This is a genomic window from Curtobacterium sp. MCSS17_011 (genome assembly GCF_003224275.1).
In the GTDB taxonomy this organism is placed as follows: domain Bacteria; phylum Actinomycetota; class Actinomycetes; order Actinomycetales; family Microbacteriaceae; genus Curtobacterium.
In genome coordinates this window covers 1-52,859 of the sequence record NZ_QKLE01000021.1, presented here as the reverse complement: position 1 = coordinate 52,859, position 52,859 = coordinate 1, and the positions used below count along the sequence as shown (strand labels likewise).

Genomic DNA, 52,859 nt, shown 5'->3' with positions numbered 1-52,859 from the left:
AGATGTGTATAAGAGACAGCCAGGCCGGGGGCGAAGTCGCGCGACTTGCCGTCGGCCCACCACAGCGGTCGCTCGAACCGTCGCCTGGCGCAGGAACGGGCAGGAACGGGCAGGGACGAGCGCCTGATCCCGCCGGTTGCACCACGCAACTTTCGTGCGTGACGCGCCGCTCGACTCCGGCGGAATCATGCATCATGCGACGACCCCGTGCATTACAGCGGTGTAAACAAATCGCCCTCGGTTCGTGCTGTTCCGTGACAGGGTGGTACCAATGAGCGTTCCTGACCGGGCACACAGACGTTCCATCCTCCGGGTCAGGACTCTTGCAATCATGATGAGAGAGGCAGCGGACATGGCATCCGTGACCAAGTGGGGCAAGCGCGGCATCGCGCTCGGCGCCGGTGCAGCAGCGACGGCGCTGGTGCTGACCGGCTGCGCGAGCAGCAGCGTGAGTGACACCGAACTGAACGGCCTGAGCATCGGGACGACGGACAAGATCACGTCCCTCGACCCGGCCGGTTCCTACGACAACGGCTCCTTCGCCGTGCAGAACCAGGTGTTCCCGTTCCTGATGAACACGCCCGTGGGGAGCCCGGACGTCGAGCCGGACATCGCCACGAAGGCGGAGTTCACGAACCCGACCACCTACGAGGTCACCCTCAAGGACGGGCTCGAGTTCGCGAACGGCAACAAGCTCACGTCGAGCGACGTGAAGTTCTCGTTCGACCGCGAGCTGAAGATCAACAACGAGAACGGTCCGCAGTCGCTGCTGGCCAACCTCAAGAGCATCGACACCCCGGACGACACCACCGTGGTGTTCAACCTGGACCACGCCGACCAGACCTGGCCGCAGGTGCTCTCGAGCCCCGCGGGCCCGATCGTCGACGAGGACGTCTTCAGCGCGACGAAGCTCACCAGCGCCGACGACATCGTCAAGGGCAAGGCCTTCGCCGGGCAGTACCAGATCAGCTCCTACAAGGAGAACGACACGATCCAGTACAAGACGAACCCGAAGTACGACGGCCTGCTCGGCAAGGCGAAGACCGACGAGGTCACCGCCAGCTACTACACCAAGGAGACCGACCTCAAGCTCGCCGTGCAGAAGGGCGACGTCGACGTGGCGTACCGCTCCCTGACGCCGACCGACATCTCGGACCTGCGCAAGGACGACTCCCTCAAGGTCACCGACGGCCCCGGCGGCGAGATCCGCTACGTGGTCTTCAACTTCAAGACCCAGCCGTTCGGCACCGGGCAGGACGACGCCGACGAGGCGAAGGCCCTGGCCGTGCGTCAGGCCGCTGCCGACGTGGTCGACCGTGCCCAGCTCGCGAAGGAGGTCTACAACGACACCTTCACCCCGCTGTACTCGATGGTCCCGGACGGCCTGACCGGCGCGGTCCAGCCGTTCAAGGAGATGTACGGCGACGGCGACGGCGGCGCGGACGTGTCGAAGGCGAAGAAGACGCTGTCGGACGCCGGCGTCAAGGGCAAGGTGCAGCTGGACATCCAGTACGCGCCCGACCACTACGGTTCGGCCTCGGACGACGAGTACGCGCTGCTCAAGCAGCAGCTCGAGGACTCCGGTCTGTTCACCGTCAACATCCAGTCGACGGTCTACACGACCTACGCCCAGGAGCGCACCAAGGACGCCTACCCCGTGTACCAGCTCGGCTGGTTCCCGGACTTCTCCGACGCCGACAACTACCTGTCGCCGTTCTTCACCAAGGAGAACTTCGTCCAGAACCACTACGACGACCCGGAGATCCAGGACCTCATCGCGAAGGAGCAGGCCGAGTCCGACCCGGACAAGCGTGCTGACCTGATCGAGCAGGCCCAGGAGCGCGAAGCCACCCAGATCTCGACGCTGCCGCTGCTGCAGGGCAAGTCCGTCGCGGTCGCCGGCAAGGACGTCAAGGGCCTGACCCTCGACGCCTCGTTCAAGTTCCGGTACGCCACCCTGAGCAAGTAGCACCAAGCCCCACGTGCAGGCCGCGGGCGTTCCCACGAGGGACGCCCGCGTGCCTGTGCAACGGCGACGAAAGGCACACACCCCGTGACCCTCAGCACTCCCGAGGCGACGCAGGACGTGAACGGCACCGATCCCACCAAGCCACAGGCACAACGCAGTGCCAAGAACAGTGGCGGCGGACTCGGCCGGTACATCCTCGTCAGGTTCCTCCTCATCATCCCGACCGTCTTCATCCTGGTGACGCTCGTGTTCTTCCTGATGCGCGTCATCGGGAACCCGATCACCGCGTCGGTCGGCGGTCGACTCACGCCGAGCCAGCTGCAGGAACGCCTGCACGCCGCCGGGTACGACCGGCCGGTGCTCGTGCAGTACTTCGAGTACCTCGGCAACATCCTGCGCGGTGACTTCGGCACCTCGTCGACGGACAACCGTCCGATCACCGACATCATCGTCACGTACGGCGGTGCGACCGCGGAGCTCGTGTTCTACGCGCTCATCGTCGCGCTCGTGCTCGGCATCCCGCTCGGCATGCTCGCCGCGTACACACGTGACAAGTGGCCGGACGTGCTGCTCCGTGCGCTCGCGATCCTGACCTACGCCACGCCGGTGTTCTTCGGCGGTCTGCTGCTGAAGCTCGTCTTCTCGGTGTGGCTCGGCTGGCTGCCCCTCGGCGACCGCGCCTCGACCCGGGTGTCGCTCATCCTCGACGGCATCCCCGGCGCGAGCGGCATCTACATCATCGACGCGCTCCGCACCGGCAACGCCGCCGTCATCGGCGACGTGCTCCAGCACGCCGTCCTGCCCGCGCTGACGCTCGGCCTGCTCACCGCCGGCATCTTCCTGCGCCTGGTGCGCGCGAACATGATCGGGTCGCTCGGCTCCGAGTACGTCGACGCCGCCCGGTCCCGCGGCGTGCGCGAGTCGCGGCTCGTCCGCACCCACGCGTTCCGTCCAGCGCTCGTGCCGATCATCACCGTGATGGGCCTGCAGATCGCGATGCTCCTGGGCGGCTCGGTGCTCACCGAGACGACCTTCGGGTGGCGCGGCTTGGGCTTCGAGCTCAACCAGTACCTGTCGGCCCGTGACTTCGTCGCGGTGCAGGGCATCGTCGCGATGCTGGCGGTGATCGTCGCGGTGACCAACTTCATCGTCGACGTCGTCGCCGCCCTCATCGATCCGAGAGTGAGGTTCTGACGATGGTCGACACCACCCTCGTCGACCGCCACGAGCCGCTCTGGAAGCGGCTCCCCGTGGTGGTCCAGCTCCGTCGGAGCACCGGCTGGCAGCGCGCCATGCTCATCGTCGGCGTGGTCATCTGCGCCCTCTACCTGCTGATCGCGGTGTTCGCCCCGCTCCTCGCCCCGTACGGCTTCGGCCAGCTGCAGGGCACGGACGGCCAGAGCTTCCCGCGCACGGGAGCACCGAGCGCTGAGCACATCTGGGGCACCACGGTCGGCGGTTTCGACGTCTTCAGCCGCGTGCTCTACGGCGCCCGCACAGCCGTGCTCGTCGTCATCGTCGCCGTGATCGTCTCGATCATCGTCGGCGTCCTGCTCGGCATGGTCTCCGGGTACCTGGGCGGCTGGCTCGACCGCGTCCTGGTGGTCGTGGCCGACGCCATCTACGCGTTCCCGTCGCTGTTGCTCGCGATCATCGTGTCCATCGTCATCTCCGGCGGCAACTCGAGCTACTCGGGCGGCATCATCGCGGCGGCGATCTCGATCACCGTCGTCTACGTGCCGCAGTACTTCCGCGTGGTCCGTGCCGAAGCCGTCCGGCTGAAGAACGACGCGTTCGTCGAGTCGGCGCGCGTGATGGGCACGAACCCGTGGCGCATCATGACGCGGCACGTCCTGCGGAACTCGACGCGATCCCTGCCGCTCATCCTCACGCTGAACGCCAGCGACGCGATCCTGACCCTGGCCGGCCTCGGTTTCCTCGGGTTCGGCATCGGCCCGACCTCCGGCGCCGAGTGGGGCTACGACCTGAGCCGTGCGCTCTCGGACGTCGCGAGCGGCGTCTGGTGGACCGGTGTCTACCCGGGTGTCGCGATCGTGGTGCTCGTGCTCGGTGTGACCTTCATCGGCGAGAGCCTGAACGACATCTCCGACCCCCGCCTGCGCGCACGCCGACGGCTGAAGCAGCTGGTGTCCACGCGCGACGCGCGCGGTACCAAGGCAGCGCGCGACGCCCGCGACGGCGAGGCACCGCGCAACGCGGGGAACGACACGGAAGGGACGGGCGCATGACCCCGACCACCCGCCTGCAACCGGGCGACACCACCACCGAGCCGGTCGTCGTCGTCGACGACCTGACCGTCACGTTCGCGACCGACGGCGGTGCCGTCGACGCGGTCAAGGGCGTCAGCCTCGACGTCCGCCCGGGCGAGGTCCTCGCCCTGGTCGGCGAGTCCGGCTCCGGCAAGTCGGTCACGGCCCGCAGCATGCTGCGGCTCATGCCGGAGACTGCGACGCTCGGCGGCGCCGTGCTGCTCGACGGCACCGACGTGGTGAGCGTCGGCGCGCAGAAGCTGCGCAGCCTGCGCGGGACGGCCGGGGCGATGGTGTTCCAGGAACCGTCGACCGCCCTCAACCCGGTCTTCACCGTCGGGTGGCAGATCGCCGAGGGGCTCCGCGCCCACGGCGGCGTGTCCAAGAAGGAAGCACGGGCGAAGGCCATCGACTACCTCGGTCGCGTCGGCATCCCCGACCCCGAGACCCGCGTCGACCACTACCCGCACCAGTTCTCCGGCGGGCAGAAGCAGCGCGTGGTCATCGCGAGTGCACTGGCCCTCGAACCGAGCGTCATCATCGCGGACGAGCCCACGACGGCGCTCGACGTGACGGTGCAGGCCGAGATCCTCGACCTGCTGCGCCGCTGCCGCGACGAGTTCGGCACCGCGATCGTCGTCATCACCCACAACATGGGCGTGGTCGCCGACCTGGCCGACCGGGTCGCGGTGATGTACCAGGGCGAGATCGTCGAAGAGGCGACGGCTGCGGCACTCTTCGCCACCCCGCAGGCCGACTACACCAAGCGGCTGCTCGCGGCGGTGCCCCGGCTCGAAGCGTCGACCGGGGTGGCCCGGCGTGCCGCCATCTCCGAGGACGTCACGCCGCTCGTCGAGGCGAAGGGGCTCGAGATCGAGTACCCGGGGCGGCTCGGCTCGCCGGCGTTCAAGGCGGTCAAGGGCGTCGACCTGGCGATCCGTCCGGGCGAGGTCCTCGGCCTGGTGGGGGAGTCCGGTTCGGGCAAGACCACCATCGGCCGGGCGATGGCCGGCCTGACGAAGGTCACGGGCGGCTCGCTCAAGGTCCTCGGCGCCGAGATGCTCGGGTACCGCGAACGCGACTTCAAGCACCTGCGCAAGGACATCGGGTTCGTGTTCCAGGACCCGGCGACCTCGTTCAACCCGCTGCTGACGATCGCCGAGTGCGTCGCCGAGCCGCTGGTCGTGCACAAGGAGGTCTCGAGCCCCCGTGCCGCGCGCAAGCGGGTCGACGAGCTGCTCGAGGCCGTGCAGCTGCCGGCCGCGTACGGTGACCGCTACCCGCACGAGCTCTCCGGTGGGCAGCGCCAGCGCGCGTCGCTCGCCCGGTCGCTCGCGCTCCGGCCGAAGCTGCTCATCGCCGACGAGCCGACGAGTGCGCTGGACGTCTCCGTGCAGGCGCGCGTGCTCGAGCTCTTCCTCGAGCTGCAGCAGGACCTCGGCTTCGCGTCGTTGTTCATCAGCCACGACCTCGCGGTCGTCGGTGCGCTGTCCGATCGGATCGCGGTGCTGTACCGCGGCGACCTGGTCGAGACGGGCACGACGGCGCAGGTCCTCGGCGCGCCGCAGCACCCCTACACGCAGCGGCTCCTCGCGTCGCTGCCGGTGCCGGACCCAGCAGAGCAGGCGGAGCGACGGCGTACGCTGGAGCGACTGGAGCACGCCGGGTCCTGACCCGCCGTGACCACCCTGGAGGCCCGGCCTGCGTCGTCGACGCACGCCGGGCCTCCCGGGTGGTCGTCTCCACTGCTGCACGCACGACGGGTCTGCCAGGGCGGCCCGTCGCGAACCGCCGCCAGGGGGCGGCGTGGAAGGGGACCCATGATCGCGGTCAACGGACCGGCGGTCGTCGCGGACGACGTGTCGATCGAGTACCGGGGCGGACGCGGGGGCGAGTCCATCCGGGCCGTCGACGGCGTGAGCCTCACGGTCCGGCAGGGGGAGATCCTCGCCCTGCTCGGTGAGTCCGGCTCGGGCAAGTCGACCTTCGCCGCCGCCATCGCCGGCCAGCTCGGATCCCACGGCGAGGGCGAGGGGGCCCTCCGTCGGCACATCGTCGGCGGCGAGCTGACCGTGCTCGGCCAGAAGACCCGGGGCCTCCGTCCCTCGTCGCGCAAGCTCGAACGGCTGAGCGGCCGGATCGGCTACCTGCCGCAGGACGGCGCCGACCGGCTCAGCCCGGACCTGACCGTGGGCGAGGCCGTCGCCGAACCGATCTACGCCCGCGACCGCCGGTTCGACCGGCGCGAGGCCGGGCTCATCGTGGCCCGGCTGCTCGACGCGGTGCACCTGCCGCTCGGGGCGATGCGCCTGAACACGTGGGAGCTCTCGAGCGGTCAGCGCCAGCGTGTCGCCCTGGCGAAGGCGCTCGTGCTCGAGCCCCAGCTCCTGGTCGCGGACGAACCAGCGCGCGGCGTCGACGTACTCGTGCGGCAGTCCGTGCTCGAGGCTCTGGCGACCCTGCAGCGCGGCCGGCAGTTCTCCGCCGTCGTCGTGTCCAGCGACCTGCGCGAGGCCCGCGCCCTCGCCGACCGCGTCGCCGTGATGGCCGATGCCCGGCTCGTCGGGCTCGGCACCTTCGACGAGGTCCTCGACAACCCCGTCGACCCCTACGTCAAGACCCTCGCCTCGACCGCGGCCCGCGGCGTGAAGCGTCGTCCGGCACCGACCACGGCCCGCCGTTCGTCGGCGCCGCGCCGTCCGCTCGCCGCCGGCACCGGCCCGCGGACCGACCGTCAGGAGAACGCGTGAGCACCACCGACCAGGGCCCCCGCGGCCACCGCGCCGTCGTTCCCACGTCGGGTGCACCGCTGCCGATCGAGGCTCCGGAGCCCGGGCCGGTCGCCGTGCTTCCGGAGCCGACGGACCTGCACGTGGACGCCGTGACCGAGGCCGGCGGCACCGTCGCACCGCTCGATGCCGACACCCGCGGGGTCGTCTGGCTCGACCCCCGCGACCCGGCCGGCCTCGCCGACGCGCTGTCGTCCGCACCGGGGGTCGGCTGGGTGCAGCTGCCGTTCGCCGGCGTCGACGCATTCGCGCACCTGATCCAGGAGCACGGCGACCGCGTGCTTTTCACCTCGGCCAAGGGCGCCTACGCCGAGCCCGTCGCCGAGCACGCCCTGGCACTGACCCTCGGCACGCTCCGGGTCCTGCAGAAGCGCGCTCGTGCATCGTCGTGGGCGACCGAGCCCGAGGGCGTGTCGCTGTACGGGCGGAACGTCGTCGTGATCGGCGCCGGGGGGATCGCGCTCGAGTACCTCCGGCTGCTCGCACCGTTCGACGTCGACGTCACCGTCGTGCGCCGCTCGTCCGAGCCCGTGCCGGGAGCCGCGCGGACCGTCACCACCGACGAACTCGACCGGGTCCTGCCCGACGCCGACGTGGTCATGATCGCGGCGGCGATGACCTCGGGCACCGCGAAGCTCTTCGGCGAGCGGCAGTTCCAGATCATGAAGCCGTCCGCCCGGCTCGTGAACATCGCGCGCGGCGGACTCGTCGACACCGACGCCCTGGTCGCCGCACTGCGATCCGGTGCGATCGCGGCGGCCGGCCTCGACGTCACCGACCCGGAGCCGCTGCCCGACGGCCACCCGCTGTGGTCCGAGCCCGGAGCGGTCATCACGCCGCACCAGGCGGACACCCCGGAGATGGTCGCGCCCCTGCTCGCCGAGCGCGTCCGGCTCAACACCGCGGCGTTCCTCGGGGGCGACGGCGAGGGCTTCGTGGGCGTCGTCGACCCGGTCGCCGGGTACTGATGCGCGGACCCCACCACGCGGCGCGCCCGGGCGGCGTGTCCGATGCGGTGGAGGCCCCCGGGGTCCTGCTATGCTGTTACCCGTTGTTCGCACGTCATTCGCCAGCGGACAGTGATCCTCGATAGCTCAATTGGCAGAGCAGCCGGCTGTTAACCGGCAGGTTGTTGGTTCGAGTCCAACTCGGGGAGCGATAGGTCCTCATCCCTTCGGGGTGGGGACCTTTTGCGTTCCGCGCTGCGTGGGGAAGACGCCGGCGTCTTCGTTGCACGCCGCCTCGTGCTCGAGACGCCTCCGGATTCGGCGGTGTCTCGCCGGTTCAGGGGCGTTCTGGCACGACGCCGGCGTGTGCCTGGGACGCCGGCGTGTGTCTGGGACGCCGGCGTGTGCGCGGGACGCCGGCGTGTGTGGGTCAGCGGTCGTCGGGCTCTTCGGGCTCGATGCTCAGGGTGCCGTCGCGGTTGTTGTCATTGATCACGCCGGTCTTCGTGACGTAGACGTCGAGGTAGTCGAGCCGGAAGTGCTCGAGCTGGTCGTCGTACTCCGCCAGGAACGTGCGGACCTGCTTCGGCATGGGGCGCCGGTCGTCGTGGCCGACCACCACCGCGTCGAACGGTCCGAGCTGCGGCTTCTGCGTGCCACGGTCGCCGAAGTAGATGCGCCAGGTGTTCGCGCTGAACCGGGCGAACAGGACGTTCTCGTCGTCCTTGCCCCGGACCTCGAGCGCGTCCGCCAGCATCGCGATGCCGCTCGGACGGGTCTGCACGACGGCGACGCCGAGTCGTGCGACGGGGATCAGCAGCGCGGCGACGAGCACTGCCGCCGTGATGCGTCCGACCGGCGGCCGGACGGTCGCCAGTCGCCCGTACCCGATCGCCGCCAACGCGATGATGAACGGCATCCACGCGTCGTAGTAGTACGGCAGCGAGACGTTGGCGACGATGACGTAGAAGACCAGGAAGACACCGAGGGCGATGCCGAGGTACGCGACCAGGCGGTCCGGGCGGACGACGAGGGCGGCGACCACACCGATGGTCAGGACGGTGAGCAGCAACCAGCCCGTGCCGTCAGCGAGGAACGCGAAGTTCGCCCACCACGGCGCCGACGGGTAGATCGTCCCGAGGATGGTCGTCGGGTGTCCGTGGGCGTTCTGCTGCGCCTGGAACCGGAGCATCTGCCCGATGGCCCGGAAGAGCCCGACCGGCAGGTAGACGACCACGAACACGACCACGAACGCGACGCCGCCGTACAGCGCACCGACCCCCAGGTCGCGCCACCGACGGAACAGCAGGGGGAGTGCGCCCACGGCGAGGACGAGCACGGCTGTCGACACCTTCGACGTCACGGACAATGCGAGCAGCGCACCCGCTGTGGCCACCCACCACCGGTTACCGGTCCGCATCCACCGCCAGGCCGTGGCGAGCGAGGCGACGGCGAAGAAGACCATGAGGGGCTCGAGCATCGCGAAGCGGTCGATGCGGACGCCGATCACCGACCCGGCCTCCGCCCAGGACGAGCCGGAGCCACGCGGCGTCAGCCACCACATCGCAGCCGCGGTCAGGCCGGTCCAGAAGCCGACTTCGCGCCGCAACCAGAGGAACAGCACGACACCGGTGCCGAGCATCGCGGTGGTGGCCACCAGCCGCGGCCCGAGCGGCCCCTGGCCCACCACGAGCTGCGCCACGCCGTAGACGTACTTCGCGAACGGCGGGTGCTCGAGGTTCAGCGAGAAGTCCCCGTGCACGTAGGCCCAGCTCGCCCGGAGGTACACGAACTCGTCGTTCACGATGGTCGGACGGCCGAGGTGCCAGTACGCGACGAACACGGCGGCGACGGCGACGGCGACGAGTGCCGTCACGCGGACGGGACGGGAGTGCAGGCGTGGGATGAGGACCTCCGGGACAGAGCGGTGCTGGACCATCATCGCAGGAGCCATCGTGCGGGTCTGCCGCGGTCGATGCTGTTAGCGTTCACAGGTGCACCGTTCCCGTTCGCCTCGACTCACGCTCCTGGGTGTCGTCGTCGCCGTGACGGTGGTGCTCACCGGCTGCAGCAGTGTCGGCCCGGACTCCGATGCGTCCGAGGACCCGACGAGCTCGGACACCGGCCTGGGCTCGGGCGCGTCGCCGGTCGTCTTCGGGTTCGTCTGTGACGGCGACGGCGAGGACCGCGCGACCTACACGACCTACTCGGCGGTGTGGGAAGCCGAGCGTACCGACTGCTCAGCGAAGCGCCTGACCGGGTCGGTGCCGTCGAGCCAGCAGCAGGCCGCGGTGGCGGCGGCGCGCGGTGACGCGAGCCTGGTCGAGCTCGCGAGCGTCTGCGCGGTGCGCGGTGCGGACCCCTGGACCTCGGCGGTCGCCGACCAACGCGGCGCGAACCTGGCCGCAGGGCTGCTGCGGTACTGCCCGGGACACCCGGAGACCGACCACCTGCGGGACGCGCTGGCGGCCTACCGGGGCTGAGCCGGGCCTCCAGGCCGACCGCCGGACCAGCGACGGGCTGGACTGGACGGCACCGGGTGCCGACGCCGACGGGCGTCAGCCCTCGGGGTGGTCGCGACCCGGCAGCCAGGACTGGCCGGGGCCGCCCCAGCTGCTCTTGCGGATCGCCTTGCCGACCTGCTTGCCGTAGGGGTGCACCAGGCGGTCGGCGTAGAGCCAGCCGTCCAGGTGGTCGTACTCGTGCTGGAAGATCCGGGCCAGCCAGCCGTGCGCCTCGACCTCGAACGGGGTGCCGTGCTCGTCGAAGGCACGCAGCAGGGCGCCCTCGGAGCGGCGGAGCGGGAACCGCTCGCCCGGGATCGACAGGCAGCCCTCGGACTCCTCGTCCTCGTCGAGTTCCTCGACGGACTCGGGGACCGGGGGCATGATCCACAGCACGGGGTTCACGGCGGCGCCCCGGTGCAGGACGTCGTCGTCGTCGGTGTAGGAGTACACGAACAGGCGCTTGCCGACGCCCACCTGCGGTCCGGCCAGGCCGACGCCGGGGGCCAGGTCCATGGTCTCGAGCATGTCGGCGACGAGGGTGCGGAGGTCGTCATCGAACGCGGTGACCTCGGCTGCACGCTCGTGCAGGACGGGTTCGCCGGTGATGCGGATCGGGAGAACGGCCATTCACCCAGGTTATCCGGCGGGGGACGGTAGCCTCGACGCGTGACGACGGACCTCCAGCTGCCGGACGCCGTGAGCAACCTCACGCCGTTCCAGGCGCTGATGATCCCGGTGGCGCTGATCGGTGCGGTGTTCCTGTCGCTCGGGGCGCAGTTCCAGAGTCGCGGGGTGCAGCGGGTCGAGGCTCGTCTCGGGCGGCAGTCGAAGGGGCTGAGCGTCCGGCACGTGATCGGGCTCGTCTCGAGCGGCTACTGGGTGCTCGGCACGCTCATGCTCGGCATCGCGGTGGTGCTGCAGCTGGTCAGCATCACCTTCGCGCCCCTGATCGTCGTGCAGCCCCTGGGTGCCGTGGCGTTGGTCATCACGACGTGGTTCTCGTCGCGCTCGTCCGGCGTGCCACTCGGTCGTCGTGCCCGGCGGGCCGTGTGGACGTGCATCATCGGTGTCGGCATCTTCGTCGGCATCGCGGCCTTCGTCGGGCACGAGAGCGCGATCACCCGCCAGCAGCTCGTCACCGTGCTGGTGATCCTGGCGGTCGTGCTGGTGCTCGTGCTGGTGTCGTTCCGCCTGGTGGCCAAGCGTCGCAGCGCGCTGTACTACATCGTCGGGGCCGGGGTGCTCTACGGTTTCGTGGCGACGCTGGCGAAGGTGGTGCTGAACCGGTTCGTGAACGGCACCTTCGACTGGCTGACCGTGCTCGCCATCGTCGGGGTGGTCGTGGCGGCCTCGCTCGGTGGGTACTTCGTGCAGAACGCGTACTCGAGTGGTTCGGCCGACCTCGTGATCGCGGGGTTGACGGTGATCGACCCGATCGTCGCGGTCGGCATCGGCGTGATCGTGCTCGGCGAGGCCTCGGGGGCGCCGTGGTTCGCGGTGGCGGGCTTCGTGGTGGCCGCGGGCATCGCCATCACCGGGGTGTTCCTGCTCGCTAAGCACCACCCGCAGACCCGGGCCTGACGCGGGCCGGCGGTGCACTCGCCGCGCGCCCGGTGGTCGCCGCCCTCATCCGCGCGGCTGACGCGACCGTCGATCCTGGTGCGATAGCGTCACTGCCGACCAGCCATCGCCCACGAGAGGACGACCTCAGCCGTGTCAGGAGACGCCACCACCGCCACCGCCGGACCGACGGGTGCGACCGGCGGTCACCGACCGTTGCGCGTGCTGATCGCAGCGGACACCTTCGCCCCCGACGTCAACGGCGCCGCCACCTTCGCCGAGCAGCTCGCCGTCGGACTGGCCGAGCGCGGGCACGAGGTGCACGTCGTGGCCCCGGCCTCGAGCCGCCACTACGGCACCTTCGACGAGGAGCACCACGGCGTCACGCTCGTCGTGCACCGCCTGAAGTCGTACAAGTGGCCGCTGCACCCGTGGCTGCGCTTCGTGTGGCCGTGGAGCGTCCGGAAGTGGACCGGCCCGATCCTCGACGCCGTCAAGCCCGACGTGCTGCACATCCAGTCGCACGTGGTCATCGGGCGTGGCATCGTGCACGAGGCGAACGACCGCGGCATCCGGGTCATCGCGACGAACCACTTCATGCCGGAGAACCTGCTCGAGTACACGCCGTTCGGCAAGTGGACGCTGCCCCTCGCGCTGAAGATCGCGTGGAGCGACGCCGCCAAGACCTACCGGTTGGCCGACACCATCACGACGCCGACGAACCTGGCCGCCGACTACCTGCGGAAGGCCATCGCCGGTCAGCAGGTCCTGGCGATCTCGTGCGGCATCGACGCGTCCCGGTACGTGGCGCGCGAGGGACGCCCGGTCAACAATGACATCGTCTTCGTGGGTCGTGTGGCCCCCGAGAAGAACCTCGACGTGCTGGTCCGTGCGGTGGCGCTGCTGCCCGCCGAGCTGTCCGCGACGCTGACCATCGTCGGCGACGGCGAGATGATCCCGAAGCTCACCGCGTTGGCGAAGGAGCTCGGGCTCGAGGACCGCGTGCGGTTCCTGGGCTTCGTCTCCGACGAGCGCAAGCAGGAGGCCCTGACCAACGCGACGGTGTTCGCGATGCCGTCCACGGCGGAACTGCAGAGCATCTCCTCGCTCGAGGGGATGGCCTCGGGGCTGCCCGTCGTCGCCGCCGACTCGATGGCGCTCCCGCACCTGATCGACGGCAACGGGTACCTGTTCGCCCCGGGTGACGTGGACGACCTGGCGGCGAAGCTCACGACGGTGCTCACCGCGCCCGAGTCGAAGTACGTGGCGATGCGGGATCGCAGTCTGGTCATGATCGAGGCACACGACATCAACCGCACGCTGTCGACGTTCGAGTCGCTGTATCGTGGTGAGCCGGTGGCCTGACGGTCTCCGGCGAGGGGCGGTAGCCAAGCTGGTCAAGGCAGTCGGCTCATAACCGAACGATCCGCGGGTTCGAGTCCCGCCCGCCCTACGTGCACATGCCAAGGAAGCGCGACACGTCGCAGGACGACCACGCACCGACACCGAACGTCACCTTCGAGGTGACCCGTGGCGGTACGGGCGTGCGCGTGAACGCCTTCCGCCTCGGGTTCATGGGCGCCATCGGGGTGCTCGTCGCGCTGCTCGCCGGTGCGATCATCAACGAGCTCAGCACGGTGCTGGTCTACATCGGGGTCGCGCTGTTCTTGGCACTCGGCATCGACCCGCTCGTGTCGTTCCTGGAGCGGATCATCCCGCGCTGGTCCGCCATCACGATCGTCGTGGTCGCGGTCCTCGGGGCCTTCGCCGGCATCGTGTTCGCCGTGGTGCCGATCCTGGTGGAGCAGGCGTCGAACCTGATCCAGAACTTCCCCGACATCGTGCAGGACATCTCGCAGCAGCAGTGGGTGCAGGACCTGTCGAAGCAGTTCGCCGGGTCGTTCGACATCGACCACGCCCTGCAGTCGCTGCAGTCGTTCGTCGAGAAGCCGGGCAACCTGCTCAGCGTCGGCGGCGGGATCCTGGCGGTCGGCAGCGGCATCCTGTCCGGGGTCACCGGGGCGCTCATCGTCATCATCCTGATGCTCTACTTCCTCGCGTCGATGCGGGGCATGAAGCGTGCGACCTACCGGTTCGTGCCGGCGTCGCGCCGCCAGAACTTCATCGACGTGAGCGAGCAGATCACGCAGGCCGTCGGCCGCTACGTCGTCGGGCAGGTGTCGCAGGCGCTCATCAACGGCATCCTCAGCTTCATCTTCCTGCTCATCATCGGGGCGCCGCTGCCCGTGCTGCTCGCGTCGTTCGCGTTCCTCGGTTCGCTCATCCCGCTCGTCGGCACGCTCGCCGCCGCGATCGTCATCTCGCTGCTCTGCTTCTTCGCGTCGCCGGCCACCGCCCTCGCCGCCGCCATCTACTACCTCGTCTACATGCAGGTCGAGGCCTACCTGATCTCCCCGCGCATCATGTCGCGGGCGGTCCAGGTGCCCGGCGCGCTCGTGGTCATCGCGGCGGTCGCGGGCGGCACGATCGGCGGCGTGCTCGGCGCACTCGTGGCGCTGCCCGTCGCGGCGTCGGTCATCATCATCGTGCAGAAGGTCATCTACCCCCGCCAGGAGCAGGCGTGACGAGCGGCACCGGCGCACCGGACGACGCGGTCGTCGCCGCCTTCGCCGAGCACGTCCACGACCGTGACCGCTGGGCGCGCAGTGCCCGTGGGCCGCTCGCCCTGGTGAACGCCCAGCACGTCGACCACCCGCAGCCGGTCTGGCCGGTCCCCGGGACGTGGGCCCCGGCGGTCGGCGGACTCACCGTGACGGCCGAGGCCTCCGACGGTGTCGTCGTCGACGGCGTCCCGGTCGACGGTACGGTCCTGGTGGCCGGGGACACCGCCGTCGTGCCGTCGACCGTCGCGCTGCCGGACGGCTTCGCCGGCACCGTCAGCGGCGACACCCTGCGGGTGTGGGACCCGTCGTCCGAGGCGATCGCCCGCTTCGCGCAGATCGCCCGCTTCGCGTGGTCCGGCGACTGGGTGACGTCCGGCAAGTACGTCCCGCTGGCGGGAGACGCCCTGGAGGCCCGTGGCAGCGTCCGCGACGCCGCCGGCGACGCCCTGCCGGTCGCCGGACACGTCGAGACCGTCGTGGGTGGTGCAACGGTGCGGTTCGTCGCCGTCCGGTCGGCTGCCCACCGCGGAGCCCCGCGGCTGCAGCTCATCGTGCAGGACGCCACGAGTGCCCTGCCCGAGGACGACCCGGGCAGCACCTACTCGATGGGTCGGTTCCTGTACCTCGACGACCCCGGCACGGCAGCCACGGTCGAGCTCGACTGGAACCTGCTGGGCCTGCCGCCGTGCGCGTTCTCGTACCAGTACGCGTGCCCGATCCCACCGGAGGACAACCGCGTCCCGGTGCCGATCGCGGCGGGGGAGCGACACCCGGTCGACGCGGACGGTGCCGTCCTGCACTGATCGGGGTCGGTTCCTTGCCGTTCCCAGCCGCGGCGCTGCATAATGGGCGTGTCCCGTCGGGACATCACAATCGCATACCGATGGTTCCGTGGCCCCTCGGGTCAGGATCCTCCGCACCAGGTCGATGGGGAAGTCGCACCTGACGTATCGGAGGAACCGTGAACGGAACGACGACAGGAGTGCTCTACGTGCACTCCTCACCCCGCGCGCTCTGCCCGCACGTCGAATGGGCAGCAGGTCGCGCGATGAACCGCGCCGTGAACTTCTCGTGGCTCGACCAGCCCGCACAGGACGGTGCGCGCCGGACCGAGTACACGTGGACCGGTGCGGTGGGCGCCGGCGCCGCGATCGCGTCGGCCCTGCGCGGATGGGAACACCTGCGGTACGAGGTCACCGAGGAGCCGACGAGCGCCTCGGACGGCGGTCGCTGGATGCACACGCCCGACCTCGGTGTGTTCTACGCACAGACCGACGTCACGGGCAACATGGTCATCCCCGAGGACCGGGTGCGCTACGCGATGGAGGTCGCGGGCAGCAACGCCCTCGAGCTGCACCGTGAGCTCCGACTCGCCCTCGGGCAGGCCTGGGACGACGAGCTCGAGCCCTTCCGCCACGCTGCCGAGGGCAACCCGGTCGTCTGGCTGCACCGCGTCGGCTGACCCGGGCTCGCGGCACGCCGGCGTGTCGGGTGCGCCAGACGCCGGTGTGTCGTCCGGACACCGCCACAGACTCGAGACGCCGCCGAATACGGCGGCGTCTCGTCGTCCCCGGGGCGTCGCAGCGACACGACGGCGTATGGGCGGGGGCTGAGAGTCGACCACCGGAACGACGCCAGGCCCGCCCCGACGACGCGGGACGGGCCTCCTGGCAGGGTGCGACGGATCAGACGCTGCGGAACGCGACCACGGCGTTGTGGCCGCCGAAGCCGAACGAGTTGCTGACCGCGAGCAGGTCGCCCTCGGGGAGCGCTCGCGGCTCGCGGGCCACGTCCATGACGATCTCCGGCTCCTGGTCGTGCAGGTTGATCGTCGGCGGGGCGACCCGGTTGTGCAGCGCGAGGACGGTGAAGACCGCCTCGATCGCACCGGCACCGCCGAGCAGGTGCCCGGTGGAGGCCTTGGTCGCGGACACCACGACGTCGTCCAGGTGGTCGCCGAAGACCCGACGCATCGCGTGGTACTCGGCCACGTCCCCGACGGGGGTCGACGTGGCGTGCGCGTTGACGTGCACGACGTCCGTGGTGCTGGCGTCGGCGTGCTCGAGCGCCTGCAGGACGGCACGTGCGGCGGCGCTGCCCTCGGGGTCCGGTGCGGTGATGTGGAAGGCGTCCGAGGTGATGCCGGCACCGGCGACCTCGGCGTAGATGGTCGCACCGCGGGCCTCGGCGTGCTCCTTCGACTCAAGGATGAGCGCCGCGGCGCCGTCACCGAGCACGAAGCCGTCGCGCGTGACGTCGTACGGACGCGAGGCGGTCTCGGGGGAGTCGTTGCGGCGCGACAGGGCCTGCATGGCGGCGAACGCGGCCAGCGGGAGCGGGTGCAGCGCGGCCTCGGCGCCACCGGTGATGACGATGTCCGCGTCGCCGTCGGCGATGTGCCGGTACGCCTCGGCCAGCGACTCGGTCGACGACGCGCAGGCCGACAGGTAGGTGCGGGCACCACCACGGGCGCCGAACTCCATCTCGATGGCGGCGGCCGGGCCGTTCGCCATGAGCATCGGGACCGTCATCGGCAGGACGCGACGCGGGCCCTTTTCGCGCAGGGTGTCCCACGCGTCGAGCAGCGTGTTCACGCCGCCGATGCCCGTGGCCCAGTCGACGATCAGACGCTCGGGGACGACCGACTCGTCGTCGATGCCGGCGTCGGCCCAGGCCTCGCGCGCGGCGACGAGTGACAGCTGCGACGAGGGGTCGAGGCGCTTCGACTCCGGGCGCGTGAGCTGGTCGGTGAGGAACCGGCGGCCCTGGCCGGCGAACTCCACAGGGAGTTCGAGCTCGGCGTAGCGCGGGTCCTCGATGCGGGTGATGCCGGACTTGCCGGCGAGCAGCGCGTCCCAGGTGTCCGGGGCGGTCGCGGCGAGGGGTGAGATCGCACCGATCCCGGTGACGACGACGGTCTTCTTGGTCATGGGACGACGTGTTCTTTCGTGTGGGGTGAACAAGATGAGCGCCGCAGCCCGCAGGGGTCCGCGGGCCGCGGCGCTCAGGAAGCTCGTGTCAGGCCTGGGCCTTGACGATGTAGTCGACCGCGTTGCCGACGGTCTTGAGGTTCTTGACCTCTTCGTCCGGGATCTTCACGTCGAACTTCTCCTCGGCGTTGACCACGATGGTCATCATCGAGATGGAGTCGATGTCGAGGTCGTCCGTGAACGACTTGTCGGCGGCGACGGTGTCGGTGGCGATACCGGTCTCGTCGTTGATCAGCTCGGCCAGGCCGGCGAGGACTTCTTCGTTGGACAGGGCCATGAGTGTTCTCCTTGAAGGGGGGTGTCGTTTGACCGTGGACCAGCCTAGGGCACACGGGGTCCGGGTGCGCGGAGGCTCGTCGGGATGATGCCGGTCGCGTGCGCGACCGGGACGGGATCAGGGGAGGACGACCACCTGGGCGCCGAACACGAGTCCGGCACCGAAGCCGATCTGCAGGGCGAGGCCGCCCGACAGGTCCGGGTGCTCCTCGAGCAGGCGGTGCGTGGCGAGCGGGATGCTCGCGGCGGAGGTGTTGCCGGTGGTGGTGATGTCGCGCGCGATCGTCACCGTCTCGGGCAGGCCGAGCTGCTTGGCGAACTCGTCGATGATCCGGATGTTCGCCTGGTGCGGCACGAACGCGGCGAGGTCCTCCGGACGGACGCCGGCGGTCTCGAGCGCCTGACGGGCGACCTTCACCATCTCCCAGACTGCCCAGCGGAACACCGTCTGACCGGCCTGGCGCATGGTCGGACGGGGTGCCCCCGCTTCCCACTCGTTGTAGGTCGCGGTCATGCCGATGGCGTCCCACTTCGAGCCGTCGGAACCCCAGATGGTGGGGGCGATGCCCGGGAAGTCGCTCGGGCCGACCACGGCGGCGCCGGCACCGTCCCCGAGCAGGAACGAGATCGAGCGGTCGGTCGGGTCGACGACGTCGCTGAGCTTCTCGGCCCCGACGACCAGCACGTGGTCGGCGAGCCCGGACTTGATGAACGAGTCGGCCTGGGCGATGCCGTAGGCGTACCCCGCGCAGGCGGCGCTGATGTCGTACGCGGCGGCCGGGGTGGCTCCGATGCGCTCGGCGAGCAGCGACGCCATCGACGGGGTGGCGACGGTGTGCGTGACGGTGCTGACGAGCACGACGCCGATCTGGGTCGGGTCGATGCCGGCCTTCTCGATGGCCTCGCGCGCAGCGGCCTCGGCGAGGTCGACGGCCTCGACGTCCTTGCCCGCGCGCTTGCGGGTGATGATGCCGGTGCGCTGGCGGATCCACTCGTCGGACGAGTCGATCGGGCCGACGAGGTCGTCATTGGGCACGACGTTCTCACCGCGGGCGGCGCCGAACGCCAGGATCCGGGTGAACTCGTGGCCGCGGCGCTGCTGGAGCAACGGACGCGCGGATCCGGTCGGGAGGCCCGTGGGTGCGTCCGTCGGGGTGGTCGGGTCGGTCATGCGGTTGCGTCTGCTTCCTGGCCCGCGCGCTGCAGCAGGTCGATCGCTGCCGGCAGGTCGTCGGGGGTCTTGATGGCGACGGTCGGCGTGCCGCGGAGGCCGCGCTTCGCCAGGCCGACGAGGGCACCGGCTGGTGCGAGCTCGATGATGCCGGTCACGCCGGCGGCCGAAAACGACTCCATGACGGCGTCCCAGTGCACGGGGTTCGCGATCTGCTGGACCATCAGGTCGACGAAGCGACGACCGTCGTCGACCCGCGAGCCGTCGGCGTTCGTCCAGATCGGCAGGGTCGGGTCCTGCACGGTGGCGGCGGCCGCGACCGGGGCGACCCGCTCGACCGCGGGGGCCATGTAGCGGGTGTGGAACGCGCCGGCGACGGCCAGCGGGATCACGCGGGCCTTGGCGGGCGGATCGGCGGCGAGGGCCGCGATGGCGTCCGCAGCACCGGCGACGACGGTCTGGCCGCCACCGTTGTGGTTCGCGGGCACCAGGCCGTGCTCGGCGAGGGCTGCGGCCACAGCGTCGGCGTCGCCACCGAGGACGGCGGCCATCGAGGTCGGCTCGAGCGCGGCGGCGTCGGCCATCGCCCGGCCGCGCTCGGCGACCAGGGCGACGGCGTCGGTCGGCTCGAGGATCCCGGCGACCGCGGCAGCGGTGAACTCGCCCACCGAGTGTCCGGCGACCCCGCCCACCAGGGCACGACGGCCCTCGGCGAGCAGCGCGTCCGCGGTCACCAGGCCGGCGGCGACGATGAGGGGCTGCGCGAGCGCGGTGTCCTTGATGGTGTCCGCGTCGGAGTTCGTGCCGTGCTCGGCGAGGTCGACGCCGATCGACTCCGACCACTGCCCGACTCGTTCACGAACGGTGGCGTCCTCGAGCCAGGGGGCGAGGAAGCCGGGGGTCTGGGAGCCCTGTCCGGGCGCGACGACGACGATCACCGGACAATCCTCGCGTTCTCGTCCCGCGGGGCCCGTGTGGACTTCCCACACGAATCCCCGCGGGACATTGTCGGTTCTCTACCGTCCGGAGCGCTCTAGCGTCGGGGCGTGATGCGGCGGCGTCCGGTGGCGGACTCGGACATCGCGCCGAGGATGAGCGCCGACTGCACGATCAGGGCGTCACGGGCGTGCGTGGCGTCCCAGCCGATGATGTCGGCGACCCGGCGCAGGCGGTAGCGCACGGTGTTCGGGTGCACGAACAGCTCCCGCGCCGTGGCCTCGAGCGAGCGGCCGGTGTCCAGGTAGCACCAGAGCGTCTGCAGGAGCTCGGTGGACTGGTCCTTGAGCGGGACGTAGATGCGCTGCACCAGGGCCGACCGGGCGAGCGGGTCGCCGGCCAGGGCACGTTCGGGCAGCAGGTCGTCGGCGAGTGCCGGTCGGGGCACCCCGCGCCAAGCACGTGCCACGGCGAACCCGGCGAGGGCGGCCTTCGCGCTGGTCGACGCGTCGACGACCCCGGGGACCTCGTTGCCGAGGACCAGGTGGCCCTCGCCGAACAGCGGTTCGAGGGCCTGCGCGATGGTCGTGAAGGAGACCGGCTCCTCGCCCTCGGGCACGTCGTCGCGCGGCGTGGCGCGACCGATCACCACGACGAGCCGCGATCCCTGGACCCCGACGAGCACGTCGGCGTCCATGTGCCGTGCGGTCCGGCGGACCTGGTCGACCTCGAGCTGCTTCGGTGCGGTGCCGACGAGCACCGCGACCTCGCCGTGCCCGTGCCACCCGAGGGCGGCGATGCGGGACGGCAGTTCGTCGTCGTACTCGCCGGACAGGATCGAGTCGACGACGAGTGCCTCGAGCCGGGCGTCCCACAGCCCGCGGGCCTCGGCCGCGCGGGCGTAGACGTCGGCGGCGGCGAAGGCGATGTCGCGGGAGTACTTGAGGATCGCCTCCTGCAGCATCTCGTCGTCGGCGGCGCGTTCCTCGACCACGGTGACCACGACACGGATGAGCTGCAGGGTCTGCTGCAGGCTCACGGAGCGCAGCAGCTCACGCGGCGCGGACCCGAAGACGTCGGCCGCTGCGATCCACGGCGTCGACGCGGTGCCCTCGAGCCAGCTGATGAACGAGGTGATGCCCGCCTGGGCGACGAGGCCCACGGCGGAGCGACGCCCCGGTGGCATCTCGCTGTACCAGGGGAGCGTGTCCTCGAGCCGCTTGATCGTCGCGGTGGAGAGTTCTCCGGACACCTGACGGAGCCAGGAAAGCGCGCGCTCGCGCGCGCTCTCCTGGCTCTCGTGGTCCGGTCGGACCGTCGTCACGGGTTGATCAGCTCTCGCCGCCCGCGCTGCCGGTGGTGCCGGCGGTCACGTCGTGCAGGCGGTACTTGTCGATCGCCTGCTGGACGAGCGCGCCGTCGACCTTGCCCTGACGGGCGAGCTGCTGCAGCGTCCGCACGACGACCGAGGGGCCGTCGATGTGGAAGAAGCGGCGGGCGGCCGCGCGGGTGTCCGAGAAGCCGAAGCCGTCGGCACCGAGCGTGGCGTAGTCGGTCGGCACGAACGGGCGGATCTGCTCCTGCACCAGGTGCATGAAGTCGCTCACGGCGACGACCGGTCCCTCGGTGCCGAGCAGGCGCTCGGTGACGAACGGCGTGCGGGCCGGCTCGTTCGGGTTGAGGAACGCCTGCTGCTCGGCCGCCACACCGTCGCGGTAGAGCTCGCCCCAACTCGTGACGCTCCAGACGTCGGCGGACACGCCCCAGTCCTCGGCGAGGAGCTGCTGCGCCTCGAGGATCCACGGCACGGCGACACCGGACGCGAGCAGCTGGGCCTTGGGGCCGTCGTGCTCGCTCGACTTGAGCAGGTACATCCCCTTGAGGATCCCCTCGACGTCGACGCCCTCGGGCTCGGCCGGCTGCACCAGCGGCTCGTTGTAGACCGTCAGGTAGTACATGACGTTCGGGTCGGCGTGCTTCGGCGAGCCGTCCTCGTTCGTGCCGTACATGCGGTCGAGGCCGGCCTTGACGATGTGGCCGATCTCGTAGCCGTACGCCGGGTCGTACGAGACCACGGCGGGGTTCGTCGTGGCGAGGAGCGGCGAGTGGCCGTCCGCGTGCTGCAGGCCCTCGCCCGTCAGCGTGGTGCGGCCGGCGGTCGCGCCGATCATGAAGCCGCGGGTCATCTGGTCGCCGGCGGCCCAGATCGCGTCGCCGGTGCGCTGGAACCCGAACATCGAGTAGAAGACGTAGACCGGGATGAGCGGCTCGCCCTGCGTCGAGTACGAGGTGCCGACCGCGGTGAACGCCGCGAGGGCGCCCGCCTCGTTGATGCCGACGTGGATGATCTGGCCCTGCGGGCTCTCCTTGTAGGCCAACAGGAGCTCGCGGTCGACCGACGTGTAGTGCTGGCCGTTCGGGTTGTAGATCTTCGCCGACGGGAAGTAGGCGTCCATGCCGAAGGTGCGTGCTTCGTCCGGGATGATCGGGACCACGCGGTTGCCGAAGTCGGGTGAGCGCAGCAGGTCCTTCAGCAGGCGCGCGAACGCCATGGTCGTGGCGACCTCCTGCTTGCCGGAGCCCTTCTTGACGACCTGGTACTTCGAGTCGTCGGGCAGCGTGAACTGCGTGTACTTCGTGCGACGCTCCGGCACGTAGCCGCCGAGCGCGCGACGACGCTCGTGCATGTACTGGATCGCCTCGTCGTCGTTGCCCGGGTGGTAGTACGGCGGCGTGTAGGGGTTCTCGTCCAGCTGCGCGTCGGAGATCGGGATGCGCATCTCGTCGCGGAACTGCTTGAGGTTGTCGAGCGTGAGCTTCTTCATCTGGTGGGTCGCGTTGCGGCCCTCGAAGCTCGGGCCGAGGCCGTAGCCCTTGACCGTCTTCGCCAGGATGACCGTCGGCTGGCCCTTGTGCTCGGTCGCTGCCTTGAACGCGGCGTAGACCTTGCGGTAGTCGTGGCCGCCGCGCTTGAGGTTCCAGATCTGGTCGTCGGTGTAGTCCTTGACCAGCTCGAGCGCCTTCGGGTCGCGCCCGAAGAAGTTCTCGCGCACGTAGGCACCGTTCTCGGCCTTGTACGTCTGGTAGTCGCCGTCCGGCGTCTGGTTCATCAGGTTGAGGAGCGCGCCCTCGGTGTCACGGGCGAGCAGGTCGTCCCACTCGCGGCCCCAGACGACCTTGATGACGTTCCAGCCCGCACCGCGGAAGAACGCCTCGAGCTCTTGGATGATCTTGCCGTTGCCACGGACCGGACCGTCGAGTCGCTGCAGGTTGCAGTTGATGACGAAGTTCAGGTTGTCGAGGCCGTCGTTCGCGGCGACCTGGAGCTGCCCACGGGACTCGACCTCGTCCATCTCGCCGTCGCCCAGGAACGCCCAGACCTGCTGGTCCATGGCGTCCTTGATGCCGCGGTTCGACAGGTACTTGGCCTGCTGCGCCTGGTAGATCGCGTTGATCGGGCCGATGCCCATCGACACGGTCGGGAACTGCCAGAAGTGCGGCATCAGGCGCGGGTGCGGGTACGACGACAGGCCGCCGCCGGCGTGCGACTTCTCCTGCCGGAAGCCGTCGAGCTGGTCCTCGGAGAGGCGCCCTTCCATGTACGCGCGGGCGTACATGCCGGGGGACGCGTGGCCCTGGAAGAAGACCTGGTCGCCACCGGAGGGGTGGTCCTGCGCGCGGAAGAAGTGGTTGTAGCCGACCTCGTACATCGCGGCGCTCGACGCGTACGTCGAGATGTGCCCGCCGACCGCGATGCCGGGACGCTGTGCGCGGTGCACCGTGATGGCCGCGTTCCAGCGGATCCAGCGGCGGTACCGGCGCTCCAGCTCTTCGTCGCCGGGGAACTCCGGCTCGTTCTCCGGCGCGATGGTGTTCACGTAGTCCGTCGTCGGGACCATCGGCACACCGAGGTGCAGTTCCTTGGACCGCTTGAGCAGGCTCAGCATGATCTCGCGACCGCGCTGGTGTCCGTGGGTCTGGACCAGCCCGTCGAGGGACTCACGCCATTCGGCGGTCTCCTGCGGATCCTGGTCGTTCGCCCCGGTGCTGTACGGGTCCTGGTCGTTCACCGTCACCCTTGACCTCGTTCGTTCTCGTGGTGGTGGACATGGTGGCTCCGGTGGTCGGGTCGCGACCGGCTGGGGCCCCGTCCACTCTAGGCCCCAGGACCGACGCTGATGCTGATGGTGACGTGCAGGTGGACGGGTGCTTGCATTCGCGTGTCGTCGGCGTAGCATGGCCGATCGTGCACACGCGATCTGCGGAGCACGGACCCGACGGGCACACCCCACGCCCGAGGAAGAAGCACACGTAGCGATGGCACTGGAGATCGGCTCACTCGCGCCGGACTTCGAGCTCCCGAACCAGTTCGGTGAGCACGTCCGACTCAGCGACTTCCGCGGCAACCGCCCGGTCGCACTCGTCTTCTTCCCGCTCGCGTTCTCCTCCGGGTGCACGAACGAGCTCTGCACCCTGCAGGACAACATCACGATGTTCCAGGACCAGCGCATCGAGCTGCTCGGCATCTCCGTCGACTCGAAGGCGACACTGCGTTCGTTCGCCGAGACGAACGGTTACGACTTCGAGTTGCTCGCCGACTTCTGGCCGCACGGCGCGGTCTCGAAGGAGTACGGCGTGTTCCTCGAGCACAAGGGCTTCGCCACCCGCGCGACCTTCGTCATCGACGTGCAGGGCCGCATCAAGGCCTCGATCATCACCGAGCCCGGCCTGCAGCGCGACGTGGCCGAGTACAAGGCGGCCCTCGACCGGCTCGCCGCCTGCTCGGCACCCGTCCCCGTCGGCTAGCGTTCCGAATCCCTCCTGACGGACGCGTCCGCGTCGACGGTCGGACAGGAGGCCCGGTGCACGCCATCGACACCGACCCGCGTGGTCGCGGGGTCGCCCTCGACGGCTACGCCCCGTACCCGGTGCGCGTCACGCCCGGCGCCTGGGGGCTGACCCGTACGGTCGTGGAGGCCCCGACCGGGCCCATCGTGGTGCACCACCGCTTCGGCCCGGACCCGCTCCTGCTGCTGCACGGCGTCGCGGGCTCCTGGTCGACGTGGACGCCGCTGCTGCACGCCGCGGACGGGATCGGGGACCGCGGGCTGGTGCTCGTCGACCTGCCCGGCTGGGGGTCCTCGCCAGCTCCGGACGGTCCGCTCGGGCTCGACGCCGTCACGGGTGCCGTGTCGGCGGTCCTCGGTGCGCTGGGCCTCGGCGCGGTCGACGTGGTCGGGCACTCCATGGGCGCGTTCGTCGGGTTGCACCTGGCCGTGGTGGCGCCCGAGCGGGTTCGGTCGCTCGCCCTGGTGTCCGGCACCACGGTCGCGACCGCCGGTGCGGCTCGGCACCCGGTGCGGGCGCTCGGCACCCTGCCGGCGTTCACCCTGCTGCGTGCGGGCCTGACGGTGACCGGTGGCGCCGCTCGTCCGTTGCTCCGGTGGATCGCGCGGATCGGCCTGTTGCCGCTCGTCGCGGCGCCGGTGTTCACGCACGTGCGACGTCTGGACCCGAGCGTGCTCGAGGCCTTCGTCGAGGAGCTCCGGCCGGAGCAGTTCACCGAGGCGGCACGGGCGGCGGCGGCGTACGACGTCGACCGGTGGCGTGCCGTCACCTGTCCGGTCACCGCGATCGCCGGCCGCGACGACGTGTTCGCCCGTGTCTCGGACCTGGACGCCCTGCGGGAGATCGTGCCGCAGACCCGGACGGTGCTCATCGACGACTGCGGCCACTTCGCCCACGTCGAGCGTCCCGACGCCGTCGCGCGGGAGCTCGGCCTCCGTTGACCCCGGGCGGGCCGCGTCAGGTGTGGACGGGGAACGTCGCCGCGACGCGGGAGCGGACCTCGGCGACGACGGCCTCGCGCATCGCCGGGGAGAACAGCGCGTGGTCGCCGTCCTCGACGCGGACGACGGACACCGAGCCGCGACGGTCGTCGCCGGGCCAACGCCGGAGGGCCTTCTGCCCACCGAGCCGGTCGAACAGGGCTGCGTCCTCGGGAGCGACGATCACGACGACGTCGGTGCCGTGCTCGACGAGCGGGCGGACGTGGCCGACCACCCCGCCCATCCGGTCGCGACGGGCGATCCGGTCGCGGACGGCCTTCGGCACGAACCGGTTGTACCGCTCGCGCACCCACATCCGGGCGGGCGACGGGGCGTCGATCGCCCGGACGCCGTCCGCGTACGAGCCGGGCTCGGCCGGGACGCGACGGTAGTCGTTCGGGCTGATCTCGACGACCAGGCGCGGGGCCTCCTCGACGGCGCGGCCCGCGACCCAGGCGCCGGCGCACATGCCGACGAGCACGAGCCGGTCCGAGGGCGTGGCGAGAGCGGTGACGACGGCGGACTGGTCCTCCACCCACTCCTGCGCGAACAGGAAGCTCCGCTCGTCCTCGTGCACGCCGGTGCTCTCGCCGGTGGCACGACGGTCGACGCGGACGACGCGGGCGCCGTCGCGGGCGAGGGCGCGGGCGAGTTCGACCTGGTAGTCCGTGGCGCCGACCCGGTGCTCGGCGGCGCCGTTGTGCAGCACCACCAGGGGGGCGTCGTGGTGCTGGGCGGACGAGACGGTCTCGATCCCGAAGAGGCCCTGATCGCCGAGGTGGAGGACGCGCTCCGACACGCGGCCGTCGACGTCGAGGACCTCGTCGAGGACGGGCGCGAGGACGGGCGCCCCCGACTCGGGAGCCCACCTGTCGAGCCAGGCGACGACGGTGTCCACGGCGGCCCCGGGGATGCGGGCGTGGATGCTCGTGCCGTCGAGGAGTTCGGCGCTGCCGGTGACCTCGGCCACGTCGACGCCACCGAGCGACTTCGGCGGCCGGGCACCCGGGCGGACGAGCGCGACGGTCGGCCCGGTTCGCGGGACGAAGGCGAGGTCCGAGAGCGCGGCGGCCTCGTCGGGCGCGACGTCGAACCCGATCAGGCTCTCGACGCCGTCGACCACGCGGTCGGCGCCGATCGTGATGTTCGCGAGGGCTCGCTGCCGACGGAGCCACCCCTTGCCCGTTGCCGGTGCGTCCCAGACGACGAGGCCGTCGGTGTCCGCGGCCGCGTTCGCCGCGACGAGGGCGGCCGAGGCGAGCCCGACGAAGGCGATGTGCCGCACCCCCGTCGTGCGGAGCACGGCGGCGGCGTGGCGCGCGGACCGGACCTGCGCGTCCGGCGTGGCGTCGGGGGCGCCGTCACCACGTCCGGACGGGTCGTAGCGCACCGAGGCGATGCCACGGGCCTCCAGGCGGTCGGCCAGCAGACGGAGCGTGCGGTACGCGATGACGCCCTCCTGCCCGATCGGCGGGCAGATGACGACGCCCGCGCGCGCGGCGGCGGGGAGCTGGACCGCGGCGCGGAGGGCCGGCGCGCCGGACCAGCCGTGCAGGGTGGTCACAGTGCCAGGGCCGCACGGGCCGACGCCGGCCAGGCGTCGAGGTCCGTGCCGTGGGCGGCGAACAGGGCGATGGTGATGCGCTCGAGGCCGAACGCGATGCAGGCGCTGTGCGCGACCTGTCCGTCCTCGGTGCGGAGGCCGAACGAGGTGCCGAAGTGGTCCTCGTGCAGGTTCGCGGAGCTGATCGCGGTGGCCTCGTGGTCGGGGCCGTAGACCTTCGTCACGAACTCGAACTTGAGCGCCTGCTCGACCTGGTTGCGGGCGAGCATCTGCCCGACGCGGCCGAAGAAGGGGTCGTTCGCGGGGACGACGTCGATCTCGAGCCCGAACGACTCGAGCAGGGCGCGCATGACCGGGATGCTGCCGTCCCGGTGGGCCGCTGCGGACGCAGGGGTGCCGACGTGCACGAACTCGTGCATGTGGAAGGCCTGCAGGCGCATCGGGTCCAGCGAGGGCTCGCGGCGGAAGGAATCGCCGAGCACGTCGAAGAACCGGCCCTGCTGCGGCACGGTGTCGCCGATCAGGCCGTAGACCGGGTGGCAGACCGCCGGGGTGAGCATCAGGTCGGCCGGCTCGAGGAACCCCTCCCAGCGCTCACCGCGCTCGCGGGCGGCGAGAAGGGCGCGGTGGGTGCGGTCATCGCCGGTGAACCCGGAGATCGACGCGGCGAGGTCCGGGAACGACGCGATGTAGTCGGTGCGCTCGAAGGACGCGAGCGGCTCGACCGGCGGGAAGCGCAGCACCTCGGCGCGGAGGTGCCGCTGGCTGCGGACCGCGGCGGCGTCGACCGCGGCGTACACGCGCTCGAAGACCCCGGTGCGGCCGTAGAGTCCGGGCGTGCCGAGGTCGAGGAGCACGCCGTCGGTGAGCAGGCGGGCGCGGAGGGCGGCGCGGGCGTCGTCGAGCGCAGTGGCGCTGGCGGTGGCGGTGTCCGTGGTGGTCACAGGATCACTCCCGTCATGATGGCCAGGTCGGCGTCGTTCTTGAGGAGACGGTCGTTGCTCACCATGACGGCGGCACCGTGGGCGTCTCGGAGGTGTCGGGCGATGCTCATCGGACCCGAGGCCGCGTAGCCCGCGATCCCGACGATGCGCAGCGCCTTCGTGACGATGTCGGTGACGCGCTCGGACGCACCGATCTTCAGGGCGTTCGCTGCGAGGGCGTACGCGCTCGAGGCCAGCACGTCCGGATCGTCGGCCGCGGCGTCGAACCGTTCGGCGGCGTGGCGCACCGAGTCGGCGAGGGCCTGCAGGTCGACCAGCAGTTCGGCGAGCCGGAGGGCACCGGGCGGGGTCGTGCCGACGGCGCTGCGAGCCTGCTTGCGGACGGCGCTGCGGGCACGTTCGGCGGACGAGACCGCGATGCCGAGCCAGACCGAGGCCCAGAGCACGTGCGACACCGGCAGGACGGTCTGGGCGGAGATCGTGGCGTAGTCGTCGCGGAACACCCGATCGGTCGTCGTCTCGGTGTCGAGGATCCACCCGTTGCTGCACGTGCCGCGGAGCCCCATGGTGTCCCAGGTGGACGTCTGCGACAGCACCATCGCGTCGGTACGGCAGATGAGCAGCCGCTGGTCCGACGCCGGGGCGTCCGGGTCGCGGCGGGCGGTGACGAACACCGCGTCGGCCTCGGTGGCGTAGGAGATCACCGGCGCGTCCTTGCGCAGGCGGATCCGGCCGTCGTCGGTCGGCTCGATGGAGCAGGTGGAGCGCCGGGCGTCGCCGCCGACACCGCGTTCGGTGGTGGCCGAGGCGACGAGCGCTCCGCCCCGGACGGCCTCGATGGTCTCGAGCACGCCGGCACCGTCGCCGCCGTGCCGCCAGAGCGCCATGACCTGGCCCTGGTGCATCGCGAACACCATGCCGGTCGCGGCACAGGCACGCCCGAGCTCGGTCGCGATCGCGGAGAGCTCGGACACGGAGGCACCCTCGCCACCGTGCTCGGTCGGGACCGCTGCCGCGAGCAAACCGTACTCCCGCATCGCGGCGATGGCCTCGCGCGGGGGTCGGGCGTCGCGGTCGACCTCGTCGGCGAACTGTGCGGCGACCTCGGCCACCGCGCTCGCACGCTCGGCGAAGCGGTCGACGACGGACGGTGCGGGCAGGGCGAGGGTCACGAGGCGAGCTCCGCCGCGGCGACGATCGACTCGACGCTCGCGAAGGTGGATCGGTTGAGCACGGAGTCGGGGAACTCCACGTCGAGCTCCGACTCCACCGCGAGCATCACGTTGACGGTGGCGTGCGAGGTCAGGCCGAGGGCGTACAGGTCGGCGATCGACGCGACGTCCCAGGCGTCGACCGTCAGCCGGCCGTGGTCGGCGAGGGCACGACGGACGGCCCGGTCGGTGGCCGGGTCGGCGATCGTCGCGGTGGTGCTGGAGGGGTTCGGGTCCTGTTCCATGACGGCAACCATAAAGAGGAACAGCCCTCGGGAAACCGCCGTGCGGGTGCGGGAAACCGCACCCCTGTCCGGAGCCCGGGGTCAGCGCTCCGACAGCGCGACCGCCGTCGCCACCGCGAGCCCCCCTTCGTGTGCCAACGAGACCGCGATGGGGCCGCACCCGATCGACTCGGCCAGGGCTGCGGCGGCTCCGGAGAGCTCGACCCTCGGGGCACCGCTCGCGTCGAGCACGATGCCGACGTCCCGCAGGGGGATCGCCTGGTCGGGCGTCGGCCGGAGCAGCTTCACGACGGCTTCCTTGCCCGCGAACCGCGCTGCGAGGCGCTCCGGGTCGTCGCCGGTGTCGGTGCGCTCCCGCAGGGTGAACACCCGGTCCAGGTACCGCTCGCCGTGGGCCGCGACGGCGTCGACGACGTCCTCGACCGCGGCGAGGTCGGTGCCGGTCCGGATGGTGGTCACGAGGAGCAGGCTACGCACGAGTCGTCCACAGTGCATGCCCGGACCGGCATGGGGGACGCAGAAGGGTTCGTATGATCGTCGCCAGGGACCACCGAGGGGGAACGATGGCATCACCGTGGACGGGCATCATCGAGGACGCGCGGCACTACCCGTCGCCGCACAACTCGCAACCGATCGTCGTGCGTGTCGAGGACGACCCCACCGCGACCGTGTTCTACGACCTGCGACGGGGGTTGCCGGCGGAGTCGTTCGGCATCCCGTTCGGGCACGTCTGCGCCGGGGTGTTCCTGGCCGGGCTCGACGTGGTGGCACGGGCGCACGGGTTCACCGTGCAGGAACGGCTCGACCACGCCGAGATGGACTTCGGTCGGCTCAGCGCTGATGGGGACGACCACCTGCACCGGCTGGGCACGGTGACGTTGCGTCCGCACGTGGTCACCGCGGACGACCGGGAGGCCCTGGCCGGCTTCCTCGCACGGCGCACCTCGCGCAGGCCCTACGACGCGACGCTCGTCGACACCGCCGCGATCGAGGCCGCGTCCGCCATCGCGTCGGCAGCCGGGCAGCGCTTCCGGACCACCGACGACCGGGCCACCGTCGACGAGATCGTGCGCGTCAACCAGGAGACCCTGTTCGACGACCTGCAGCACGACGCCGTGCACCACGAGATCCTGCACTGGCTGCGGTTCTCGAAGCGACAGGCTGCGGCCACCGGCGACGGGCTGTCCGCCGAGACGATGCTCATGCCCGGCCCGGTGCTCCGGTTCGCCATGGAGCACCGCGGACTCTGGCAGGCACCGGGCATCGGCCGGGTCTTCCGCACGGTGTACCTGTCCACCATGCGGGGCGTCCGACAGCTCGCCTGGCTCGAGGGACCGTTCAGCACCCCGGCCGAGTACGTCGAGGCCGGACGGGTGTTCATGCGCATCTGGCTGGAGTTCTCCGCACGCGGCATCGCCGTGCACCCCTTCGGGACCGTGATCACCAACCCGCGGTCACACGCCGCGTTCGTGGAACGCGCGGGTGTCGACGAGTCCGACGGGCGGATGGCCTGGATGCTGTTCCGCTTCGGACACAGCGACCCGCCACCCCTGGCACACCGCCGACCCGCAGCCGCCATGACGGTCGGGGGTGCCCGGTGAAGCGCGCAGCGGTGTTCTCGGTGGTGTGGGTGGTCGAGACCTTCGTCGCACTGTTCATGCCCCGCGTCGGCACCCACAAGCTCCTGCTCACACCGGGCATCGAGCCGCTCCGCTGGACCCTCGGACGCTGGCGCGCCTGGCGGACCGCGGAACGGGCTGCGAAGCGGGTCCCCGCGTACCGGGCGTTCCTGGCGGAGTCCGGACGGGCCTCCAGGCTCGACACCCGTGGCGGGATCGCTGCGGCGATCTCGGCACTGCCCGAGATGGACAAGGACTCCTACGTCAAGCGCTGGAGCATCCCCGAGCGCTGCATCGACGGACGCCTGCCCCGACGCGGAGTCGTCGTCGACGAGTCCAGCGGATCGAGCGGCACCCCGACCAGCTGGGTACGCGGCCCCGACGAACGCCAGGCCACCCGACAGCTGCTGCAACTCGGGTTCTCCCGCACCGCGAAGGACCTGTCGAAGCAGCCCTTCGTGCTCAACGCCTTCTCGCTCGGGGCATGGGCCACCGGGATGAACGTGACCGCCTCGCTCACCGAGTCGTCCATGATCAAGTCGATCGGCCCGGACCGCGACAAGATCGTGCAGACGATGCGCGAGTTCGGCACCGACTTCACCTACATCATCTGCAGCTACCCACCGTTCCTGAAGGCCCTGTTCGAGGACGACCGGCTCGACTGGAGCCAGTACACGATCGTCGCCGCGTTCGGGGGCGAGGGCATCAGCGAGAACATGCGCGCCCACATCGAGCAGTACGCGCAGGCCGTGCTCGGCTCCTACGGGGCGAGCGACCTCGAGATCAACCTCGGCATCGAGACACCGTTCAGCGTGCAGCTGCGCCGGGCGATCGCCGCGTCACCGGAACTCTCCGCCGCCCTGACCAAGCAGGGCGAGTACGGGGTGCTGCCGATGGTGTTCCAGTTCAACCCGTTCGGCTACCTGATCGAGACGAACGACCTCGGCGAACTCGTCGTGACCATCGCCCGCTCCGAGAACATCAGCCCCCGCATCCGCTACAACATCCACGACCGCGGACACGTGGTGCGGATGAAGGAGCTGCGGTCCGTGCTGCGGGCGACCGGACACGCGGCGCTCGCCGCCGAGGCCGAGCTCGACCTGCCGCTGCTGTTCCACTACGGCCGGTCCGACCTGTCCGTCGACTACAACGGGGCCGTCGTCGCACCCGACGTGGTGCGGGACGTCGTGTACGGCGATCCTGCGCTGCTCGAGGCCGTCGAGAACCACCGGCTGATCAGCTACGAGGACGACCACGGTGACCGGCAGCTGCACATCGCGTTCCAGCTCGCTTCGGGTGCTGGTGGGTTCGACGCCGATGCCGCTCGCGGCGCCGTGATCGCCGAGCTGCGCCGGCTGAACAAGGACTTCTCGAACGCCATCCGGACCGCGCCGCCCGGCACGCTGCCGACAGTCGCGTTCTACCCGTACCGGACGGGGCCGTTCCGCGACGACGGCAAGAAGCTCAAGAACGAGTACGTGTGGCAGCTGCCGGCCGGGTCGGTCGCGCAGTGGGACCTCGACCTGTCGTGGGTCGCGGCGAAGGAGGCCTGAGCCGAGCCGGTTCCGGCGCTAGTCGTACTGCGGCGGCCAGTCGAAGGGCGCCGGCAGGTGCGGGACCTCGCCGACGGTCGTGACGACGAGGACGATCTTGCGCAGGTCCGTCAGCTCGATCGAGCGCGGGTTGCCGATCCTCCGGTGCCCGTCGACCCACACCGTCAGTTCGCCGCGCAGGCCACCGACGTGCTCCGGACCGAGCGAGACGCCCCACTCGTCGAAGAACTGGCCCAGCGTGAATTTCTGCTCCGTCGGGGACTCGACGTGCACGATGCCCGACGTGTCGTGCGTGTGGATCTCGGCGGCGAACTTCCGGCTGTCCGAGTGCCCGACGTTCGCCGGGACGGTCACCGGTTCGTCGCCGTCCAGGATCGTCAGGTGCGTGTGCACGTGCTCGGCCAGCCGTTCACCCCAGACGTTCCGGAGCCCTGCGGACTCGGCGCGGGCCGTCAGATCGGTCGGCCGTGGCCAGGGCGGAGCGTCGCGGGCGGTGGCCGGTCCGGATGCGGCGCACCCGGACAGCAGCAGGAGTGCGGCCACCGCGACCGCGACGCTCCGGCGTCTCACCAGCGGTCGTGGACGCTCGCGCGGAACCACGTGTCGTACAGGTCGTGCACGGTGGCGTCCAGCCCCTCGATCGGCGGCAGGTCGCCGGCGGCGGCGTTCGAGCGCGCCTGCTCCGGGTTGCGCGCGCCGGGGATCGCCGCGGTGACGCCGTCCTGCGCGATGATCCACGCGAGCGCCGCCTGCGGGACCGAGACGGCGTCCGGCAGGGACGCCGCGAAGGTCTGCGCGGCACGCACGCCGTCGTCGTAGTCGACGCCGCTGAAGGTCTCGCCCTGGTCGAAGGCCTCACCGTGGCGGTTGTAGTTGCGGTGGTCGCCCTCGGCGAACGACGTGTCGGTCGTGTACTTGCCGGAGAGCAGCCCCGAGGCCAACGGGACGCGCGCCAGGATGCCGACCCCTGCCTCCAGGGCGGCCGGCAGCACGCGGTCGAGCGGCTTGAGCCGGAACGCGTTGAGGATGATCTGGACGCTCGCGACGCCGGGGCGGGCGATCGCGGTGAGCGCCTGGTCCGCGGTCTCGACGCTGACGCCGTAGGCGGCGATCGAACCGTCGGCGACCAGCGCGTCGAGGGCGTCGTAGACGGCGTCGTCCTCGTAGACCGGGGTCGGCGGGCAGTGCAGCTGCACGAGGTCGAGGGTGTCCTGCCCGAGGTTCTTCCGCGAGCGGTCCACCCACTCGCGGAAGTTCGCGGCGACGTAGTTCTCGGGGACCTGGTCGGCTCGACGGCCCATCTTCGTGGTGATCGTCAGCGGCACGTCGGGGTTCGCGGCCCGCCACGCGCCGATGAGCTGTTCGCTCCGGCCGTCACCGTAGACGTCCGCGGTGTCGAACAGGGTGACGCCCGACTCGACGGAGGCGTCCATCACGGCGTTCGCGTCGGCTTCGGAGACGGGGCCCCAGTCACCGCCGGACTGCCAGGTGCCGAGACCGATGGGGGAGACGGAGCGGCCGGTGCGGCCGAGGGTGCGACTCTGCATGGGTCCGAGCGTAGTCAGACGCGCGCGGGCGGGGTTCAGCCGAGCGGGGTTCAGCCGATCGTGGAGACGCTGCGGCGCAGGAGCGCACGCGCAGCCCGGGCTCGCGGGATGACCCAGACGGCCGCCCACAGGGCCATCGCACTCCACAGCAGGATGAGCGTCGTCGTGATGAGCGTGCCGTGCTGGTCGCGCATGGACCAGGTCATCGCGATCCACAGCACGCCGAGGACGACCTTGCCCCAGCCGGCTCCCTCCCGGTCGGCCTGGGCCTGCACGAGCGGGATCCACTGGTCGGCCGGCACACCGCCGGGCACCTGGCCGTCGGCGATCCACTCGCGCACGACGATCGACCGTTCGTAGCCGCCCTCGGCGCGCCAGGCGCGGCGCTGCAGGACGACGGCGATCGCGGCACCGGCCACCGCGGTCGGGATGCCGACCGAGACCAGGACGGCGGTGGTCGCCTCGGTCCACGAGGACAGGACCAGCATGACCAGGACGACGGCGAAGGCCGCGCCCGTCACACCCGCACCGAGCAGGCGGAGCCGCCCGGCTTCGTCGAGGACACCGACTCCGACACCGTTCACGGGGGAGAGCGTACCTGTGGTGCTCGGGGGCCGGGTGCGTTCGTCAGCCCAGTGCCAGCAACCAGCACATGCCGGCGGCCGCGAAGGCCATCGCCCAGCTCACCAGGCTGCCGATCAGGAAGTACTCGGCCTGGTACCCGGTCGTCTCGCGGCGGATCTCGGGGAACCGGACGATCCCCTTCGCGGCGATCAGCGCAGCCACGACGGGGAAGGCGCCAGCCAACGAGAACCCGGCCAGCAGGAGGCGCTCGATCGGGCCGATCATCCGTCCGCCCTTGAGGGTGACCGTGCGGTCCGTGTCCGTGTCCGTGTCCGTTTCTGCGTCTGCGTTCCCGTCGACTCCGCGTGCCCGGGTGGTGCGGCGCCAGCCGAAGCGCTTCCGGCGGGTCGGCTCGGCCGCCACCGCACCGGGCCGTGCGTCGGGCGACAGCCCCGGCGGCAGCGCCTGGGCGACGACCACGTTGGCCGAGTCGACCAGGAACAGTGCGGAGCCGATGCCGGCGACGAGCGCCGCGAGCGGCACCGCTCCGACGAACGCCTGGCCGGCGTCACGGTGCCAGTCGACCACGAACCCGGACGCGGCAGCCGGTGCCCAGAGCAGCAGCACAGCGACGGCGACGGCGAGCAGGACCGCCGGCCAGGACCCGGAGCGGCGGAGCCAGGGGAATGCCCGATCGCGACCGCCGGGTGCACCCCCGGACCGCACGGGGATCGTGGTCGCGACCCACAGGGTTGCGAGCACGACCGTGACCAGCACCGACCAGACGCCGAGGCCGAGGCCGAGCACCGCCACAGCCGTCACGGCGACCCAGAGCAGGACGATCACCGTGGTGGTCAGCACGCGCCGTGGTGCCGCGTCGGTCCCGGTCCGCGCGCGCACGACGTCGGCGAGCCCGACGAGGGTGAGGAGGACACCGGCGAGCATCAGCGGCCCCCGTCCCCGAGGATGCGCAGGCCCTCGACCACGGCGGCGACGCCCGACTTCTGCACGGACTGGGACACCGCCGACGGGGTGATCCCCTCGTCGGCGGCGATCTGCGCCTGCGTCCGGCCCTGCACCAGGCCGAGTGCGATCCGGCGCGCCCGGGGTGCGAGCCGCGAGACGACGTGGTCGCGACCGAGGAAGTAGGCGTTCACGAGTCGCTCCGTCGTTCCGTGGCGGTCGTCGGCGTCGTGGTACCAGGACCGCAGGAACGCGGTCCGGCCGTCCTCGCGCCGGTGGGTCTCGTTGATGGCGTCCCGCGCCGACCACCAGCCCGGACCGTCCTGCAGCGGCCCGGCGCCGCCGGTGCCGATCGTCCGGACCTGCCCCCGGCCGATGCCGAGGCGGATCTGCACGGTCGGGGGGAGTGCGAGCGTCGCGGCCGTCGTCGCCACGAGGGCGTCGGTGAGCGTGCCGTAGATGACCTGGAACTCGTCGCCGACGGTGGCGCGCAGGGGATCGAGCGCGGTGACGTCAGCGGTACTGTCGAACGCGCGCTCCACGTCGTGCTGGGCTGCGGAGCGGTCCTCGAGCGTGCGGGAGTCGACCAGGTCGACGATCACGGCGATCACGGGCTCGGACTGCATGGGTTAAGCGTAGAGCTTCATATCGTCGAAAGTAAGTCTGGGGCTAAACCTCGTCCGCTGCCGTGACGCTCTAGGATCGTCGTGAGGGCCTTTAGCTCAGCTGGTAGAGCGCCACGTTTACACCGTGGATGTCGTCGGTTCGATCCCGGCAGGGCCCACCGAGAGGACCCGGGTTCAGCGCGTGGCCGGTCCGCCACCGGGACCGGCCGAAGATCCGTCAGTCGCTGAGGGGGCACGGCCGGTCGGCTTCGAGGTCGCCGCCGGCTCGTTGATCCTCGATGTGCTTGCCGTACCCGTGGACAGCAGGATCAGCGCGCGCGCCGTTGCCGAGCCGGCCTCGCAGCCGTAGACGACGAGCTGCAGGCCGGGTGACCCCTGGACGGCGAAGGTGTGGGCGTCGAACTCCAGCCGCCCGACCTCCCCGTGCTCGAACCGCTTCGCGGTGGTCGTCTTGCGCTGTACCCGTTGCGTGCTCCACCGTTCGGCGAACTCCGGGCTGGCGTCGTTCACTTCCGCGACGAGACGAAGGAGGCGCGGGTCGCTCCCGAACTCCGCGCTCGCCGCCCGCAGGCTCGCGACGGTTGCGTCGGCGGCGCGGGCCCAGTCGGCGTGGAAGTGCCGCGCCGTCGGGTCGAGGAAGGTCATCCGCACGAGGTTGTCGAAGCGTTCGAAGGGCGCGTACACCGCACGGGCCAGGGCGTTCGCGGCGAGGACCTCGTGCGCGGGGTCGATCACGAACGCGGGGTGTGTCGACCACGAGTCGAGCAGCTGCCCGAGAGCCGGCGTCACCGACGTCGCCACGCGGGGGACTCGCGGCGAAGCAACCAGCCCTGCCAACGAGAACAGGTGGTCGCGCTCGTCGCCCTCGAGTTCGAGCCCGTCGGCGATGCCCTCGAGCACGGCGGCGCCGGGACTCACCTCCCGCCCTTGCTCGAGGCGCGTGTAGTAGTCGACGCTGAGGCCGCCCAGCACGGCGAGTTCTTCGCGGCGGAGCCCGGGCACGCGGCGGACACCTCCGCCTGGCAGTCCGAGCGACTCCGGGGCGAGGCGGCCGCGGACCGCGCGCAGGTACGCGGCGAGGGTGAGGTCGTCGGCGGGCATGGGCACGGGACCAGGGTAGGTGGCAGGAGCTCCGCCTCCCTGGTCCTGCCGCACCCCGGCAGGGCAGGGCGATGGTCGGAGGCTGCACGGCGTCGAGGCTGGGAGCATGGACACCAGCAGCGCACCCCAGCCCGTTCACCCCTACCTCGGCCTCTGGGTCACCGCCGATGGCCGCATCCGCCACGAGCTGCGGCCCGACGGCCGCTACGTGGAGGCCCGAGGTGACCGTGAGGCGGCCTACGTGGGCACCTACGAGGTCGACGGAGACCACATCGACTACCGAGACGACACCGGCTTCACCGCGGACGGCGACTTCAGGGACGACGTCCTGCACCACGCGGGCATGGTGCTGCACCGACGGAAGGTCGTCCTCGTGACGGGCGCCTCGAGTGGCATCGGTCGCGCGACGGCGATCCGCCTCGCCGCGGCCGGCCACCCCGTCGTGCTCGGGGCCCGGCGCACCGACCGGCTCGACGAACTCGTCACCGAGATCGAGGGGGCGGGCGGTACGGCGATGGCAGTGCCGCTCGACGTCACCGCCCTCGCCTCGGTGCAGGAGTTCGCGGCTGCTGCCCGGGCACGCTTCGGGCGGATCGACGTGCTCGTCGCGAACGCCGGCGTGATGCCGTTGTCGCCCCTTGCCGCAGGCCTCGTCGACGAGTGGGACAGGATGATCGACGTCAACGTCCGCGGCCTCCTCCACAGCATCGCGGCGACACTGCCCACCATGCTCGCGCAGGGCACGGGCCACGTCGTGACGATCGCGTCCGTCGGCGCCTACGACGTCTCGCCCACGGCTGCCGTCTACTGCGGGACGAAGTTTGCAGCACGGGCGATCACCGAGGGGCTGCGTCAGGAGTCACCGCGTGGAATCCGTGTCACCACCGTGTCGCCCGGAGTCACCGAGTCCGAGCTCGCCGCAACGATCACCGACGCCTCCGCCGCCGCCGCGATGGTCGGCTACCGTGTCGAGTCGATCTCTGCCGACGCGATCGCCCGCGCCGTCTCCTACGCGGTGGCCGAGCGACCCGACGTCGACGTGAACGAGATCGTCGTGCGGCCTGCGGCCCAGCGTTGAGTTGCTCCGCAGTGTCGCAGCGAGCCGTCAGGCTCGGCCCGACGCGTGGCTGTCACTCCGAGAGGGCCATGTCTCGATCGGCGATCGTCATCGAACGCGAGAGGCTCTGCCTGCCCGGGAGGTCAGATTGATCGCGGCGAGAGCAAGGACGACCGCTGCGGCTGCGGCAAGCCGCCCACCTGCCGCGCGGCCAGCGCCAACTCGTACTGCCGTTTCGTCAGGACCAAATCGGCGCCCTCGGGGGTGGGCCAGAAGAACACCGGCGCAACCTGGCCGGCCCGGGCGGTCGCTACGACACAGACCACGATTGCTACAGCGCTCAGTGCGATGAGGGCGATCGCCCTCCGGCTTGGGGCTGTTCGACGCGTCATGGGACGGTAGCGGTACGCCGCCGTGGCCCCAGCACCGTTCGACGGGGCTGCGGCTCGTCCAACGTTCGGTAGCCGATCGTTCAGCGGTCGTCTCCCGGAGCATCTGCTGATCGCGGGGCCGTGAGGTGCTGTCTGCGGAGGACAGTTCCGACCGTCTCGCCATCACCGGGGTCACACCGAACACCAGTCTGTGTTCGCCTCCGCGAGATGCGGGTACACCCGCAGCATCTGGGTCGGGACGACCTCCCAGGACCCGCGGTCCCACAGTCGGTACATCTCCCCACCAGCGGCGACGAACTCAGGTGATGCACCGGGCTCTTCAATGGGTTGGCCGGAACGCACTCTGGACGTTTCGCCAGACCGAACGAGCTCTTCCCGCTGCTCGTCGGTGAGCGCGCGGACGGCGCCCGGCGAGCCAATCGATGACCCGTGTCATGTCGGCTCTGCTGGGTCCGCTACCGCGATGGTCATCGACGAGCGCGCTGTAGATCGCCCACGGCCGGACGAGCCACGGGACGGCGAACGCTCCGTCACCGCGGGCGGCGATGCGCCGGGCTGTGTCTGCGGCGTCGACGATCTCCCGGAGCAGGTACTGCTCGCACTCGGCGAAGTCGTGCCGTTGACGCCGTCAGAGGTGCGGGTACGGCACAGTCGCCCGGCCTGGCGTCGTTGCGTGCGGTTGCGGTACAGCGTTGACCCGCGTCCACCATCGGAGCAGCCGACCACCAGTCGTCGCGTCGCTCATGTTTCCCCTCCTACGTCCCCCAGCAAACGGCGAGGTCTCGAATTCTCCCGGGAGTCGAGCACGAAAGGACAGCGTCGGTGTGCATTCGATCGGCCTCGTCCCGATGAGCGATACGCCATGGGTCAACGTCGACGAGGGGTGGTCACCGGTGTGGGCCCTGCGACACTCTCCAGATGGACCTCGACGACCTCGGCCAGCGGATCTGCGTTCTGGGGCCATCGAACAGCGGCAAGTCGACCCTCGCGGCAGCCATCGGCCGAGCCCGGTCGCTCCCTGTGATCCACCTCGACCAGTACCGCCACCTGCCCGGAACACAATGGTTCGAGCGCCCGGACACCGATTTCGAGCGCATGCACAACGAGGCAGTGAACACCGAGCAGTGGGTCATCGAGGGCAACTACTCGCGCTGGCTGCCCGGCCGGTTACAGCGAGCGACCGGTCTGGTGCTCCTGGATGCCTCGACGGTAGCAAGCATCGGCCGGTACCTCCGTCGCAGTCTTTTCGAGCCCGAGCGCGTTGGGAGCTTGGACGGTACTCGTGACCGTATCCGCATCGAGATGGTCCGGTTCCTGCTCGGACCCGCCAGGAAGAGCCGTCTCCGGTATCGACACGCCTTCGACGAGTTCGATCGGCCGAAAGTGCTCCTGCCGGACCGTGCGGCCTTGGAGGAGTACTACCGCCGCAACGGCTTGACTCGGCACAGTGGATGACCGCTGACCCGTCTGGTAGCCGATCGGTTGTCGAGAGGGCGAGAGACCGCAGGTGCGGGTTGAACGGTGAGGTGTTCTCCCTGTTCCCGACTCGATGACCAGGGCGCTCTCGAGTGCGTAGGGCCATCCCGCCCTGCAGCTCGTCCGGGTCGTCGGCTTCGCGCGCGCTCCACACCGCCGCGTCGTCCTGTGGGAAGAGGCCGACCGCTCGGTGCGCCACCGCTGCGTCCTCGACGGATCGCATCCGGCGGCAGGGAATCGCCGAGCCCTCGACTGAGTCCGGTGCGGAGAGGAGCGGTAGCGTCACCCCCATGACCGAGACGAAGCAGCGCACCCTGCTCGAACGGCTGATCGGCAAACCCCTTTCGTGGCTCGCCTGGGCGTGGGTGGTCCTCGCTCTCATCTGGCTCGTCCTCGCCATCGTCGAACCGTCCGGCTTCCACACCTTCATGGCCATCGTCTGGATCGTCCTCGCCGCCCTGCAACTCGCGTCGGTGTCCTTCGCCCGCAGGCAGGAACGGAACCGTGCTCGGAACGCGGCCGAGGACTCGTAGCCGACCCGGTGCCGGACGCCGCGCGAGCGAACGCCCGGCACCGCGGATCACCCTGCGATCTGGTCGAGCTCCCGCACGTCGTCCTCAGACAGCGTGATCGCCGCACCGGCGATGTTCTCGCGCAGGTGCGCCACCGAGGACGTGCCCGGGATGAGCAGCACGTTCGGGGAGCGCTGCAGCAACCAGGCGAGCGCGACGGACATCGACGTCGCTCCGAGCCGGGCGGCGACGCGTGCGAGTGCCTCGGACTGCAGCGGCGCGAAGCCGCCGAGGGGGAAGAACGGGATGTAGGCGATGCCGTCGGACGCGAGCCGGTCGATGAGTTCGTCGTCCTGGCGGTTCGCCAGGTTGTAGCCGTTCTGCACCGACACGATCGGGGCGATCGTCCGCGCCTCGGCGATCTGGTCGGCAGTCGCGTTGCTCATGCCGAGGTGCCGGATCACCCCCTGCTGCTGCAGGTCGACCAGCGTTTCGAAGGCCTCGGTGATCCGTTCCTCCACGGGTCCCTGCGCGTCACCTGCTCGCAGGTGCACGAGGTCGAGCACGTCGACCCCGAGGGTGTCGAGGTTGTCGTCGATCTGCGCACGGATCTCGTCCGGCTTCCGGGCGGCCGGCCAGCCGCCCTGCGCGTCCCGTCGTCCGCCCGCCTTGGTCGCGATGAGCAGGTCGGACCGGTAGGGGTGCAAGGCCTCGCGGATCAGGTCGTTCACGACCCGTGGGCCGTACGTCTCGGAGGTGTCGACGTGGGTGATGCCGCTGGCGACTGCTTCGCGGAGGACCGCGATCGCGCCGTCGCGGTCCTTCGGCGGGCCGACGACCCAGGGGCCGGCGAGTTGCATCGCGCCGTACCCGAACCGGCTGACGACGCGATCGCCGAGTGTCCAGGTGCCGCCGGGGAGTCCCGCGGTGGTGGTGTTGGTCATGGGGTGCCCTTCACGGTCTTGTGGATCTGCGGTACGTGATCCACTCTGGGCAAGCTGCTTCCTGATGGGAAGGAGTTACCCAGAAGTGCGTAGGTACCCGGAGGACGCCATGGCGACGATGACCGCAGCGGAGAAGAAGGCCACGGCGAAGGCGGAGTACAACGCGTTCCTCGCGGCGTGCCCCAGTCAGCAGCTTCTCGGCAGGGTCTCCGGAAAGTGGGTCACCCTGGTGCTGTCCGCACTCGGGAGCGGTCCCGACTGCGACGGCGACCCGCGCCCGATGCGGTACTCCGAGCTTGCGCGGGTGCTCGCCGGGGTGAGCCCGAAGATGCTGACGCAGACACTCCGGTCTCTCGAGCGCGACGGCCTCGTCGCACGGACCGCGGTCGCGACGGTCCCCGTGTCCGTGACCTACGAGCTCACCGGACTCGGACTGTCGCTGCACGAGACCGTCCGCCAGCTCAAGCGCTGGTCAGAGGCGCACCGTGACGACGTCGCCGCCCACCAGGCACGGTTCGACGCCACCGAGTGACCCCTCGTCACGTGGCGTCCGTGACGGAACAGAAGACGGACTGGAGGCTCGGTGCCAGCTGGCACCGGGCCTCCAGTCCGTTTCGTGTCGACCCCAGGACGCTGGCCGGCTCGCGCAGCCCGACCGCCTGTCCGGCCGGGCCGGGGCAGTCAACGATCGAGGACGGCGCGCTGCTGGTCGTACTGCTGGCGGGTCCGGTGCCCGCCCATCTTGCGGACGACTGCGCCCGAGGGGTCACGCGTGATGCGCCACCAGATCGCGGTGCAGAGCGCGTCGACCGGTAAGGCCGTGCCGAGTCCGACCAGGAGCTGCCGGCCGAGGTCAGTACGCCACGGCAGCCCCGAGACCTCGAGCGCGGTGAAGACGAGCGCGGTGACGACGAGCGTGATCGGGCTGAGCCAGAGCTTGCGCACCCTTCGCTGCCGGGCGGCGTCGAGTTCGTCCAGCCGGGCGAGCGGCAGCGTCGACCCGATGTGCTCACGGGGGTCGCCACCGACGATGACCGCAGCGGGAGCCGTCGCGGATCCCGGTTCGGTCCCCGCTGCGGGTCGCCACACCACGTCGTCCAGGAACTCGACCTCGTCGTCGATGCGGAACCAGCCGCCTTCGAAGCCGTCGGCAGCGGCGTCGGGATCGGCTCGGGGCGTGGGCGTGGTCACGTCGGTCATCCTGGCAGCATCCGGGCGCGCATCGGCACCGCCGCTTCGGGGGGCCGGTGCTGCACGTCGTGCGCTGGATGGTGCTGATCGGCGCGTACCTGGCGCGTGGAGTTCGCGCCGACGCGGACACCGGTTCGTCGGGAGTACTGTTCCCCTTCGTGAGTGTTCGTCGCCGTGCTTCCCGTGTCGTCTCCATCGGGGTGGTCGCAGCCCTGGCAGCGTCGTTGACCGGGTGCGGCGAGGGAGCCGGCGTCGACAGCGACTACGCGAAGATCTGCCGCGACAACGCGACCGAGAAGCGGTTGCCGGACGACGACTGCAACAACCACGGCGGGCACGCCGGCTGGTACTTCCTGCCGCTCTTCGCCAACCGCGCCACCAGGGTCCCCGGCGTGGGGGACGCGGTCTCCGGCGGCACGAGCGCCCTGCCGGCCGGGAAGACCGCGAAGTCCGGCGTCTCGTCCCGCGGGAGCTCCGTCACCAAGGGTGGCTTCGGCGGAGCCGGCGGAGCCGGCGGACACGGTGGGTTCGGCGGCTGATGGAGCGCATCGAGTTCCCCGAACGTCCGGACTGGCGGCGCCGGATCCAGCAGACGGGGCTGATCTACTCGCGGTCCGTCCGGGACGACCACACGCCCGTCGAGTACTGGAACGACACCGCCGCGTACGTCTTCACGCTGCCGGAGGTCGAAGCGCTCGAGCGGCAGACCGAGGAACTGCACCGGATGTGCCTCGAAGCCGCGCGGTACCTCGCCACCGGCGCCCTCGGCACGCTGGGCCTGACACGAGAGGGGTTCGACCTCGCCGCCTGGTCGCTCGCGCGCGATGAGCCCGACCTCTACGCGCGGTTCGACCTGGCCTACGCCGGGGACGGTTCGCCCGCCAAGGTGCTCGAGTACAACGGGGACACCCCGACCGGGCTGATCGAGGCCTCGGTCACGCAGTGGCACTGGATGCAGGACCGGCTCGCCACCGGCGAACTGTCCGCCGAGACCGACCAGTGGAACGGCATCCACGAGGCGATGGTGGCGCGCTGGCGGACACTGCTGCACGAGTCCTTACGCGCCGAGGACGGTGGCCGACTGTTCGTGGCGCACTCCGACCTCGACACGGCGGGCGAGGACTGGGACACGGTCGCCTACATGCGCGACCTGGCGGGGGAGGCCGGGTGGGAGCACACCGGCATCGAGATGAAGGACATCGGCTGGCACGCGACGGCCCGTCAGTTCGTCGGCGACCAGGAGCCCATCGGTTCGTCGCGGAGCGTGTTCACGCTGCCCGGGGACGAGCCTGGGACCCAGTACCCGGTGATCCGCAACCTCTTCAAGCTGTACCCGTGGGAGGACCTCGTCTCCGGGGACGACCGGGCGCAGGGCGACCAGGAGTTCGGCACCTTCCTGGTCAGGGACCGCGGACGGCTCGGCCGCTGGTACGAGCCGGCGTGGAAGATGTTCCTGTCGAACAAGCTGCTGCTCGTCGCGCTCTGGCGGCTGTTCCCCGGCCACCCGAACCTGCTGCCGGCCTTCGCGGACGGTCCGAACGGCATGCGCGACTTCGTCGTGAAGCCCGTGTTCGGGCGCGAGGGCGACGGTATCGCGGTCCACCGGGCCGACGGCTCGGTCACGACGAACGGTCGCGAGTACCGGCGCGCCGGCACCGGGGCCGAACGCGTGTGGCAGCAGTACCACGAGCTCCCGGACTTCCCGGGGTCGAACGGGCACAACCACCCGGTGCTCGGGTCGTGGGTCGTCGGCGGCGAGTCCTTCGGTGTCGGCATCCGTGAGTCCGACGGGCCGATCACGGACTACTGGTGCCGGTTCGCCCCGAACATCATCGCGGTCTGACGCCGGTCAGTTGACGATCTCGCCGCGTTCCTCGGGCGGGAGTGCGACGAGCCGTTCCCGCCATCGGCGCAACGCCTCCGGGGTGAGCCGCGTCCAGTCGGTCTCCTCGCCGACCACGCGGAGCGGGAGGGCGCTTCGGCCTGCTGCTGTCAGGACGACAGCCGACGAACGGCTCAGCGCCCGCGGCCGACCAGAGCCCGCCACCGCGGCTGTTCCGAGACGACGACGGCGGTGCAGAGGACCGTGACGGCGATCGCGACCGCCGTCGGCCACACGACCCAGGCCGCGGCGACCGCCCCCACCAGGTGCGCGAGGACCGACCCGATCGTCACCGCTCCGGGTGCCGCGACGGGCGGGTCGCCGCCGGGGCGATCGCCCGGGGTGCCGAAGACCGCGGGCGGCACGACGAGGACCAGGACGGCGGCGATCGCGAGCACCGGCGAGTGGGGCCAGAGCGCCCACGGCACGGCCACCCACGCGACGAGCTCGGCCAGGAACCGCAGGCCGCCACGGAGCGGGTCGTGACCGACGGGCCTCGACGGGCGCGCCGCCGTGGACACGGTCACGGTGTCGTCGCGGCACGGAAGCCACGATCCAGGAAGTCGACCATCCACGCAGCACTCGCATCGACGTCCGTGTCCATCTGGAACCCGCCCGACGCCTCGATCGTGGCGAACCCGTGCAGGACGCTGCGGAGCACCCGGAGCGCGTGGACTTCGTCGGCCGGGTCGAGCGGGTAGTCGCGGAGCGCCGCGGCGAAGGACGCCAGGGTGCGGCCGAGTGCGACCGCCAGGGGGTCCTCGGCGCCGGCCGGCCGGGTGCTGACGGCCGCCTGGTACCGCGCCGGGTGCTCCTGGACGCTCCGGCGCACGGTCTGCACCGCCGCCTCGAGGGCACTGCGACCGCTGCGCCCCTGCATGGCGTCGCGGAGCGCGTCGCCGAGCTCGTTCGCGCCGAGGATCGCGATCCGGCGGGTGAGGTCGCCGAGTCCGTCGACGTGCTTGTACAGCGACGGCGCCTTCACCCCGAGGCGATCGGCGACGACGCTCATGCTCAGCTGGGCCAGGCCGATCTCGTCGGCCAGCGTCGCCGCGGCCTCGGTGACGGTCGCCGGGTCGAGCCCCGCCCTAGGCAACGGGACCTGCGACGGGCAGCGTGCGAGCGAGGAACGGCAGCAGCAGGGTGAGGACCTCAGCCGGTGTCTCGGTGTGGGGGTAGTGGCCGGCGCCGTCGATCACGGCGAGTTCCCCGAGGCCGTCCGGCAGGTCGGCGAGGATCCGCTCGCCCTCGGCGCGGGGCACGGCCCAGTCCGGATCGGCACTGCCCTCGACGACCAGCACGGGGCACTGGACGGCGCCCAGCTGCTCGCCGGCGTCGGCGGGTGAGGTGCGGGTCATGGCACGGAGGACCGCCATCCGCTCCGGTTGCCGCAGGGTCGTCTCGATGCGGCTGCGCTCCGTCGCCCAGTCGGCGGGTTTGGTGGGGATCGCGATGTCGAGGTACGCGAGCCAGCCGGGCAGGCTGCCGCTCGTCATGACCCGCGCGAGCTGGACGGTGCCGGCGCGGTGTCGGCGGTTGCGCAGGAGTCCGCCCAGGTCGACGGACTGCTTGCGCGTGAACGGCGCCAGTTCGACGATGCCCGCGACCAGGTCCGGGGCGGTCGCCGCGGCGATCGTCGCCGCACCGCCGCTGATGGACTGCCCGACGACCACGGCCGGGCCACCGAGGTGACGGGCGACCGCGACGAGGTCGCGTGCGATGTCGGCGCGCTCGTAGCCGGCCCACCCGGTGCTCGAGTCGCCGCACCCGCGGAGGTCGACGTTCGCCACCCGGTAACCGGCTGCGACGAGCTCCGGCACGACGAAGCGGTAGGCGTGACGGCTGTCGCCCATGCCGTGGGCGAGGACCACGAGCGGCCCTGTCCCCGAGAGGTCGTAGGCGATCGTGCCGCCCTCGGTGTCCAGGTGTTCGAGCATGACGTGGCTCCTTCGGCTACGGGGAGTAACTCACAGGCTAATACTCGTAGCCAAGAAGTCAAGACCACCTCGTGGACGGGAAGGTGCCGGTCCCGATCACGGTGTTCTTGTCCAGAAGGGCAGGCGGCCGGACGCGCGTCAGTCGCGGACTCGGATGGTCGCGGCGCCGGATGGCAGGTCGCGCGCCGCTCCGACGTCGTCGACGGTGCCGATCGGCACGATCCCCGGGAAGCTGCCGACGTCCGCGTAGTACAGGACGATCGACTGGTCCGGCACGTAGTAGGCGATGGTGCCCGCCGGCGCATCGCTCGTGCTCGGGGCGCCGGTGGTGTCGAGCGGCGCAGGGAGCCGAGCGATCTGCTCCTGGCCGCCGTAGTCGGCGAACGTCAGCGTCACTGGCAGCTGGGCGGCCAGCGCGCGCGCCGTCGCACTGCCGGTCAACCGGCCGGTCAGGGTCTCGCCGTCGAGCTCGATGGTGATGTGCACGGGGTCGGCCTCCGTCGGGGTGGCGATCGTGGGAGCTGCGGACGCAGACGCAGTCGAAGCCGCAGCTGCCGACGCAGGTGACTCCGCGCGCTCGACGCCGCTGCACCCGGCGAGCGCCCCCACCACCAGGGCGAGCGGGCCCAGCGCGACCAGCGGACCCAGGGGGGTCCGGCGTCTGGTGCGGATGTGCATCGGGGCTCCCTTCGTTCGTGGACACCACCATCGAAGCCCCACCACCACCCACGCAGTGAGGCTCCGGCGAAACGGGGTCCTGCAGAACCTCCCTGTCCGCCGGACGATGCCCCTACCGTCGGTCCGTGACCACGACGACCTCCGACCTCCCCACGACCGACCGGGCGACCGACGGCCGACTGCCCTGGTTCCCGCTCGCCCTGCTCGCCGCGATCGGGTTCCTCCTCGTCGCCATGGAGACGATGCCGGCCGGGCTGCTGCCGGCGATCGCCGACGGGATGGGCACGAGCGAGGGCACGGTCGGCTTGTTCGTCAGCGCGTACGCGATGGGGACGGTCGTCGCCACGGTCCCGGCGATCGCCCTGACCCGCCGGTTCCGCCGCAAGCCGCTCATCGTCGCCGCCATCGCCGTGCTGCTCGTCGCGAACACCCTGACCGCGTTCGCGCCGAACGTCGCGGTCGCGCTGGTCACCCGGTTCGTCGCGGGGGCGATGTCGGGGACGATCTGGGGGATGTTCGCCACCTACGCCCGGCGGATCAGCCCGGCCCGTTTCGCCGGGGTGTCCCTGGCGATCGTCTCGACCGGTGCACCGGTGGGGTTCGCGCTCGGCACCCCGATCGGGTCGTTCATCGGCAACGCCCTGGGCTGGCGGTCGTCGTTCATCGGCCTGAGCCTGGTCGGCGTGGTGGCCCTGGCACTGATCGTGCTGTTCGTGCCGGACGCCCCGGGGCAGACGAGCGCCGCGAAGCTGTCCGTCGTGAAGGTGTTCCGGATCCGTGGCATCGTGGTCATCCTCGCCGTGATCGCCACGTGGATGGTGGCGCACAACACGATCTACACGTACATCTCGCCGTTCCTGCGGGCGACCGGCACGGACCTGAGCGCGGGCCTGGTGCTCCTGGTCTACGGGATCGCCGCGATCCTCGGCGTCGTCGTCACGGGTGCCCTGCTCGACCGGCACCCCCGACCCCTGCTGCACGGCAGCGCCGGCCTGTTCGTCCTGGCCGGCGTGGTCCTGCTCGTCGGGCACACGTCCCCGGTCGCGGTCCTGGTGGCCGCGGGCCTGTGGGGCATCGGCTTCGGCGGTTCGTCGACGCAGCTGCAGGCTGCCCTGACGACCGCCGGGGGTGAGGACGCCGACGTCGCGAGCGCGTTCCTGCCGGTCGCGTTCAACATCGCGATCTTCGCGGCCGGCCTGTTCGGAGCCGCCCTGCTGACGGCCTTCGACGGGCTCGTGCTCGCCGTGGTGATGATCGTGTTCGGGTCGGTCGCGGCGCTGCTCACCGTCATCGGTCGCGGATCGGCGTTCCCGGCCAAGCTCTGATGCGACCGACCGCGACCGCGACCGCGGACGCGGGATGCGATCATGTCCGGGTGCACCACGACGAGGACCACCCCCGCCCGGACGTCACGACCGTCGAGGTCATCGGTGGCCCCGAACCGGTCACCGTGACGCTGCACCCCGCCGACAGCAGGTGGGCTGCGGTCTTCGAGGACCACCGGCGACGCATCCTGGAGGCCCTCCCCGGCTCCGGCGCGCGCGCCCCGGTCGTCGAGCACATCGGCTCCACGGCCGTCCCCGGCCTGGCCGCGAAACCGATCGTCGACATCGTGGTCGCCGTCGCGGACATCACCGCCGAGGCCACGTACCTCGACCAGCTCCTCGCGGCCGGGTACGAGCTCCGCGTCCGCGAACCGGGCCACCGCCTGGTCCGGACGCCGGCCCGTGACGTCCACGTGCACGTCTACGAGCGGGGCGCGCCGGCGGTCGACGAGTACCTGCTCCTCCGTGACCACCTGCGCGTCGACGCCTGTGACCGGGCGCTGTACGAACGGACGAAGCGGGAGCTGCTCGGCCGGAGTTGGGACGACATGAACGCCTACGCCGACGCGAAGACGGCCGTCATCACCGCGATCAAGGAGCGGGCGCGTCGGAACCGCGCGTCCTGAGACGCAGGGTCGCCGCCGGTCAGGAGATCGCCAGCCCCGCCATGAGGTGCTGCACCCGCGCGCGCACGTCGTCGCGGATCGGCCGGACGGCGTCGAGGTCGAGGCCCGCGGGGTCGGTGAGCTCCCAGTCCTCGTAGCGCTTGCCCGGGAACACCGGACAGGCGTCTCCGCACCCCATCGTGATCACGACGTCGGCGGCTCGCACTGCGTCGGTGCTCAGCAGGGCCGGCTGCTCGCTCCGGATGTCGATGTCCTCCTCGAGCATCGCCGCGACGACCACGGGGTTGAGCTGCTCGGCCGGTTCGGAGCCGGCGCTTCGGACGTCGACGCGGCCACCGGCCAGGTGCTGCAGGAACGCGGCGGCCATCTGGGAACGGCCGGCGTTGTGGACGCAGACGAACAGGACGGTGGGCATGCGAGGTGCTTCGATCAGAGGACGACGGCGCCGAGCAGTCCGGCTCCGATGACGACGGCCCACGGGGGAGCGGACCAGCGGGTGAGGGCGATGAAGGCCGCCACGGCGAGCGCGAGTGCGGGTGCCGAGCGGATCCCCCCGGTGATGACCGGGTCCCAGAGCGCTGCGGCGAGGAGCCCGACGACTCCCGCGTTCACGCCGGCCAGGACGCGCCGGGCCCACGGCAGGGCACGGAGCACGTGCCAGAACGGCAGCGCGCCGATCACCAGCAACGCCGCCGGCAGGAAGACCGCGACGAGTGCGACCGCAGCGCCGAGGAACTCGCTCGGACTGCCGTCGGCCACGGCACCGAGGTAGGCGGCGAAGGTGAACAGCGGTCCGGGCACGGCCTGTGCGGCGCCGTACCCGGCCAGGAAGTCGGCGTGCCCCACCAGGTGCGTGGCCACGGTCTGTGACTCGAGCAGCGGCAGGACGACGTGGCCGCCGCCGAACACCAGGCAGCCCGCCTGCGCGAAGACACCGAACAGGCGCACGGCGCCGGTGCCGCTCGCGGCGATGGGCGCTGCCACGAGCAGGACGGCGAACGCGACGAGCGCCGACACCGCGAGCCAGCGGGGGAGCCGCACGGCGACCCCGCTGACGGCGACGTCCTCGGCCGGGCCGACCACCCGGCCCAGCCACAGCGCGCCGACCACGCCGCACGCCGCGATGACCGTGACCTGCGCGGCCGGGCCGGGGACGAGCAGGACCACGATCGCGGCGGCGGCCGCGATGGTCGCCCGACGGCGGTCCGGTGTCAGCGAGCGCGCCATGCCGAGCACCGCCTGCGCCACCACCGCGGCGGCGGCGGCCTGCAGCCCGAGCAGCCACCCGGCGCCGGCCAGGTCGGGCGTGCCGGACACCAGCAGGGCGAACGCGACGAGCAGCACCGCGGACGGCAGGGTGAAGCCGCACCACGCCGCGAGGAGCCCGAGCAGGCCGGCGCGCTGCAGCCCGAGTGCCATGCCGACCTGGCTCGACGCGGGTCCTGGCAGGAACTGGCACAGCGCGACGAGGTCGGCGTAGGCGTCGTCCCGCAGCCAGCGGCGACGCACCACGAAGGCCTCGCGGAAGTACCCGAGGTGCGCGACCGGCCCGCCGAACGAGGTCAGCCCGAGCCGCAGGAACACCAGGAACACCGATGCCGCGGACGACCGCAGGGGCTCGGGGGTCGTCGTCACCCGCTCATCTTGACGACGGCAGATGGTTCAGTCAACATTGAAGCGATGAACTCCCGGCGGCAGGACCTCGAGCGGCGTGCGGCGCAGCACGCGGCCCTCGGCGACGTCGCCCGCCTGGCGATCGTCGACCTGCTCGCCGCGTCCGACGCCAGCCCGAGCGAGGTGCGGGCCGCCCTCGGGCTCTCCGGGCCGCTCCTGGCGCACCACCTGCGCGTCCTCGAGCAGGCCGGTCTGGTCTCGCGACGCCGCTCCGACGGCGACGGGCGACGCAGCTACCTGCACCTCGAGCCGAGCGGTGTCCCGCACGGTTCGGCAGCGGTGCCGGGTCCGGTGTCCCGCGTGCTGTTCGTCTGCACCGGCAACTCCGCGCGCTCCCCGCTGGCCGCGGGCGTTTGGGCGCAGGTCAGCGAGATCGGCTCGCTGTCGGGCGGGACGCGTCCCGCGGCCGCCATCGCACCCGCGGCGGTCGCCGTCGGGGAACGCCACGGCCTGGACCTCGGCGACCACGTCCCGCGTGCGTTCCACGACCTCGCAGCCGACGGGGACCTCGTCGTCACGGTCTGTGACCGCGCGCACGAGTCGATCGACGACGGTGACAGCCTGCACTGGTCGCTGCCGAACCCCTCGCGCGTCGGCACGCCGGACGCGTACGAGGCGACCTACGCGGACCTGAAGTCCCGCGCCACCGCGCTCGCTGCGCGCCTCGCCGCCTGACACGGCCCCACGAACGGAACGCCCCGATGAGATCCCCCCTCCTCATCGGGGCGTTCTCCTTGCTCCGCCGACTGCGGTCGTTGTCCGGTTCAGGCGGATCCTGTGCACGTCTGAGCCGTGGTCGTCGTACAGTCTCCGGAAGCTACCCCGCCGGACCCTACCGGCGGGTGCCCGACCCCCCGTTACCGGGCTGGCCTCGTCAAGACCACCGCGTCGAACCCGACGGCGTCGTAGCGCGAGGACGTCTGCTCCTGACCCGAACTCGTGGCAGACGTCCTCGCACCTTCCCACCATCGTCGAGGGATCAGCGCAGGTCCCCGATCACGGGGACCGTGCAGGCCATGGACCCACGAGCAGCACCGGCGGCGGCGACAGGTACCACGTGGACGTGGAAGTGGCCGACCAGCCCGAGGGCTGATCGGCCACGGCACGGTGTCCGACGACTAGCGATCGGAGGCCTCGACGACGCAGCTCTCGACCTGCTGTGCGGCGTCGGAGTCGTCGGCGAACGGCGTCGGCGCGTCCGACGTGGTGGTCGTCTCGTCCGCCACCGCCTGCTTGGCGACGTCGTTCACGGCGTACAGCGGACCGTCGAAGTCGTCGGAAGTGGGATCGGCGGTGGTCGCCCAGATGGTGACCTCGTCGTCGTTGGAGTCGTTGCTGTCCGCGGGGACGATCGCGGCGCC

53 protein-coding genes and 3 tRNA genes are annotated in these 52,859 nt (G+C 71.2%); 28 read left to right on the top strand and 28 right to left on the bottom strand.

Translation table 11 applies throughout. From position 1 onward, the window contains the following. Positions 1–352 precede the first annotated feature (352 nt). From DEJ17_RS13390 to DEJ17_RS13360, 7 genes are all read left to right on the top strand, one after another. Complete coding sequence (locus tag DEJ17_RS13390) at positions 353–1,969, top strand: ABC transporter substrate-binding protein (protein ID WP_071405356.1); 1,617 nt, start codon at positions 353–355, stop codon at positions 1,967–1,969. Between the two features lie 117 nt (positions 1,970–2,086). Continuing rightward, positions 2,087–3,163, top strand: a complete 1,077-nt coding sequence (locus DEJ17_RS13385) for an ABC transporter permease (RefSeq protein WP_083404423.1) — start codon at positions 2,087–2,089, stop codon at positions 3,161–3,163. 2 nt (positions 3,164–3,165) lie between these two features. Continuing rightward, positions 3,166–4,218, top strand: coding sequence for an ABC transporter permease (locus DEJ17_RS13380; RefSeq protein ID WP_110894623.1), 1,053 nt, complete (start codon positions 3,166–3,168; stop codon positions 4,216–4,218). Further along, positions 4,215–5,912 (top strand): ABC transporter ATP-binding protein, encoded by a 1,698-nt coding sequence (locus DEJ17_RS13375; RefSeq protein ID WP_110894621.1) that lies wholly within the window; start codon positions 4,215–4,217, stop codon positions 5,910–5,912. Before DEJ17_RS13380 ends, DEJ17_RS13375 begins: the two co-directional genes overlap by 4 nt. A gap of 147 nt (positions 5,913–6,059) precedes the next feature. After that, entirely contained in the window at positions 6,060–6,989 is a 930-nt protein-coding gene (locus DEJ17_RS13370) for an ATP-binding cassette domain-containing protein (protein ID WP_110864664.1), read from the top strand. After that, positions 6,986–7,996, top strand: coding sequence for a D-isomer specific 2-hydroxyacid dehydrogenase family protein (locus tag DEJ17_RS13365; RefSeq protein ID WP_258366816.1), 1,011 nt, complete (start codon positions 6,986–6,988; stop codon positions 7,994–7,996). Before DEJ17_RS13370 ends, DEJ17_RS13365 begins: the two co-directional genes overlap by 4 nt. A 115-nt stretch (positions 7,997–8,111) precedes the next feature. Next, positions 8,112–8,184 (top strand) — tRNA-Asn (locus tag DEJ17_RS13360). A 221-nt stretch (positions 8,185–8,405) separates the two neighbouring features. Here DEJ17_RS13360 and DEJ17_RS13355 read toward each other — a convergent pair. Then, entirely contained in the window at positions 8,406–9,917 is a 1,512-nt protein-coding gene (locus DEJ17_RS13355; RefSeq protein WP_181421192.1) for a glycosyltransferase family 39 protein, read from the bottom strand. Between the two features lie 52 nt (positions 9,918–9,969). Between DEJ17_RS13355 and DEJ17_RS13350 the strand changes: the two genes are divergently transcribed. Further along, a complete protein-coding gene (locus tag DEJ17_RS13350; RefSeq protein ID WP_110894617.1) occupies positions 9,970–10,458 on the top strand; it encodes a hypothetical protein in 489 nt (162 codons plus the stop codon). Between the two features lie 75 nt (positions 10,459–10,533). Here the strand turns inward: DEJ17_RS13350 and def are convergent, their stop codons facing one another. Further along, a complete protein-coding gene (gene def, locus DEJ17_RS13345; protein ID WP_110894615.1) occupies positions 10,534–11,109 on the bottom strand; it encodes a peptide deformylase in 576 nt (191 codons plus the stop codon). Between the two features lie 39 nt (positions 11,110–11,148). On the opposite strand from def, the gene DEJ17_RS13340 reads away from it, so the two are divergent. The 6 genes from DEJ17_RS13340 to DEJ17_RS13315 all read left to right on the top strand — a co-directional run bounded on the left by DEJ17_RS13340 (position 11,149) and on the right by DEJ17_RS13315 (position 16,128). Continuing rightward, a complete protein-coding gene (locus DEJ17_RS13340; protein ID WP_181421190.1) occupies positions 11,149–12,063 on the top strand; it encodes a DMT family transporter in 915 nt (304 codons plus the stop codon). Between the two features lie 132 nt (positions 12,064–12,195). Beyond that, a complete protein-coding gene (locus DEJ17_RS13335) occupies positions 12,196–13,407 on the top strand; it encodes a glycosyltransferase (RefSeq protein WP_110894612.1) in 1,212 nt (403 codons plus the stop codon). Between the two features lie 13 nt (positions 13,408–13,420). Next, positions 13,421–13,495, top strand: a tRNA-Ile gene (locus tag DEJ17_RS13330). A gap of 7 nt (positions 13,496–13,502) precedes the next feature. After that, a complete protein-coding gene (locus DEJ17_RS13325; RefSeq protein WP_171907810.1) occupies positions 13,503–14,627 on the top strand; it encodes an AI-2E family transporter in 1,125 nt (374 codons plus the stop codon). Then, positions 14,624–15,469, top strand: a complete 846-nt coding sequence (locus DEJ17_RS13320) for a DUF1684 domain-containing protein (RefSeq protein WP_110894610.1) — start codon at positions 14,624–14,626, stop codon at positions 15,467–15,469. The genes DEJ17_RS13325 and DEJ17_RS13320 overlap by 4 nt, the downstream gene beginning before the upstream one ends. A 158-nt stretch (positions 15,470–15,627) precedes the next feature. Continuing rightward, positions 15,628–16,128 carry a DUF3145 domain-containing protein gene (locus DEJ17_RS13315; protein WP_027465337.1) on the top strand — a complete coding sequence of 167 codons (501 nt, stop codon included), beginning with the start codon at positions 15,628–15,630 and terminating at the stop codon, positions 16,126–16,128. Positions 16,129–16,351: 223 nt separating this feature from the next. Here the strand turns inward: DEJ17_RS13315 and DEJ17_RS13310 are convergent, their stop codons facing one another. The 6 genes from DEJ17_RS13310 to aceE all read right to left on the bottom strand — a co-directional run bounded on the left by DEJ17_RS13310 (position 16,352) and on the right by aceE (position 24,115). Beyond that, positions 16,352–17,596: a beta-ketoacyl synthase gene (locus DEJ17_RS13310; protein WP_110894608.1), complete on the bottom strand. Its 1,245-nt coding sequence runs from the start codon at positions 17,594–17,596 to the stop codon at positions 16,352–16,354. Positions 17,597–17,684: 88 nt separating this feature from the next. Continuing rightward, positions 17,685–17,933 carry an acyl carrier protein gene (locus DEJ17_RS13305; RefSeq protein WP_017886710.1) on the bottom strand — a complete coding sequence of 83 codons (249 nt, stop codon included), beginning with the start codon at positions 17,931–17,933 and terminating at the stop codon, positions 17,685–17,687. A gap of 117 nt (positions 17,934–18,050) precedes the next feature. Next, on the bottom strand, positions 18,051–19,103 hold the full coding sequence (locus DEJ17_RS13300) for a beta-ketoacyl-ACP synthase III (protein WP_258366814.1): 1,053 nt from the start codon (positions 19,101–19,103) through the stop codon (positions 18,051–18,053). Continuing rightward, positions 19,100–20,041: an ACP S-malonyltransferase gene (locus DEJ17_RS13295; protein ID WP_110894606.1), complete on the bottom strand. Its 942-nt coding sequence runs from the start codon at positions 20,039–20,041 to the stop codon at positions 19,100–19,102. The genes DEJ17_RS13300 and DEJ17_RS13295 overlap by 4 nt, the downstream gene beginning before the upstream one ends. A gap of 95 nt (positions 20,042–20,136) precedes the next feature. Continuing rightward, positions 20,137–21,363 carry a CdaR family transcriptional regulator gene (locus DEJ17_RS13290; RefSeq protein ID WP_027465341.1) on the bottom strand — a complete coding sequence of 409 codons (1,227 nt, stop codon included), beginning with the start codon at positions 21,361–21,363 and terminating at the stop codon, positions 20,137–20,139. A 7-nt stretch (positions 21,364–21,370) separates the two neighbouring features. Further along, positions 21,371–24,115 carry a pyruvate dehydrogenase (acetyl-transferring), homodimeric type gene (gene aceE, locus DEJ17_RS13285; RefSeq protein WP_110894604.1) on the bottom strand — a complete coding sequence of 915 codons (2,745 nt, stop codon included), beginning with the start codon at positions 24,113–24,115 and terminating at the stop codon, positions 21,371–21,373. A gap of 241 nt (positions 24,116–24,356) precedes the next feature. Here aceE and DEJ17_RS13280 point away from each other — a divergent pair, with 241 nt between their 5' ends. Together DEJ17_RS13280 and DEJ17_RS13275 are read left to right on the top strand one after the other, a co-directional pair. Further along, positions 24,357–24,845, top strand: a complete 489-nt coding sequence (locus tag DEJ17_RS13280) for a peroxiredoxin (protein ID WP_017886715.1) — start codon at positions 24,357–24,359, stop codon at positions 24,843–24,845. 56 nt (positions 24,846–24,901) lie between these two features. Next, the gene (locus DEJ17_RS13275; protein ID WP_181421189.1) at positions 24,902–25,828 is read left to right on the top strand and encodes an alpha/beta fold hydrolase; all 927 of its coding nucleotides are present in this window, start codon (positions 24,902–24,904) and stop codon (positions 25,826–25,828) included. Positions 25,829–25,844: 16 nt separating this feature from the next. Here the strand turns inward: DEJ17_RS13275 and DEJ17_RS13270 are convergent, their stop codons facing one another. The 5 genes from DEJ17_RS13270 to DEJ17_RS13250 all read right to left on the bottom strand — a co-directional run bounded on the left by DEJ17_RS13270 (position 25,845) and on the right by DEJ17_RS13250 (position 30,290). Beyond that, the gene (locus DEJ17_RS13270) at positions 25,845–27,431 is read right to left on the bottom strand and encodes an alpha/beta fold hydrolase (RefSeq protein ID WP_110894602.1); all 1,587 of its coding nucleotides are present in this window, start codon (positions 27,429–27,431) and stop codon (positions 25,845–25,847) included. After that, positions 27,428–28,375 carry an amino acid--[acyl-carrier-protein] ligase gene (locus tag DEJ17_RS13265; RefSeq protein ID WP_110894600.1) on the bottom strand — a complete coding sequence of 316 codons (948 nt, stop codon included), beginning with the start codon at positions 28,373–28,375 and terminating at the stop codon, positions 27,428–27,430. Before DEJ17_RS13265 ends, DEJ17_RS13270 begins: the two co-directional genes overlap by 4 nt. Then, positions 28,372–29,547, bottom strand: coding sequence for an acyl-CoA dehydrogenase family protein (locus DEJ17_RS13260; RefSeq protein WP_110894598.1), 1,176 nt, complete (start codon positions 29,545–29,547; stop codon positions 28,372–28,374). The genes DEJ17_RS13265 and DEJ17_RS13260 overlap by 4 nt, the downstream gene beginning before the upstream one ends. Further along, on the bottom strand, positions 29,544–29,831 hold the full coding sequence (locus DEJ17_RS13255; protein WP_110894596.1) for an acyl carrier protein: 288 nt from the start codon (positions 29,829–29,831) through the stop codon (positions 29,544–29,546). Before DEJ17_RS13255 ends, DEJ17_RS13260 begins: the two co-directional genes overlap by 4 nt. An 81-nt stretch (positions 29,832–29,912) precedes the next feature. Then, positions 29,913–30,290 (bottom strand): holo-ACP synthase, encoded by a 378-nt coding sequence (locus DEJ17_RS13250; protein WP_181421187.1) that lies wholly within the window; start codon positions 30,288–30,290, stop codon positions 29,913–29,915. Between the two features lie 104 nt (positions 30,291–30,394). Here DEJ17_RS13250 and DEJ17_RS13245 point away from each other — a divergent pair, with 104 nt between their 5' ends. Beyond that, positions 30,395–31,432 carry a hypothetical protein gene (locus tag DEJ17_RS13245; protein ID WP_110894594.1) on the top strand — a complete coding sequence of 346 codons (1,038 nt, stop codon included), beginning with the start codon at positions 30,395–30,397 and terminating at the stop codon, positions 31,430–31,432. After that, complete coding sequence (locus DEJ17_RS13240) at positions 31,429–33,003, top strand: phenylacetate--CoA ligase family protein (RefSeq protein ID WP_258366813.1); 1,575 nt, start codon at positions 31,429–31,431, stop codon at positions 33,001–33,003. Before DEJ17_RS13245 ends, DEJ17_RS13240 begins: the two co-directional genes overlap by 4 nt. 18 nt (positions 33,004–33,021) lie before the next feature. On the opposite strand, the gene DEJ17_RS13235 is transcribed toward DEJ17_RS13240, so the two are convergent. From DEJ17_RS13235 to DEJ17_RS13215, 5 genes are read right to left on the bottom strand one after another with little or no spacing between them, the layout of a single operon-like run. Continuing rightward, on the bottom strand, positions 33,022–33,573 hold the full coding sequence (locus DEJ17_RS13235) for a hypothetical protein (protein ID WP_146239722.1): 552 nt from the start codon (positions 33,571–33,573) through the stop codon (positions 33,022–33,024). Next, entirely contained in the window at positions 33,570–34,550 is a 981-nt protein-coding gene (locus DEJ17_RS13230; RefSeq protein WP_110894590.1) for an aldo/keto reductase, read from the bottom strand. Before DEJ17_RS13230 ends, DEJ17_RS13235 begins: the two co-directional genes overlap by 4 nt. A 50-nt stretch (positions 34,551–34,600) precedes the next feature. Continuing rightward, positions 34,601–35,134 (bottom strand): hypothetical protein, encoded by a 534-nt coding sequence (locus tag DEJ17_RS13225; RefSeq protein WP_110894588.1) that lies wholly within the window; start codon positions 35,132–35,134, stop codon positions 34,601–34,603. Positions 35,135–35,177: 43 nt separating this feature from the next. Beyond that, entirely contained in the window at positions 35,178–36,059 is an 882-nt protein-coding gene (locus DEJ17_RS13220) for a hypothetical protein (RefSeq protein ID WP_110894586.1), read from the bottom strand. After that, a complete protein-coding gene (locus DEJ17_RS13215) occupies positions 36,059–36,703 on the bottom strand; it encodes a SatD family protein (protein WP_110894584.1) in 645 nt (214 codons plus the stop codon). The genes DEJ17_RS13220 and DEJ17_RS13215 overlap by 1 nt, the downstream gene beginning before the upstream one ends. 85 nt (positions 36,704–36,788) lie before the next feature. Here DEJ17_RS13215 and DEJ17_RS13210 point away from each other — a divergent pair. Further along, a tRNA-Val gene (locus DEJ17_RS13210) sits at positions 36,789–36,861 on the top strand. Positions 36,862–36,877: 16 nt separating this feature from the next. Here the strand turns inward: DEJ17_RS13210 and DEJ17_RS13205 are convergent. Further along, positions 36,878–37,804, bottom strand: a complete 927-nt coding sequence (locus DEJ17_RS13205; protein WP_110894582.1) for a helix-turn-helix transcriptional regulator — start codon at positions 37,802–37,804, stop codon at positions 36,878–36,880. Between the two features lie 106 nt (positions 37,805–37,910). On the opposite strand from DEJ17_RS13205, the gene DEJ17_RS13200 reads away from it, so the two are divergent. The 3 genes from DEJ17_RS13200 to DEJ17_RS13190 all read left to right on the top strand — a co-directional run bounded on the left by DEJ17_RS13200 (position 37,911) and on the right by DEJ17_RS13190 (position 41,262). Further along, positions 37,911–38,882, top strand: a complete 972-nt coding sequence (locus DEJ17_RS13200; RefSeq protein WP_110894580.1) for an SDR family NAD(P)-dependent oxidoreductase — start codon at positions 37,911–37,913, stop codon at positions 38,880–38,882. A 1,289-nt stretch (positions 38,883–40,171) separates the two neighbouring features. Next, the gene (locus tag DEJ17_RS13195; RefSeq protein WP_110894577.1) at positions 40,172–40,708 is read left to right on the top strand and encodes an AAA family ATPase; all 537 of its coding nucleotides are present in this window, start codon (positions 40,172–40,174) and stop codon (positions 40,706–40,708) included. A 311-nt stretch (positions 40,709–41,019) separates the two neighbouring features. After that, entirely contained in the window at positions 41,020–41,262 is a 243-nt protein-coding gene (locus DEJ17_RS13190) for a hypothetical protein (protein WP_110894575.1), read from the top strand. Between the two features lie 47 nt (positions 41,263–41,309). Here the strand turns inward: DEJ17_RS13190 and DEJ17_RS13185 are convergent, their stop codons facing one another. Beyond that, complete coding sequence (locus DEJ17_RS13185) at positions 41,310–42,185, bottom strand: oxidoreductase (protein ID WP_110894573.1); 876 nt, start codon at positions 42,183–42,185, stop codon at positions 41,310–41,312. Between the two features lie 85 nt (positions 42,186–42,270). On the opposite strand from DEJ17_RS13185, the gene DEJ17_RS13180 reads away from it, so the two are divergent. Then, positions 42,271–42,717, top strand: a complete 447-nt coding sequence (locus DEJ17_RS13180; protein WP_258366812.1) for a helix-turn-helix domain-containing protein — start codon at positions 42,271–42,273, stop codon at positions 42,715–42,717. 149 nt (positions 42,718–42,866) lie between these two features. On the opposite strand, the gene DEJ17_RS13175 is transcribed toward DEJ17_RS13180, so the two are convergent. Beyond that, a complete protein-coding gene (locus DEJ17_RS13175) occupies positions 42,867–43,376 on the bottom strand; it encodes a hypothetical protein (RefSeq protein WP_146239721.1) in 510 nt (169 codons plus the stop codon). Between the two features lie 158 nt (positions 43,377–43,534). On the opposite strand from DEJ17_RS13175, the gene DEJ17_RS13170 reads away from it, so the two are divergent. Next, on the top strand, positions 43,535–43,915 hold the full coding sequence (locus DEJ17_RS13170; protein WP_258366811.1) for a tRNA-dihydrouridine synthase: 381 nt from the start codon (positions 43,535–43,537) through the stop codon (positions 43,913–43,915). Next, on the top strand, positions 43,915–45,219 hold the full coding sequence (locus tag DEJ17_RS13165; RefSeq protein WP_110894567.1) for a glutathionylspermidine synthase family protein: 1,305 nt from the start codon (positions 43,915–43,917) through the stop codon (positions 45,217–45,219). Before DEJ17_RS13170 ends, DEJ17_RS13165 begins: the two co-directional genes overlap by 1 nt. A gap of 173 nt (positions 45,220–45,392) precedes the next feature. Here DEJ17_RS13165 and DEJ17_RS13155 read toward each other — a convergent pair whose 3' ends face one another. The 4 genes from DEJ17_RS13155 to DEJ17_RS13140 all read right to left on the bottom strand — a co-directional run bounded on the left by DEJ17_RS13155 (position 45,393) and on the right by DEJ17_RS13140 (position 47,873). Next, positions 45,393–45,785, bottom strand: a complete 393-nt coding sequence (locus tag DEJ17_RS13155) for a hypothetical protein (RefSeq protein ID WP_110894565.1) — start codon at positions 45,783–45,785, stop codon at positions 45,393–45,395. Continuing rightward, positions 45,782–46,354: a TetR/AcrR family transcriptional regulator gene (locus tag DEJ17_RS13150; RefSeq protein WP_110894563.1), complete on the bottom strand. Its 573-nt coding sequence runs from the start codon at positions 46,352–46,354 to the stop codon at positions 45,782–45,784. Before DEJ17_RS13150 ends, DEJ17_RS13155 begins: the two co-directional genes overlap by 4 nt. Beyond that, a complete protein-coding gene (locus DEJ17_RS13145; protein ID WP_110894561.1) occupies positions 46,347–47,195 on the bottom strand; it encodes an alpha/beta fold hydrolase in 849 nt (282 codons plus the stop codon). Before DEJ17_RS13145 ends, DEJ17_RS13150 begins: the two co-directional genes overlap by 8 nt. A gap of 138 nt (positions 47,196–47,333) precedes the next feature. Beyond that, entirely contained in the window at positions 47,334–47,873 is a 540-nt protein-coding gene (locus tag DEJ17_RS13140; protein WP_110894559.1) for a cyclophilin-like fold protein, read from the bottom strand. 125 nt (positions 47,874–47,998) lie between these two features. On the opposite strand from DEJ17_RS13140, the gene DEJ17_RS13135 reads away from it, so the two are divergent. Both DEJ17_RS13135 and DEJ17_RS13130 read left to right on the top strand, forming a co-directional pair. Further along, the gene (locus DEJ17_RS13135) at positions 47,999–49,198 is read left to right on the top strand and encodes an MFS transporter (RefSeq protein WP_258366810.1); all 1,200 of its coding nucleotides are present in this window, start codon (positions 47,999–48,001) and stop codon (positions 49,196–49,198) included. Positions 49,199–49,248: 50 nt separating this feature from the next. Beyond that, positions 49,249–49,824 carry a GrpB family protein gene (locus tag DEJ17_RS13130; RefSeq protein WP_110894625.1) on the top strand — a complete coding sequence of 192 codons (576 nt, stop codon included), beginning with the start codon at positions 49,249–49,251 and terminating at the stop codon, positions 49,822–49,824. Between the two features lie 19 nt (positions 49,825–49,843). On the opposite strand, the gene DEJ17_RS13125 is transcribed toward DEJ17_RS13130, so the two are convergent. Together DEJ17_RS13125 and chrA are read right to left on the bottom strand one after the other, a co-directional pair. After that, positions 49,844–50,239, bottom strand: coding sequence for an arsenate reductase ArsC (locus DEJ17_RS13125; RefSeq protein ID WP_110894555.1), 396 nt, complete (start codon positions 50,237–50,239; stop codon positions 49,844–49,846). A 14-nt stretch (positions 50,240–50,253) separates the two neighbouring features. After that, on the bottom strand, positions 50,254–51,459 hold the full coding sequence (chrA, locus tag DEJ17_RS13120; RefSeq protein WP_110894553.1) for a chromate efflux transporter: 1,206 nt from the start codon (positions 51,457–51,459) through the stop codon (positions 50,254–50,256). A 45-nt stretch (positions 51,460–51,504) separates the two neighbouring features. Here chrA and DEJ17_RS13115 point away from each other — a divergent pair, with 45 nt between their 5' ends. Beyond that, entirely contained in the window at positions 51,505–52,173 is a 669-nt protein-coding gene (locus tag DEJ17_RS13115) for an ArsR family transcriptional regulator (RefSeq protein WP_110894551.1), read from the top strand. A 443-nt stretch (positions 52,174–52,616) separates the two neighbouring features. On the opposite strand, the gene DEJ17_RS17840 is transcribed toward DEJ17_RS13115, so the two are convergent. Then, positions 52,617–52,859 (bottom strand): hypothetical protein (locus DEJ17_RS17840; protein WP_375342574.1); only part of this gene is annotated, 243 nt, incomplete at its 5' end.

Bases quoted from the DNA above. Each gene is read 5' to 3' on its own strand.
- DEJ17_RS13390 (WP_071405356.1), top strand. From the start codon at position 353: ATGGCATCCGTGACCAAGTGGGGCAAGCGCGGCATCGCGCTCGGCGCC.
- DEJ17_RS13380 (WP_110894623.1), top strand. From the start codon at position 3,166: ATGGTCGACACCACCCTCGTCGACCGCCACGAGCCGCTCTGGAAGCGG.
- DEJ17_RS13375 (WP_110894621.1), top strand. From the start codon at position 4,215: ATGACCCCGACCACCCGCCTGCAACCGGGCGACACCACCACCGAGCCG.
- DEJ17_RS13370 (WP_110864664.1), top strand. From the start codon at position 6,060: ATGATCGCGGTCAACGGACCGGCGGTCGTCGCGGACGACGTGTCGATC.
- DEJ17_RS13355 (WP_181421192.1), bottom strand. From the start codon at position 9,917: ATGATGGTCCAGCACCGCTCTGTCCCGGAGGTCCTCATCCCACGCCTG.
- def (WP_110894615.1), bottom strand. From the start codon at position 11,109: ATGGCCGTTCTCCCGATCCGCATCACCGGCGAACCCGTCCTGCACGAG.
- DEJ17_RS13325 (WP_171907810.1), top strand. From the start codon at position 13,503: ATGCCAAGGAAGCGCGACACGTCGCAGGACGACCACGCACCGACACCG.
- DEJ17_RS13310 (WP_110894608.1), bottom strand. From the start codon at position 17,596: ATGACCAAGAAGACCGTCGTCGTCACCGGGATCGGTGCGATCTCACCC.
- DEJ17_RS13305 (WP_017886710.1), bottom strand. From the start codon at position 17,933: ATGGCCCTGTCCAACGAAGAAGTCCTCGCCGGCCTGGCCGAGCTGATC.
- DEJ17_RS13300 (WP_258366814.1), bottom strand. From the start codon at position 19,103: ATGACCGACCCGACCACCCCGACGGACGCACCCACGGGCCTCCCGACC.
- DEJ17_RS13280 (WP_017886715.1), top strand. From the start codon at position 24,357: ATGGCACTGGAGATCGGCTCACTCGCGCCGGACTTCGAGCTCCCGAAC.
- DEJ17_RS13255 (WP_110894596.1), bottom strand. From the start codon at position 29,831: ATGGAACAGGACCCGAACCCCTCCAGCACCACCGCGACGATCGCCGAC.
- DEJ17_RS13245 (WP_110894594.1), top strand. From the start codon at position 30,395: ATGGCATCACCGTGGACGGGCATCATCGAGGACGCGCGGCACTACCCG.
- DEJ17_RS13230 (WP_110894590.1), bottom strand. From the start codon at position 34,550: ATGCAGAGTCGCACCCTCGGCCGCACCGGCCGCTCCGTCTCCCCCATC.
- DEJ17_RS13220 (WP_110894586.1), bottom strand. From the start codon at position 36,059: ATGCTCGCCGGTGTCCTCCTCACCCTCGTCGGGCTCGCCGACGTCGTG.
- DEJ17_RS13215 (WP_110894584.1), bottom strand. From the start codon at position 36,703: ATGCAGTCCGAGCCCGTGATCGCCGTGATCGTCGACCTGGTCGACTCC.
- DEJ17_RS13205 (WP_110894582.1), bottom strand. From the start codon at position 37,804: ATGCCCGCCGACGACCTCACCCTCGCCGCGTACCTGCGCGCGGTCCGC.
- DEJ17_RS13200 (WP_110894580.1), top strand. From the start codon at position 37,911: ATGGACACCAGCAGCGCACCCCAGCCCGTTCACCCCTACCTCGGCCTC.
- DEJ17_RS13195 (WP_110894577.1), top strand. From the start codon at position 40,172: ATGGACCTCGACGACCTCGGCCAGCGGATCTGCGTTCTGGGGCCATCG.
- DEJ17_RS13190 (WP_110894575.1), top strand. From the start codon at position 41,020: ATGACCGAGACGAAGCAGCGCACCCTGCTCGAACGGCTGATCGGCAAA.
- DEJ17_RS13185 (WP_110894573.1), bottom strand. From the start codon at position 42,185: ATGACCAACACCACCACCGCGGGACTCCCCGGCGGCACCTGGACACTC.
- DEJ17_RS13165 (WP_110894567.1), top strand. From the start codon at position 43,915: ATGGAGCGCATCGAGTTCCCCGAACGTCCGGACTGGCGGCGCCGGATC.
- DEJ17_RS13145 (WP_110894561.1), bottom strand. From the start codon at position 47,195: ATGCTCGAACACCTGGACACCGAGGGCGGCACGATCGCCTACGACCTC.
- DEJ17_RS13140 (WP_110894559.1), bottom strand. From the start codon at position 47,873: ATGCACATCCGCACCAGACGCCGGACCCCCCTGGGTCCGCTGGTCGCG.
- DEJ17_RS13125 (WP_110894555.1), bottom strand. From the start codon at position 50,239: ATGCCCACCGTCCTGTTCGTCTGCGTCCACAACGCCGGCCGTTCCCAG.
- DEJ17_RS13115 (WP_110894551.1), top strand. From the start codon at position 51,505: ATGAACTCCCGGCGGCAGGACCTCGAGCGGCGTGCGGCGCAGCACGCG.